We start from the raw sequence: 41046 nt of genomic DNA on the forward strand, positions 1-41046 counted from the left end.
CGCACTCCCCATCTTGAGATGGGTAGATCTCGCAATCAGGCCGATGCCCGACAACGTGGGCCGCAGCCACCGCTTACGTTCCGGGCGGCTCGCTGCGAGCATTCTCGGTACTTACTTGAGTTTGGCTTAAGAAATATACTTGAACTTGGACTGTAATATTTACTTCACAATGGACGACGCCATTTACTTGCGGTTGGACATATCTATATACTTATACTTGGACGCATACGACGAACTGGGACGGTTATGGCAGACAAACGGGAGATCTTGGCCGGCGCCTTGGAAGCCCTGCACACCTTGCAGAAGCAAGGACATCTTGTGGTTCGCAGCGGCGAAATCGACCCGGTGCGGATCAAGGCACTAAGGAAGGCTGGCTATCTTCAGCCCATCATGAAGGGCTGGTATCACCTGTCGGACCCCAGTTCGCGTCCCGGTGACACGACGCCGTGGACGATGAGCTACTGGTCATTTGTCCAGAGATACTGCGAGCATCGCTTTGGTAGCGACTGGGTTCTCAGTCCTGAAATTTGCCTCGATCTGCATACTGGATCGCAGGTGCCGGCTACCCAGGTGATCGTGCATGCCCCTAAAGGAGGCAACAATGCCGTCGAACTCCCTGGCAAGCGGTCGCTCTTTGATCTGAGGGTCAGGGAGCTTCCTGAGCAGGATCGGAGGACGCAGCTACCGAACGGGCTGAGGGTCTACACTCCGGAGGCCACGCTGATCCATATGGCAGAGAATTGCTATCATACGCAGGCTATGTCAGTTGCAGCGCTAATAGGCAGCTACCGAAATGTCGATGCCCTGTTGCGCGCGGTGGTTGGCGGGGCGCACAGGCGCCCGGGTAACCGCCTGGTTGGCGCGTTCAAGCACTTGGGGATGGACGACCACTCCAAGCGCCTGGCCGATGGCATGCGCCGCGCAGATATGGATCTGAGGAATGAAAACCCCTTTACTGGGGAAGGCATTGCTGTTGTTGCTGGCGCGGCCCCGATCTCGAACATGTTGCGAGCAATATGGCAGAGGGATCGACAGGCGATCATTGACCTGCTACCGGCCCTGGGAGGGCCTGTGGATGTCGACGAGGTGCTTTGGCAGATCGACGATGTCTACACTCATGATGCCTGGAACTCGCTCTCGATCGAAGGCTATAGGGTCTCCGAAGAGCTGATCGAGAAGATTCGCAGCGGAACCTGGGACCCTGAGGCCGACAAGTCGGACGCCACCTCTCGTGATGCCATGGCCGCGAAGGGCTACTGGAATGTTTTCCAGTCTGCCCGCGAGGTGGTGAAAACATCCATCGAGCGAGGTGAGCCGGTCTCGGTGCGCGACAATCTAAGCGATTGGTATCAAGATCTCTTCGAGCCGTCGATCGACGCGGGCATTCTAACGCGAGGCCAACTGATCGGATATCGCAATCACCCGGTATTCATTCGCACAGCCAATCATGTGCCTCCGGCGTGCGAAAAGCTCATGGATGCGATGGAGACCTACTTCGATCTCCTTGACGAGGAGGAGCACCCCGGAGTGCGTGCGGTGCTTGGTCACTGGCTTTTGGGCTACATCCACCCTTATCCGGACGGAAACGGGCGCCTCGCTCGCTTCGTGATGAACGCTGTGCTCGCGAGCTCGGGTTATCCATGGGCTGTGATCCGGCTCGATCAGCGGAAGCGCTATATGCAGGCTCTCGATGCCGCGAGCTTTGGAGGAGACATCACTCCCTTCGCGAAGCTGATTAGCGAGCATCTTGGCAATGAGCCCTAACAGATTGCGCGGATTTTTCGCGCCAGCACGCTCCGAGCCGTGCTTCAGAACGCAAAATAGTCACCCAAAGAGGGACGCCATCAACATTTACCGTCAGGGGCTGGGCGCCAGCCCCCGGGCGTTCCGGCGGCAGCCGGCCGCGTGTCCCGGGCGCCCCGGCATTCGCACCGGGGATCGTCTCCGGCCGACCGGGATGGGGTCAGGGATCAGCCGAAGAACATTCAGAATTCAGCGCCAGGGACTGGCGTCGTCCGTCAGTTCTGCCCCGAGAGCGCGGCGCTGTTGGCGTCCGCCTGGCCCTGTCGGGCGCAGTTCCGGACGATGCCGATCGCGGTGTCGGCGCGAAGCTCTTCGGGTATCTCGAACCTGACGCGCTTGCCCTCTATTTGAGTGTTGAGGTATGTCGTCGTGTCGCTGAGCGAGAAATTGGCGACATGGTGGAAATTGTGGGATTTGCCCTCCCCGTCTCCGGACAGGAACAGAATTCCGGCGATAACGGTGCAGGTGAGCATCGGTAGGATCCTTTCGACAAGTGGCGTCCGCCAGTCTGGTCGGTGACGGGCTGCCAGGCAAGCCTCGAGCCTCGACACGGCCGGACGCCCCCGTCGTTGCGGCCCCGGTCGTCACGACGGTCGCCCCCGTCGGGCGTCACGGGTCAGTCGTCGCTGGGCAGGATGGTGATCGAGCGAACCGTCGCCCGGGGCACGCTGAACTCGGTTTCCGCGTCGGACAGGTTGCCCTCGATGAGGGTCTCCGGATCGAAGTCGAGTTCCAGGAGGAGATTCGCGTCGTGGCACGCGTAATGCGTCTCGACATAGCTTCGCTGGAGGCTCATCCAGATTCCCTGGCCGGGCATCTCGAGAACGGCTCCGGGGACGAGGTCGAACGTGAGCCGGCTGTCGGCACCGGAGGCGATGCGGCCCGTCGCCGGGTCGGCCCGCATAATTTTCCAGGCGATCATGGAAGGACGCCCTCGTCGGGCCGTTCGATCGGCGCGATCCCGGTCTCGGCATCCTCCGGGATGCGGTCCATGTCCGCCGCGTGCGAAAACTGCTCTCGCATCAGCGTGCGCATTGCTGTCCCTCGTTTTGCCAACTCTCGTTTTTCCGTCTCTCGTCTCCGGGCACGCCTGTCTGTCTTTCGCGGGCCCGCGCATCGCGCGTTTCCCAGATGCCGTAGCCCTTTCCGAAGAGCGCGCCGGCGCCGAAGGTCACGACCGCCATATCGCCTCCGGGGAGAAAGAGGCCTGCGAAGACGAGTGCGAGGCCGCCGACTCCTCCGAGGATCATGTAGGATTTGCGGCTCATCGACTCACATCTCGTCGCAATGGGATCGGATCGACGAGAGCAGGTGCCCGTCATCTTCGGGCAGAACCAGCCAGCCCGCTTCCATCGTCTCCGAATGGGACTTCCAGGCGCAATGCGCGTCGCGGAGCGAGATCCGGTAGCCGAGACCTTCCAGGCGATCCACGATCTCCTGCGCGTCGCGGAACTGGCGCATCTCTTCGGTCTCTCGATAGACAATCATCGTCATGGGGGCATCCTTCCAGGATTATCGCCCCTGACGGTCGAAGCAGGATGTGAGGCTTGGTCAGTCCTGTGCTTCGAGATCGACGACCTCGATCATGCATGGGCCGTGCTATTTGCGGATATGGTCGGGTGTGTCCGGGTGCCCCAGGAGATGAGCCGTATCCGTATGGGTTCGGGCGATCGCGGAAGCGGGCAGGACGAAATCGTTGTTCGGGTCCGACCCGTCGGCGACATCGACGGCATGATCGTCGACCCATGCCTGCGGATGAAAGCGCAGCTTCAGCAACGCGCCCGCCTGGGGCAGGATCTCGAGCTTTTCGGGATCTTGGAAGCACAGCATGCAGTGGCAATAGAACGCCCGTGCGTCCGGCACGACCACGGGGGCGGACGCACGCCCGTGCCGTCCGGGATCCATGAAGATCGCGGGCGCGTCGCGCGCGATACCCGCATGGTCGAAGACATCCGCCGCCTTGCGGCGGGCGTCTGGCTCGAGGACGCGGTGCAGGGCGTCTGCGTAGTGATCCACGACCTCTTCGACCAGCCCCTGGCGTCCGACCTCCGCCAGCAGGCGGCCGAGGTGGCCATGCGTATCCTGCATGACGATGTCACGCGCGGCGGTGTGGATCACGTTTTCGTCGAGCTCGACATGCGTGAGCAGGCGTTCCTCCAGCAACGCGGTGACGGTGGCGTCGCCGTCGGCGACGAGGCCCAACGCATCGTGGACGATGTCCTGAACGCTTAACACTTCGCCCACGTCACCGTGGATCGTCTCGGAGTTCGGCGCGGTGCTCGAGGGCGCGGTCGAGGGCGCAACCGGGGGCGCAATCGGGGGCGCAATCGGGGGCGCAATCGGACCGGACGCGAGACCGGGCAGCTCGATGCCGGGCTGCACGCGGAGCCCGTTCGGCGCATTCGTAATGTGGCCCCAGTCATGGCCGGGGCCGGACACGGCGCAGGCGATGGCGTTGAGGATCGCGTTCTTGGAGAGGCGGCCGGCCCGGGCCGTCTCGAGGATCCGGTCGGCCGCGTCCGAGATGCGGTCGGCGCGCAGCGCCAGGAGAGGGGCGGGAGCGCCGGATTTGGTCTTGCGAGACATGGTTGTGATCCTTGTTCGAAGATCCCTCGACCCGTTCGTGACGGTGTCGGTGGCCATGTGGCGTCGTCTGGACCCGTCGGGCGCGCCTCGGCCCGGGATCGGGATACGAGGATGCTGTCTTCGATCGATACGGAGCCTTGGGGGCTCCGTGGTCCGCGCACCGATCCAATCGGGTCCGGAGGGCTGCGCGCGAGTGCGTCCGCAGATCGCGGAAGCCCCATCCAGTCTCGAGCCTCGGGGGTCCGACGAACAGGGCACACTCACCCGGAAGTGTGCCCTGTCCGGGCGGCCCGGACCATAGCAAAAGGCGCGGCCTCTCCTATCGCGTGGCGGATGCGGCCGACGCTTTCGAGCGCCGCTTCGACGCGCGATGCGTCCGGTAGGCCTCTACGCCGACGCCGAAGGCCAGGATGAGATTGATGCCGCCCGTGACCAGGACCAGAATGGTCACCACGTCGTCATAGCGGTTGTCGAGCATGCGGGCCTGCACGAAATAGACGAAGAGCAGGATGTTGAAGACGGCCAGCGCCGCGGAAGCCAGGATTTCGGTCAGGCTCCGTCCGTCGGTTCGGGATCGCGTTGTCATCGGGTGTCCTGTCGTGACGTGAATGCAGAATGGTCGTTGAATCTCCGGCCGGCAAGACGCCGATCCGCTTCGGGCCTGCCGTCAGGTTCGGCGATCTTCCTCGCGGGCCGCTTCCCAGGCATCCTCGGTAGCAGTAGCTTCCCGCGGGAACGAGGCTCTCGTCGCCGCCGGACGCGGCGAAGCGGGCATCGGCGGCGGCAGGGCTCGAATCGTATTCGGTCATGGCGTGTCTCCAGCAGGTTTCGGTCGTCCTAAGGGTCGGGGCGTGGCTTCGGCCACCCTGGTCGGGATGCGTCTGCGGCGCCGTCAGGCCGCCAGGCGCAGGTCCGATCCGACGCGGATCGTGCAGTCGAAGAACCCGTAGACCACGTGCCAGGGACCCTGGCTGCCGGCACGGTAATCCTCGGCGATCCGGCTGGCATCGGCCGGGGAGACGTAGAGGTGCTTCCTGGCGGCCGCGATGGCCTCCTCGATCGTGAAGGGACCCTCCTCGACCTTATTGAGGGGGCGGATGTAGAGCGGGGCGTCGTTCGGGGCGGTCATCATCTGGGTCTCCGGGTCAATGGATGAGGCAGGGGCTCGGCCCCGTGTGAAGAATGGCGGGGTGAAGAATGGACGGAGGTACATCCGCGCGCCGCACGGAAGGGCCGTGCCGAGCGGGATCGCCGACAGGAGCGCGTCGGGAAGGGCGCGTGCGCGCCCCGGGCGAGGATGTCGATCATGCGGTCCCTCCCTTCATCGGGCGTTTGCCTTCCTGTCTGTCTTTCGCGTCCTTGCGCGGCGGGCGGCGGCGAGGTTCAGATCCGGGATATGGGGTCTTCCGACCCCCGGGGCTCTCTCCATGAGAAAGGCGCCGGCTCCGCGCGGAGCCGGCGCCGTGATGCGACCGACCCTCCGGTCGGTCCCTGACAGGGAAAAAGCCTCGCCCGGGATCGGATCACGGGGCTGCCATCGGCGCGGGACGAAACCCTCTTGCCGGCGGGCCGGGTCGGCCCCCTTAGAGGAAGGATCGTACGAGCGTCTCGAACTTGTCGCGTTGCTTCTGGTGGCGTAACGCGCCCTTCTTGACGGATGCGGGACGGGGCGGTCGAGCGACGCCCTTCCTGTCGGCCGCGGCGCAGAGGAGGGCATAGCTCAGAAGGGCATTCTGCCGGAGCGCGGCGGCTGCGGCTTTTCGCGAAGCCCTGCTGGGCGCGGCGGCCGCGGCTTTTCGCGAAGCCTTGCTGGGCGCCGCGGGATCAGGCCGCTGCGGGACGGATGCGGGATCCGGCCTGTCCGGCTTGCGTGACAGGAGGGGGTTGCGCACTTCCTGAGGATCGTAGGACGACCATTGTCCTCCACGGATCGTGGTGCCGCCGCCGAGATACGAGTTCCGGCCCATCGAGATGCCTTCCTGCCTTTCCCGCCCGTTGATTGCTATCACCGGGGCCGCCGGTTGCACAGCCTCCGGGCGGCTTTCATCCCGAGCCTGGCCGAGGCGGAGGCCGGCTCGACGACGCGCGGGCGCCGGCCGTCAGGGAGTCGGTTCGGACCATTGGAGCACGAGCCAGATGTAGAAGACGTTCGTGGCGACGACCGCGACCAGGCAGCACCCGAAGAACAGCAGGAAGTCCCTGTTGGTTTGTCGGATCTGCTTGCGCAGGCTCTCGAGGGCATCCTCGCGCAAGGTGTCGGCGTCGTCGTGGCGATCGGGCATCTGGCTTCCCCCGGCGGTGTCCGAAGGCGTTAACATTCGGCCCGGACGGGGTCACCCGCGGCCCCGGGCCGGGGCGTGCGATCGGCGGCAATGCTCCTGTCCCGGTCGGTCAGCCCTTCAGCATGCCCGGTGAAGATGCTTGTTGGAGACCTGGGTCCCGACGCGTGCGGTGATCCGGCGATGCATTCCGACCTGACGGGGTTTCGGCAGTTTCGCGATCGAGGCGGCGTAGGCGGCGCTGGCCACGGGGCCGATGATACCCTGGCCGACGAGGCTCGCATGCGCGCTTCGGTCGGCTCCGGCGGCGACATAGCCGATCATGCCGCCCCCATCCGAGGTCAGCTGCTGATAGGAGGCTTCATCCGATTTCCGGCAGGGGGTCATCGGCGCACGCCAGGAGACGGCACCGCCGGCGGTGACGGCGAAGCGATCGTGGTGCGGCCCCGTGCAGGCCAGGCTCATCGATGAGAAGAGCCTTTCGATCCGGGCGTCGTGCGAGATGTGGTAGGCCGCCGCGGCACCGGCACGGGCAACGCCGCCCGGCGCCTTGGCGCGGCTCGCGATGACGGGCCCGTCGCCGTGATCGAACAGGAATCCCACCTCGTGGGGCCGCGTCGAGTTGAGCGTGCCGGAAGGGCGGACGAGCAGGGCGACAAGGCCGTGACCGGAGGCGGACCCGAAGAGCGCGTTGAGGGCCTCGCAGGTCATCGGATCGAAGCCCGGGAAGGCGCTGAGCGACAGGGTGATTTCGGGGCGTGCAGGCATGATCGTCTCCTGGGAGTGCTTGGAACCGGGGGTCGGCGGCCCGGCGGGTGTCGTGCATGACATCAGGCGGGACGCGGATCGCCGCGCCGGCCTGTCGGGATTTCGAGGATGACGAGGAGCGTCACGCCCGCAGCTTCGGCGCGACCATCCAGGTCATCGTGTCGATCTTCGCGCTGCGCCGATCGGGGCAGCGTCCGCCAGGACGAAGGCGATGTTCTCGTCCTCGATGAGGACGCCCGGATAGGCGTTGCGGATCGGGCCGGTCATCGCCGCGAAGACGTTCATGTTGCGGGAGAGCGGCTCCGGATCGGCCATAGCCTGCTCGATCCGGGCGAAGCCCTTCAGCATCGCCTGCTCGATATCGGCGATCATCTCGTCAGTCTGCGAAGACGACCAACGGTGCGGGTACGTCCGCGGACACGGCCGCATCGGCACCGGGTTCGTCGGCCAGTGCAACCGCGCGCTCGGCGATGGCGGCCAGGCGCGCCAGTTCCAGCAGCCGCAGGACCGTGCGGTGTCCGGCGAGGAGTTCGTGCCCGTAGGGTGACTCGTCGTGCGAGGCGAGCCGGCTGAAGTAATCGTCCCGAACGCCCTCTTCGAGCGTCTCCTGTAGAGCAAGGGCCACGATGTCGACAAGGTTCGTCGTGTAGGCAGAGTTCGGATCGGCATGGATGCGGGCAGCTCTCGGGAGAGGGACAAAATTGTACCTGCCGCCGGGTATTGTCGCAGCTGCGCGAAGCAATCCGACATGAAGTTCGTTCAGTTCGGATTGACCGATCAACTCGAATTGACGGAGATAGCAGTAGCGATTTTCGTAATGCTCCTCGGATTTGGTATCGCCGACGGTCGAGATCTCCGGGGTCAGCAAGTCGTATTCCTCGACGCACGGGTAGACGAAGCCAGTCATTTCCGGCGGCATCCGATCGAACAATCCATCATTGACAAGAAAGGGGATGCTGGCCTTGACCGCATTCATCCATTCTTCGTCCTCGGGTTCGGACATGGAGGCGACCGCGGACTCGTGCGTGCCGCGCATCAAGTCCCCGAGGTACCGCAGATCGCGCTTGGTATCCGAATATTCTTGCAGGAAATCGCGATTTCCGGAGCTTTGAAACAGCTCGATCATCACGCGATCCCTCGCGTCGTCGAGAGTGCCGGCAAATTCCAGGTTGGTGCTCAGCGACCAGGGAAAACGGAAGTCATCCCGTTCGGTATCTGCAACCAGGCGTTGCCTGACATCCTCTGTCAGGGCCCTGTCGAGATCGTCCATTTCGAGATACCTGAGCCCGAGCCAGGCGAAGCCGATCTCCTCTTTGTCTGACATGCCAGCCGTGACGATTTCCGCCCAGGGCTCGTACGGCAGGACGCCGTAAAGTCTTTCCATCTCGGTCAGAGAGATATCCGAATGCTCGGCGCGCATGTATGCGGTGACGATATCGACATGCCCGGTATCCATCAGGGCGCCGAGGGCGGCCTCGACATTTGCGTATCCCCGATACCAGGAATTCTTCTCTTCCAGAGACGGTTGCAGCGCGAGCTCGATCTCCGCGGTTCCCTCTTCCTCGATGAGGCGCGAGAGAAGCTCCCTGTTGCCGAACCGGACCACGAGGATTGCCGCCCCGGGCGTTCCGTCGCGCAGGAGCCTTTCCAGGCCGGCTTGCGTGCTCCGATTGGGTCCAGCGCTGATGATCGAGATTTCCCGGGCGAGGTCCTGGCGGTCGGGAATGGCGCCGCGGATATCCGAGTTGGCGCGCAAGCCGTCGTGGAAGGCGAAGATTTCCGGGGCAAAGCCAGCCTCGACGACCTCGGAGAAAACCCCTTTGACAGAGATGCCTTCACCCTGGAGTTGGAAATGGAGATCGCCGTCGATGGACCCACCGAGGGCAAGCCTGTCGATGATCTGCCGTGTCAGTCGATCGCTGTCCGACGCGTCGTCTCCGGACGTGGTCGCGTAGTTCTCGATCGCGACGCCCAGGCATTCGATGTCGCGAGCGGCGACGCATCCGGGAAGATTCAGCCCGAGCATGGCGCGGTCGACCGCTTCGTAGACCGAGTCGAGGCGGAAATCTCCGACCGAGCCGCCCGTGATGGCGAGCAGACCGAGCTCCGTGTCGGGATGCTCTTCGATCAGTCGGTCGATGGTGTCACGGGCAAGGATGCGGATGCGGGCCGTATCGGCATCGACGGGGAGCCTGTCGGCCATCTTGCTCAGTTTGACCACGCCGGCCACCTGGCGCCGGGCGGTGTCTTCGTCTCCGGCAGTCGCGGGCGATGAGAACGCAGCGGACGTCAGGGCCGCCAGGAAAATCCCCCGTATTGTCGTATGTATCATGCTCGATCCTCCATGGGCGGCCCTTATCATCACGGCATCCGGAAATCCGTCGCGGGATGATTAAAAAGTCAGATATTCTCGCCATTCGGACGTTCCCGAACGCGTTTCAGGCCTCGGTATGCGCCTGCAACTTCGGCGCGATTATCCAGGTCATCGTGTCGATCTTCGCGCTGCGCCGATCGGGGCAGCGCCGCACGAGGCCGGCGATCGCGCCGGTCAGCCCGTCGATATCCGCCGGCCGGCCGCTCTTGTGGGCGTCCGCCAGGGCGAAGGCGATGTTCTCGTCCTCGATGAGAACACCCGGATAGGTGTCGCGGATCGCGCCGGTCATCGCCGCGATGGCCGCGAAGACGTTCATGTTGCGGGAGAGCGGCTCCGGATCGGCGATGGCCTGCTCGATCCGGTCGAAGCTCTTCAGCATCGCCTGCTCGATATCGGCGATCATCTCGTCCTGGGGGGAAGGCTTCTTGCGGAACAGTCCGAACATGCCTGGTATCCTCCTGCTTGAAAATTTCCTTGCCGGACCTGCCGCGGGGATCGGGAGGTCGCGGCCCGGCCGCAATATCCTGCGGCCGGCGTGCCGTCACCAGACGGCCCAGATGAAGCGCTTTCCGTCGCGACATTTGGGGAAGGTGATGTTGTCCCAGTCGCCGTCCCTCCTGCCTCGCGCGAGAGCGACCCGCGTCCGGGTGCGGGCGTCGCGCACGCAGAGCTTGCGGAACGTGGCCTTGGCCGAGCCCTGCGAGGAAAAGCCGTCGCGGTTGCGGTGCGTCCAGTCCCGCAGGCGCCGGTCGCGGATCTTGCGCGCCACGTCGGGCTCGAGCGCGTCGCGCGAGTATCCGGCGGCCGTCCGGACGAAGACGTGCAGCGTGTTCGAGGTCTCGATATAGCCCTCGAAGCACCCGTGTTGGGTATCGAGGGCGTGCTTTCGATGGGTCTTGCCCATGTCGGTCTCCTTGCAGTTGGTGAACTACAAGGCGTCGAAAACGGGCCCTTCGATGTAATCGTGGTGCATGTCCGGTCCTCTCGGGGTGATCGGAATATAGGGTCGCGCCCGGTCGGGCGCGAAGATGTCAGCCTGGATCAGGCGATGCGGGACAGAACACCTTCGGCATGGTCCTTGAGCAGAGCGCGGACCTGCGCGGTCAGCGAGGATGTGAAGGTGTCAGGCGCATTGTCCGAACTCACGTATCCGGCAAGAATCTCGACATAGCCTGCCGCTATCTCCCACATTCGGCCGGTGACGGCGCCGCTGTCGAGATCTGCCTGCACCGCGGCGGCATTGTCCTCGATGTAGCCGCAGATCGCCTCGGGCTTGGCGTTCGCGCGAAGGACGCTCGCCATGAGTTCGACCCGGGGCGGATCCTCGACGACGGACCGGGCGGCCGTCGAGGCGGCACTGATCTCGCCTGCCTTGGCCCATGCTCTGGGGGTCGGGAGGATCAAAGGTTCCGCTTCGAGGACCACGGAGCGTCCTGGCGAGCCGTTGCCGCCGGCTGCGTGCATCGGCCCGGCGCGCATTCCTTCACTTTCCTCGAAGATCGGCATTCCGTAGAGCAACGACGGATCGACATCGCGGGATACGGGAATGTCGACGGTGTTGATTCCCTCTTCCGCGGCCGCCTTGGCGATCACGCTGGACTTGGTCTCTTCGGTCGCGACGGCGACATTGATGTGAACGGCGCGGTCGCGGAGTCCGGAGGTGTCGACCTTGGCCAACATCCGGTTCAGCTTCTCGCCATCATACGTGCGAATGATGATCTGCCCCTGGTAGGAGCCTGACAGCAGGGGAAGGAACCGCGCGAGGTCGTCGAGGCTCAGACGCTCGAGGCCCGACAGGAAAAGGATGGAGGTCGGCGACATGGGCAGGAGGTAATCGTGCACGGCCTCGCGGTTTGCCGCGATGGCGAAGTCGATCTCCTTGATCGGGTCGTAGCCGTGAAGATAGGATGCGGCGAAGGCCTCGTGGCGAATGCTGCATCCGGCGGGCGCGGAGATGATGGTGACCTGGGAGCGGCCCTTCATTCCCAGGATGGCGTCCATGAGACCCCGAAATTCCGATATGTCGATCGCGCTTTCCGCGACGCCCTTCGAGGACTGCACCGATCCACCAACGAATTCGTCGAGGAAGGGTGTGGACGCCGTCTCGCTTTCACGGCGGGCGATCTCGTAGTCGCCCGCGAGCGGGGTCGCGACGAAAGGCGCGTCCTGGCCGATCAGGAAGCCCCAGTTGTGCCTGGCGCCGGCAATGCGCGCGGCGGCGCGGTTCAGACAGGCCGACTTCTTCGAGGCCGGCGCGCCGGCAATTTCGAGGGCGTCGCCGATGATGCGCGACAGCATGTCGGTGTCGATGAGGAGCGGAGTCGGATTGGCATTGGCCATGGGAGGTCCTTTCGGGATCGCGCGCTCTTGGACTGTGGCCCTCGGCCCGGACACGCCGATCAGGAAAAGATCTCGGACGGTTCGCGGGGTATATGGTCTGGCCGTGGTCCCATCGGGCCCGGAGCACGGCTCGAGAAGGTCTGTTATCCGCGCAAACCCACATCGAGGTGGTGCATTTGGCTTCTCGCACAGGGAAGATAAGCCGCAATGCATCCAGGTCGTCAATGAATGACGTCCTCCAGGGGGAGGTGATCCTCAGCAGGTTCCCTGGGCTTGCTCGCCCTCCAGCAGGCCGAGCCACCGGCGAAAGAAGTTGAGATCGAAGAGGCTGTCGACGCCGCCTGGGTGCTCGCAGTCGAAGTGTCGGCCGCGATACAGGATCCAGCAATGGTTGGGTTCATTCACCACGATGGCGTCATGCCGTTCTCGGTCCGGCTCCGGGATGTCGACAGCGAACAGGCGGGCGAGCATATTCCAGTCCCACCGGGTCGCGCCTGATCCGGCGCGACTTTGCCGGCTATGTCTCGAAGTTCTACTGGAAACCGGTCTTCTGGTCGCGCAGCTACTGCGTGATCTCCTGCGGCGGCGCGCCGCTCGAGATCGTCCGGCAATATGTCGAAAACCAGGAGAAGCCGGCCTGACGTCCGGCAGGCGGCCTTCACCACCCACCAAATGATCAGGAGATCATTCTGGAAGGAGCACTGGCCGCCTTATTGGTAGAGGGAAACGCCACGATCGGACCAGAGGGGTGCGACCTCGCAGATGATCGTGCCGAGCTCTTCGGGTGTCGCAATTCCCGCCTGGGCGGGCGCAGTGGTGCTCGTCATGTCTGACTGTCTGATTGGGGCATCACACGCCCGCCCTACCAAGAAACGCTACGCAGATCGGATGCTATAGTTAGACCGCGACTGGCGAAGCCGGGAAAGTCCGAACAAGCACGCGAGACCGCCCACGAGAAACGGCAGCCCGGCCGGCAGAGGGACCGGCAAAGGGACCGGCGCCACGGTAGACTGAAGCCCAATGCGGAGGAACGAGTCCGAATTGTAGGACAGGCCCGACACATTTACGAACAGCTCTTCGCCAAAGAAGCTGACGTTCGAATCTGAGATACCAAGGTTGGACACATCCCGGTCGACCTCCGCCCCTGTGATGGTGAGCAGCGCGGCGGAGGAGAACCCGAAGATGTAGGTGTTCTGAAACCAGCTTGCGAAGGAGCCTGAGCCGGCATTGTCGAAATCGATCTCAAGGAAGTCCGCCCCCGCATTGATCGATGTATCGACGGTGAATGAGCCGGGAGGCTTGGGGAAATCCCCAAACAGACTCTCCGCGCTTGGAAATTCGACTTGCGGCTCGATAACGATGGCGCTCGCGGGAAAATCGCCCGTAAATATTTCGCTATTTTCAGTGACTTGATTGACTGATCCGATCCGTAGTTCTGTCCCAATGAGACTGGCTTGCGATGCGGTCGCAGCCACCGCAAGAATAGAGGCGATTGATATGTATTTAAGCATCTTCTTCCTCGTGAAACTGGTTAATACGGAACCGTTGCGGACAGGTGCTTTCGAGTCAAGCTTTATGGTTGCCCAGGTCTGTCGCAAGTGTGCATCATATGTGATCCCGAAGCGAAAAATATGCTCTTGGATCACCGGCCTAAACTGGTTGAATGTTGGCGGCGCGAGGTCCAAAAATGTCCGGAAACAGGACGGCATGGGTCACGAAGAAGGGCGTTGCGAGGGGGAACTCCACAACGATCTGGAAGCCAGTGCCGGTGCTCGACCATATGCGCGTGCGCCTTCAGGGAGATGTTGGAAAGCAGATGCGCCGTTCGAAGGAATACGGAATATCCCTGTCGTGACGCTCTGCTTTTTCTGGTTGATAAGCGGGTATGTAATTGAGAGATGACCTTGGAACATCCGTTGCGGAAGGCAGCTTATTCCGCATAGCCATCCAACACAGTTTGCGGACACCCCATTTACAGCATCTGTTGCAGCGATGAAGATGCTTGTTGCTACATTCAGAACCGAACGATCGTTCAAGAAGGGTGTGCCGAATGGATTGGAGTGACATTCTCAAGGTTGTTGGCGCAATCGGCGGCATTGCATCAATATCGGCAGCAGTTTCTGGTTTTGTTGGAAGAATAGTTATTACTCGTATCGTAGAGTCATACAAATCCAAGTTGAACTTGCAGCTTGAGAAATATAAGAGTGAACTTGCCAGCCTTGCTGACAGGCAGAGGCTCTTGCTGAAACGTCAAGAGCTGATGTTTGAAAAGGAATATGCGGCAGCCTCTGACTTTTTCAGATTCTATTCTGGCGTTGTTCCTGATCCATGGGCTCCAGATCTGGACTGGAGTGATGCACAGGCTGAGATCGCCGGAAACTTTCATAAACATGCATCCGAGTTGAAGAAATTTCTTGCGGTGCACACCGCGTCTATTAGCCAGCCAACCCTAATGACGCTTGAGAGCGCATTCGCCTCGGCAAATGATGGAATTTTCAAGGTTGGCATGGATACGCACGGCGAAGATTACGGCCATGAACTGACACCAAGCCAAGATGTAAGGCAGTCTGTCGATGAGTTTTATAATTTTTTGAAGGCGGCGAACAAGCAAATAAGGGCGGATCTTGAAGGAGGATCTTTCTCTCTAAGAGGCGAAGGCTGAAGGAGCGTGTAGATTGCGCTTTCATCACTCGCATCCTCTGGGCGCCCGTGCTTTAATCACGGATTTTCATGTTAAGTCATGCGCTGATTGTCGCGAAAGCCATCACAAGTGAGAACGGCGGTGAGAAAGTCGGCCACGGTAGCGGCGGGGTGACCCTGCTGCGGGCGGCGTAAAAGTCGTCCACCTTTACCCTTTCTGGCGGCAGGGAGGGCGGGAGGATTCCTACCGTGGACTTGTATCGGAAGGTGCGACTGGCCTGTGCCGAGGGGATGAGCCAGCGAGAGGCGGCCCGGCATTTTAACGTCTCGCGCGACACCGTAGCCAAGATGATGGCGTTCTCGGTTCCCCCTGGATACCGGCGAACGGCTCCTGTGAAGCGGCCGAAGCTGGATGCCTTCACCGGCATCATCGACGGCTGGCTGGAGAACGATCGCGGAGTCCATCGCAAGCAACGGCATACGGCCAAGCGGGTGTTCGAGCGGCTCCGCGATGAGCACGGGTTCACCGGCGGTTACACCATCGTCAAGGATTACATGCGGGAGCGGGAACGGCACGGCCGCGAACTGTTCGTGCCGTTGGCGCATCCGCCCGGCCATGCTCAGGCCGACTTCGGAGAGGCGGCGGTCATCATCGGCGGGGTCGAACAGAAGGCGCATTTCTTCGTCCTGGACCTGCCGCACAGCGATGCCTGTTATGTCTGGGCCTATCCGGCGGCCACTGCCGAGGCCTGGGTCGATGGCCACGTCCACGCCTTTGCGTTCTTCGGCAAGGTGCCCGCGTCGGTCCTCTACGACAACGACCGCTGTCTGGTTGCGAAGATCCTGCCGGACGGGACACGCCAGAGGGCCGCTCTCTTCAGCGGGGTCGTGTCGCATTACCTGTTCCGTGACCGCTATGGTCGCCCTGGAAAAGGGAACGACAAGGGCAACGCGGAGGGCTTGGTCGGCTACTCCCGCCGCAACTTCATGGTGCCGATCCCGCGGTTCGCGACTTGGGACGCGTTCAACGCCTACCTGGAGGAGCAGTGCCTCAAGCGTCAGGCGGACGTGCTCCGTGGCCAGTCCGAGACGATCGGGGAACGCCTCGCGCGGGATCTGGCCGTTATCTCCGAACTCCCGGCGGCGGCGTTCGATGCCTGTGATCAGACCACCGGACGGGTCAGCTCCCAAGCCTTGGTGCGTTACAGGACCAACGATTACTCCGTGCCGGTCGCCTACGGCCACCGCGACGTCTGGATCAGAGGCTATGTCGACGAGGTCGTGCTCGGCTGTGGTGGCGAGGTCATCGCACGCCATCCCCGCTGCTACGACCGCGAGGACATGGTCTTCGATCCGGTGCATTACCTTCCGCTCATCGAGCGTAAGATCAACGCCCTGGACCAGGCGGCGCCCTTGGCCGAGTGGGACCTTCCGCCGGAGTTCGCGACCCTGCGCCGCCTGATGGAAGCGCGGATGATCAAGGCCGGGCGGCGGGAATATGTGCAGGTCTTGCGCCTGCTCGAGACCTTCGACATCGATGATCTCCATGCCGCCGTGAAGAAGGCCCTGCAACTGGGCGCGGTCGGCTTCGATGCCGTCAAACACCTCGTCCTCTGTCAGGTCGAGAGGCGGCCGCCGAGGCTGGACCTCGATGTCTACCCCTACCTGCCGCGCGCAAATGTCGGGACCACGTCGGCGGCCAGCTACATGTCCCTGCTATCGGGGGATGCGGCATGACCGACACCCCGAAGATCCTGCTCGCGGATCATCTGAAGACGCTGAAGCTGCCCACCTTCCTGCGGGAATACGAGAAGCTGGGCCGCCAGTGCGCCGCCGAGGGGCTGGACCATGTCCAGTTCCTGGCGCGCCTCGTCGAACTCGAGCTGATCGACCGTGAGCGGCGGATGGTCGAGCGCCGTATCAAGGCCGCGAAGTTTTCGGCGACCAAGAGCCTCGACAGCTTCGACTTCAAGGCGATCCCCAGGCTGAACAAGATGCAGGTGCTGGAACTCGCCCGCTGCGAATGGATCGAGCGGCGCGAGAACGTCATCGCCTTGGGGCCCAGTGGAACCGGCAAGACCCATGTTGCCCTCGGGCTGGGGCTGGCCGCGTGCCAGAAGGGGCTGCCGGTCAGCTTCATCACTGCCGCCGCGCTGGTCAACGAGCTGATGGAGGCCCGCGACGAACGCCGCCTGCTGCGCCTGCAAAAGCAGTTGGCTGCGGTTAAGCTGCTCATCATCGACGAGCTGGGCTTCGTGCCGCTCTCCAAGACCGGTGCCGAGCTTCTGTTCGAGGTGATCTCGCAGCGCTATGAACGCGGCGCCACGCTGATCACCAGTAACCTGCCATTCGACGAATGGACCGAAACCTTCGGCACCGAGCGTCTGACCGGTGCCCTCCTCGACAGGCTGACCCACCACGTCAACATCCTCGAGATGAACGGCGACAGCTATCGCCTCGGCCAAAGCCGCGCTCGAAAGGCCGAAGTCCCAACCTGATCATCCGTCACAGGATTGGCCCTGCGGGCCAATGCGCCATGGCACGCGCCAGCTATGTGGCAAGAGCGCGCGCCATGGCGCCTGGCGCCCCGCCACTGGCCTGGTTTTGCGCCGCCACGTGGCCGGTTTTTACTCCGCCGTTGACAGATCACCCTTCCTTCCTTTCCGCGGCGTGCTGTCGTTGCTTCGAATTAAAGATTGGCCAGTCGATCGAAAGACGAAGAAATAAAATCTGATCGCCGAGAAGAAATCGCGTTATGAGAGATCTACGCCTGCCCGAAGTAAGTGCAGCCACCCTTTTGACAGATGTACCCCAAAGCCCAATTTTCCTCTGGACATTGCATCTCCGCTTGGGATCGAGGCAGACGCTGGCGAACACCAGCAGCCAGAGAAGAAGGTCATGGTCATGGCGTCAGAGCAGAAGATCGACCTGTTGGAGTTCGCCCGAAACGTGAAAGATGGTCGCGGGACTACTGACGCTGAGTTCATCCGCCAGATGCGTCGCGTTCTTCCGATAGACGACCTAAGAGACATCACACCAGAGGAGGCTGAGTGGCTCTTCATGGCCGTAAGCTGGCTCCACGACTACAGCCTCCTGCTCTGGGAGTTCCACCAGGTCGAGTTGAACAAGGGTCAGGACCCCGGGGCCGTTCCTGCCATCCCAGGCCCCAGCGGACCCGAGATCGAAACTATGCTGACGCGATCCGGCCCCGCGGACTTCTCTCAGCTTGAGGATTACGGTGTTAGTCGAGGCTGATGTGCTGATCCCCCACTCGAACGCTTCCCGTCGTCCGGAGAGCTTCTTCAATCCAACGGGGCTAACGCCCTCCGCTCGAGTAGCGCTTTTGCTACGGCATGTCAGTCTGTTTGGCGCAGCTCGAGGGAGGCCTCCAGGCGCCTCAGCATTTCCAGCTCCTCGTGCGCTGATTGCGCACGCTCCGACATGATATCGAAGACGGGCTCTGTTGCACGGAACGATTAAAGGCCGAGCTTCCCTTTACCCCGAGCGGCTTGGACGACAGGCTCTGTGACGGGGATGCCGAGAGCAGTGAAGCGGTTCAGGATGGCGATGCGGACCTGGAGTTCGGCAGTTGGCGATCAATGTCTCGGGCCATGAGTTTCTGGCCGAGCAATTTCAGGTCGTGTCTCGGAAGTGGTGGAAAATTGAAGGCGACGTAATCTCCGGGTGACCTGAACCCACCCAACCGGCGGTGCCAATCGCCAGGGAGATTACGTCATGATCGAGATTACCGAGAGCGCCATTTTTTCGCTACCGCCTGAGGAGGGGAGCTACGATCCGATCGAGGATCGGCTTCGGGCGAACGTCCGCGCCACCATTGAGGCGATGATCGAGGAGGAGCTGGCCGCCTTTCTCGGCCGCTTTCGCTACGGGCGCGATGGCGACGGGGTTGGTGATACCAAGGGATACCGCCACGGGCACCGCGAGCGGCAACTCACCGGGACCTTCGGCACCGAGACCGTGCGGGAACGCAGTTGGGCGCGGGTCGCCGATGGCCACGGCCAGACCACCGAGTGGCGCTCGAAAGCCCTCCCGCGCTACCGGCGGCCAACGAAGGAGGCCGAGGCGCTGATCGCGGCGGTCTGCCTCGCCGGCACGAATACGCGGCGAGTCAACGCGCGCTGTTCGGGCTGTTCGAGGGCGCCGTGAGCAAGGATGTCGTCAGTCGCGCTTGGCGCAAGGTGAAGGGCGACTGGGACGCCTGGTGCGTCCGCAACCTTGCCGACGAGGACATTATCCGCCTGATCTTGGACGGGACCGTCACCAGGACTTGGTTGGACAGGAAGGCCGCGAACATCTCGGTGTTGGCTGCCATCGGTGTGCGCCGCGACGGTCAGAAGGTGCTGCTCTCGATCCGCAACATGGGCGGCGAGAGCACCGCAGCATGGCGCCAGTTCCTCGACGATCTCGATGCGCGAGGTCTGACGCGGCCGGAGTTCGTGATCGTGGACGGCGCCCCGGGCTTGGAAGCCGCGCTCGTGACCTTGTGGGGCGAGGAGCTGCCGATTCAGCGCTGCACGGTTCACAAGCATCGTAACCTGCTCGCCCATGCGCCCAAGTACCTACATGACGAGCTGACCGAGGACTACCGGGACATGATCTACGCCGAGACGAAAACCGAGGTCGAGAAACACCACCGGGCCTTCCTTCGGAAATGGCGGCTGAAATGCAAGGCGGTGGCCGACAGTTTGGAAGAAGCCGGAGACCTGCTGTTCGCCTTCACGCGGCTCGATCCCTCGCAATGGAAATCGGCCCGGACGACGAACGCGATCGAGCGGCTGAACGAGGAATTCAGGCGCCGCATCAAGACTCAGACAGTCCTACCCGATGCCGAAAACGCGCCCATGCTGTTCTGGGCGCTGCTCGCCTCCGGCCAGATCATCATGCGAAAGATCGATGGATGGGAAACGCTCGACCAACCCATCGCTGCCGAAACCGTTGACCGCGCTGCCTGAAGCAGCCAACCATCATCCGCCCGGAGAACACGCTCGGTAATTCCCCCCACATGCGCGACACCACCCAATTTCATGCAGTTCATTTTGGTCTCGGCGCGGCTTCTGCGGTGATAGCCGCTCCTGAGCCGGAAGTCCGGGCTCGCCATGGCATTCCGGCTGATGATGTCCGCCAAGGCGAAATGGGGAAAGCTCGACAGTCGGAACTGCCTTCCGGAGGTCATCAGCGGGGTTCAGTTCCGCGACGGCGTCCGCCAACTTCAAGCCGCCGCCTGATCACCCGTCACCAACTTTTGCGCATATCTCAGCCTGGTTGGCGGCGTCGCCGTAGACCGACTGGCCGCCACGCTTACCTGACGGTGCCGCGTGCCAAGGCGTCGTCGGATCGAACCAGACGGTCAACGACCCACGCTCACGCAACGACGCGTTGCAAGCAGATCAGTTCAGTGTGCGGTAGCGGTTCGGAACAAGTTTCGACATGCCGTCCAGCTATGTCGCTGGACCCGCAATGTGAATCCTACACAGGATTCGTGTAACAAGGCCGTCCTTCACTCGAGCGATGATGTCGCGCGGCTTCAAATGCCTGTCGTGGCGTTCTGAGAGAGGTTGGACGGTTGGCCTCTCCGCGCGAGCGCGTCGGCAGGTCAGGACCAGGGTCCAGTCTTTCTATCGCCGCGGACCTTAGGTATTCGACTTGCGGACACGGGTGTGCGCGAGGCCGGAGACGCCTGTGTACCTTGCAGCGTCATCGTGCGCAGCGCGGCCACACGGTTCTCCGTCGCTGGGTGCGTCGCGAATAGGCGGTCGCGCTTGTGGGCATGCAGTGGATTGATGATGAACATATGGGCCGTCGCAGGATTACGTTCAGCCGCATCGTTGTCGATCCTCGCAGCTCCCGTGGCGATCTTTTCGAGAGCGGAGGCCAGCCAAAGGGGCTCGCCGCAGATCTCGGCGCCGGCCTTATCGGCGGCATATTCGCGGGTCCGGCTGATCGCCATCTGGACCAGGGCAGCCGCCATGGGCGCGAGGAACATCATCGCGAGGGTTCCAAAGAGCCCCATCCGCTCCCGCGCCCCGCCGAAGAAGAACGCGAAATTGGCCAGCATCGAGATCGCGCCGGCGAATGTTGCGGTGACGGTCATGATTGCGGTGTCGTGGTTACGGATATGCGCCAGCTCGTGAGCGATCACGCCGGCCAGTTCCTCGCGCGTGAGGCTGCGCACGAGACCGGAGGTCACCGCCACGGCAGCGTTTACGGGATTGCGCCCCGTGGCAAAGGCATTGGGCTGCGGCGTGTCGATGAGATAGACCTTGGGCTCGGGCAGGCCCGCGTTGCGCGCGAGCTCGGCCGTCATCGTGTGCAGACCCAGGCGGTCGCCGCGGGTCACCGGCTGGGCGTTGTGCATCCGCAGAACCATGCGGTCGGAGTTCCACCAGGTGAAGACGTTCATCCCGGCCGCGACGACAAGCGCCACCACCGCACCGGCGGCGCCTCCGATGAGATACCCCACGCCCGTGAAGAGAGCGGTCATTGAGGCCATCAGCATCGCTGTCTTCACATAGCCCATTCTCGTCTCCTGGACGCCGGATTAGGAGGTGTTCGAAATATGGGACGGGGTACGCCCGGCGCAAGATGATCGTGCCGGGCGGTGATCCATCTCGTCGAGCAACGCTGTCAGACTTGGTAGGCGATGTGGCCTTGCAGGTCTTCATCGCGCGAGATCCAGCTCAGGCAGCTTTACGCAAGAGCGTAATATCGGGCTCGAGTCCGGTGACCTCGGGAAGGGGCTTTCCGCTCATGCCGAACGTGTAGCCAAGGCGCACCTCGGTTTTGCAATAGCGCGCGTAGATCCTGGCCGCCATGTGTCTTGGTTTTCCAGAACCCAGGCGGATCTTTGGGCACATCGAAGGTGAGGGCGCGCCCTTCAGCCGAAGCGGCGCGTTGGGTCGCTCGAGGGCTGAAGATACTTACGGCACCAAGGCTTAATGAAACCCCGCAGACTGTGTGTAACAATGGACAGAGAGATTAGAATTTCTCAGATTGGGAAATCCGGAATGTGTAGTCGACGTGCGACAATAGCGGAAAGGCAGATGGTTACGATGAGCCTTGAACTATACGGAACGATGGATCTGCCGACGCCTTTGGAATGGTTCGACGTAGGGGACTGGCGCTTTGCCCTTGGTAACGGCGACGTTCGATATTTATCTTACCGGGGGCAGGAGGTTGTGCGCGCGATCGCCTTCCTTGCCCGCGATGCCAACTGGGGGGTTCATGCCATGACGGTCGGCAAACCCCGAGTTCTCCAAGAAGCGTCCAGTCTCCAGATAGAATGGTCCACGAAGATATACTCTGAAGATGCGCCTAAAATGCTGTGCGATTTCAGGGTGAAGGCCACGGGGAGGAGCGTGTCTCTTTCGATGGACGGAGCGGTTCACGCACCGCTGATCAGCGCGCGCACAGGTTTCGTCCTTTTGCATCCGATCATCGGGTTCTCCGGACGCCAGCTTGAAGTGCGGGGGACAGGTGAAACCGCGCTTTCAGGTACCGTTCCCGTGAAGGTCAGTCCTTGCCAGCCCTTCAAGGATATTCGCGGCCTCGATTTCGACCTCGAGGGCGAGAAAACACGGATAGAAATCGATCTTGCGGGGGAACATCCTTTCGAAATGGAGGATCAGCGCAACTGGACCGACGCATCTTTCAAGACGTACTACCGGCCTCTTGCGTTGGACAGGCCCTACAGCCTGACCCCCGGCGAACGCCTGAGCCAATCGATTACAGTCCGGGCGAGGGCACTCGAGGAGAGCGCGCCAAATGCGATCGTGTCAAAGCCGCAGGCCCTTGAGCTTACAGGACCCGCACCCATGCTTGGGCTCGTTTGGCTCGACGACGAAGACGCGCCGACCGATATCGCCACCCTGCGCATGCTCGGTTTACACCGGCTGACGGCGCAAATAGACCTGCGCCGCGACGACCCTTTGGTTCGGGTCCGCGCCGCCGCAGATCTGGCGGGTGATATTTCCCTGCCGCTCCATCTGCGTTTGGTGCTTCCGGATGAGGGAGACCAGAGCGAATTGCTGCACGCGATCGCCAATGAAGCCGGACCGGTGGAGTCGGTTCACGCTTTGCCCGCTGCTTTTTTGACAAGCTACCAGCCTGAAGGTCCGTGGCCTACTGGTCTGTCCTGCGCAGAGGCAGTGCAGGCGGTCCGACGGTTCTTTCCGCAAGCGCGAACGATTGAGGGCGTGCTGACCTTCTTTACCGAGCTTAATCGTTACCCGCCCCGCGCTGGCGGTGACACCGTCAGCTTCGGAACATCGGCAATCGTTCATGCCGCGGATGATCGATCTGTCATGGAAACGCTTGAGGCGCTGCCTTCCGTGTTTGAGACAGCAAAGGCGCTGGCCGGGGATCGCCCGATGGAAGTAGGCCTCGCCTCGATAGCGCTCTGGACCAACCCGTATGGCGAGGCACTGGTCGCCAACCCGAAGTGGGAGCGTCGACCTATGACCAATCGCGATCCACGTCTGCGGGCATTGTTCGGAGCGGCCTGGTTGCTGGGTTACCTGGCGCACGCAATACAGGCTGGAGTAGGCGCGGTCGGGGTAGGTACCTTGAATGGACCGATGGGGCTGCTTCCGAGCGCCGTCGAGGGCGAAGCGTGGCTCCAAGCTTTTCATGATGCGCGTCTGCGCCCGATCGCCCATGTGGCCAAGGCGGTCGCGGCCCTCCAGGGGCCGCTCGCGGCTACGGCTCCGATGTCAGCCGGAGATCTCGCCGTGGTCCGAGCGGGTGACAGGGCGCTTTTGGCGAATACAGGACCGGAACCATTGGTCGTTGACCGCGTCGAGCGCCGCATCATGGCCGCTCGTATTCTGGACGCCGAAAGCCTGAATGATGCGCTGAAAGACCCTGAGTGGCTGTCTTGTAATCCTGCCTTGGTTACGGAGCCTCTTGCGCTGCCTGGATACGCGATCGCCCTTGTTGAGCTCGAGCGGCCGTGATCGGCCAGTCCTTCGTGCTGCACCCGTTGAGCTGACGATCCAGCATGCGCAACTTTGCCTACGGGGGTGAGGTTGGCGGAGCCCTGCCCACCACGTCCCGCGCCGCCATCAGGCAAGCAGATCGGCTTAAGGGATCAGGGCTGTCGGGGACGGCTCTGATGATGTGACCGCTCTCCTCCGTCGCTGACCCACCTTGGCACATCAGATTCCGTCCGGGGGCGGTCACACCATCAAAGCTGTGTGAAGACCACCTGCGAATAACGGCATTGATTGTAGCTCCGCCGCTTTGTTCGGTGGACAAGTGGGCCTGCGTTTGAACCCCACAGCGAGCCTGATCTGCACCGTGATCATATCCTGTTCGGCAGGGACTTGGCTGAAACCCTGCCTCGGGACCGACGCAATTCACCCCCGGCCGCAAATCCTAATATCACGATGACCACGACACCCTGGACCATGTCCTGCACACCGCGAGGTAGACCCATAATTTGCATGATCGTCACCACGAGGATGAGCAAAATGCTTGCAAAGAATGTACCCAATGCTGTCGAGGATCCGCCAAAGATCAATGTGCCGCCGATGACGACTGCCGCGACCGATTGCAGCAAGTACGGTTGCCCCATCTCCAGAAAGGCACCGCCAACATAGGCGCCGAGCAAAAGCCCGTTAAATGCGGCAAGGCAAGAACTCGTGAGAAAAGCGCCAATTAGGACTCGGTTTACGCGAACGCCGGCGAGGCGCGCCGCGACCCTGTTTTGCCCTACCGCAGACAGCTTTCGCCCGTAGGCCGTAAAATGAAGTAGAAGAGCCGCAAGAATGACAGTCGAGATTGCGATCATTACCATGATCGGGACACCACCAACCCGCCCACTGGCAATCCATCGCAACGTGGGGCTTATCGCGGAGCCATTCAGCGAACTATTCGCAATCAAAGCCGCGGTGGCCAAAATGTATCCGGTTGCCAAAGTTGCGATAATCGCTGGAACTCGCAGTATGATTACAAGCATGGCATTGCATAATCCCACGCCAAGACCGATGCCCAAGGTCGCCAACAGTCCGAGCCAGATCAGGGCATCCTGTCCCTTGATGACGAGCAGTGCCACGTAGGCGCTGAGCGTGATCACGGACGCGATGGACAGGTCGATGTTGCCGCGCCCGGTGCTTACGACGATCATCTGCCCGAGGCCTGCCAGGGTCAGGAAGGAGGCCGACACAAGGATGCCCGAGAGGCTTGCGATGCTCCATCGGCCCGTGACGATGGATAAGATGATCCAAAGCACGATGACTCCCGCGGCAGACCATGACCATCGGTTCTTCTGCATAAGCCTCATCAGAGCATTATTCATTCTGCTTCCTCGCTGCGGCGGTTGGCGAAGTTCCGGAATGCCAGGATCGCCAGCAACAAGATGCCCTGAGTCGCGGCGTTGAGATCGCTCGCGATATTGAGCATGCCAAGAAGTGCCCCGATCAGCGAGAGGGTGATCGCGCCCACCACCACGCCCAGGGGCGAAATGATGCCACCCAACAGTGCGCAGCCGCCCATCACCACCGCGGCAACACTGAGGAGAGTGTAGGAGTTGCCGGAATTGATGTCGCTGGCAGTGTTGATCGCTGTCAGCAGCAGCCCAGCCGATGCGGCAAAAAACGCAGCCAAAAGATAACGAAGAAGGGCATATCGTACCGGCGACCATCCACTCAGCGCCATCGCGGCAGCATTATTGCCGAAGCCACGCAGCACGACGCCGAGTGGCGTACGATCGATGGCATAGGCAACCGCCGCGATCCCGGCCAGCAAGACGATAGGTGTCGGAACGCCCGGCACTTTCCAGCCGATAGTCGCGCTCAGCCATGACGGCGCAGAGCCACCCGGTGTCGGTTGTATCGAGAAGCCGATACCAAGCCAGATGAACGAGGCGCCAAGGGTGACGACGATCGCCGGTATCTCACGCAGCTGGATCAGGCCGCCAAGGCTTGCGTAAGCCACGATGGCGGCCCCGATCGCCAGAACGCCCATTGCCGGATCTGTTGCAAGCAGTGTCGCGGAAAGAACGCTGACGAGCCCTGCGAATGCTCCCACACCGAGATCGATTTCGCTCCCGCCGATTATGAACATCTGCGCTATGGCAACCAGGGCAAGAACCACAGCGGGCATCAGCAACAGCTCAAGTCCGAATGCAGTCGCCGTCATAGGGTTTGCGTTGAACATCAAGCCCAGCACCACGGCCAGACTGACATAGGGCATCGCCATTGCTGCCAGCGACGCCAGCCGGCCGTCCTGCCGGTTGTCGCTCTTGTTCTCAGTCCTCCCGGTATCTGCGAAGGAGAACTGCAAGATGGATGCTTCCGAGATCTCATCGCCCTCGAGGTCGGCTACGATCTGCCCGCCAGCAAAGACCAGAACCCGGTCCGCCGCCATCAGCTCGGCATCCTCTGTGGTATACCAAACAAGAGTCCGGCCCGCGTCCGCGATCTCGCCCGCCAAGCGGTAAAAATCCTGCTTCGTGGCAATGTCCACGCCGCGCGTGGGATCATCCAGGAGAATGATCGGAGCATCATTGGCCAGCGCCCGGGCGACCAGTGCTTTTTGCTGATTGCCTCCGCTGAGTTCCGTTATCCCCGACGTCAGCCTGTCGCTGTCAAGACGCAGCGCCTTGGCCGGACCTTGCGCCGCTTCCGCCTCGACCGTATCCAATACACTGCTGAAGGATCGGCGACGCGCGACCCGCCCGATACTGACGTTCCCAAGGACCGACCAGAGTGGAAAGATTCCTTCCTTTTGCCGGTCCCCGGCGACGAAACTTGTTTCGCTGGTCAGCGACACATCCTTGTCGCCCGAGAAGATTCCGTGGAGCAGCTCACGCTGCCCACTGCCTTCCAACCCTGCGAGACCGACGATCTGACCCTGTCTCAGTTCAATCTCTGTCTGCGCACCCGCGACCCACCTTCCTCCTACGCGGATCGCGACTTTCCCTTGTCCGCTTCGCATCCGGGTGGAGCGTGCCTGCGTGGCATCGCTACCACCCATCAGACCGATCAGGTGCCCAACGGTCGTTTCTTCCACGTCGCCGCGCCAGACCAGTCGGCCGTTACGCAACACCGAAACGCTCGTGGCGATGTCAACGATCTCGCTCAGCTTATGGCTGATGAAGATGAACGCCATGCCTTCGGCCGTTTTCCGATGGATGAAGGCTCGAAGCTGCTTCGATTTGTCAGCGTTCAGCGACGACGTAGGTTCGTCCAGAATGATGAGACGTACCCCGGGAGTTGCAACAGCGCGGGCAATCTCGACCATCTGGCGTTCACCGATGGATAGGCGCGCCATCCGAGCGTCGACATTCAGGCGATGATCCGGAAATACCGCATCGAGCGCCGCGGTTGCGCGCTGTCGAAATACTCCACGCCAAGCCGGATGCAGCCGCGCTGCTCCCGGCACCTCGACGAAGAAGTTCTCGGCAACAGTAAGGTTTGTGCACAGCGAAAGCTCCTGATGCACCATTCTTACGCCCTGAGCCTGCGCCGCAGCTGCGTTATACCGCTCCGCATGCAGATCGCTTGCCGCGATGACGCCACCCGTCGGCTCTATCACACCACACAGGATCTTCATCAGCGTGGACTTGCCCGCACCGTTGCCGCCAACCAGTCCGATTACCTCACCCGGACGAACATCGAGATCGATGTCGACGTTTGCCTGAGTCGGTCCATAGGACTTGGAAATGCCCTGCAATGATATGATGGGAGACACAGGGCCCGCCACGACATTGCGCGGATCTGCGAGGTCTTGTTTTGACATATAAAGTCCCGCACCTGGGTGTGTGCCGGGCCCGAAGGCCCGGCTACATGATCGGCGCCACGACCAGTTGTCAGTCGGTCAGCAGGTTTTCCTGCACCCACTCGAGCGAATAGCTCGGGCTGATGATCTCGCCGGACGGGAGGTCCGCGTACTCCGTCAGGTTTTCGTCATCCACGGTGGCCACTGGCATGATCATTTCGCGCGGTGCTTCGGCCCCCTGCAACAGCGAGACACCAAGCCATAGCACGGCACCACCGATCCCTGGCGTCGTGTTCATCGAGATAGTGTTGTATCCGGTGCGCGCGTTCTCTTCCGCCCACCATTTAACGAAGTCGGTGCCGCCGCCGCCTTCAATGATCGGCATGTCATCGGCGTATTCACCGCCGTATTGCACAAAAGCCTGCGCGATCCCCATGTCGTCACTGCCGCCCTGAGCGAGCACTGCATCCACCTTGGGAAGGCTTGGCAGCACGTTCGTGATGGCGCTCTGCGCGACGGCGGCAGTCGCCTGTCCGTACACTTCGGCAACGACCTCGACGTCGGGATATTTTTCCAGAACCGACTGTTGCGCACTGTACATCGCCTCATCCGGAGCCGATCCGGCCACACCGCGCACGACGAGCACATTCCCGCTGCCACCGATCATCTGCATGACCGCCTCAGCCTGTTGGGCCTTGTACCCGAGAAAATCGAAGTTGAGTTGATAGTTGCAGGGCGCCGATGCAATGGAATCGAAGCTGATGACGATGATCCCGGCTTCGCAGGCCCTCTCGATTATTCCGTTCACCGCAGTTTCAGAGGCAGCGTTGATTGCTATCACGTCGACGCCACGCAGGATCAGCTCGGCCATCTGGCTGTTCTGCTGCACCACGCTGCCGTCGCCGTTCATTACCACATAGTCTGCGATCGCGCCGGAAGCCTTGGCCTGCTCCGCGGCATCTTCGAATGCCGTGACCATCTGTTGGCGCCAGGTATTTCCGTAAAACGAATTTGACAGTGCGATCACCGGCGCTTCCGGACTGGCTGTCGCTGGCACCGACGTAGAAAAGGCCAAAGCGAGCGCTGCCCCCGTACCTGTAATCTTGTCCATGTTCATCCTCCCAAATGTAACAACGAAGTATCTTATACAGCCATAACCTTATACAGTCATCATACCAATGCACGGTGGCCTACAGACATTCCCGTAGGCAGTAGTCGCGGCCCGGAAATGACTCCGACCATTGGGGGCCGGAGAAACCCAATTTCCGGACCATTCGCGACGTCCATCGGTTACGCGGCGGTTTTGCAGATATCCTTGACGGACTTCATGACCGCTTCCTCGGAGAAAACACGGTCGAGCCAGCCTTCGCGGAAAATCATTGGCCTCGCCTCCTTGATTGCGTGCAATGCGCCATCAGAGAAGCGTCCTTCCGGGAAGACTTCGAAAGCAATCGCCAATTCGATCGTAAGGTGACCAAGCATGAAGTCAAAAGCTGCATCCCTCGGCACGCCACGACGGATCGCTTCGTCCGTTGCCTCCCGCAGCGCAAGGCACATCGTTGCCCCGACCGTCTCGGACATCGCGGGCTCCATGATCGCAATCTGCTCGACGGTGCAGCGATGCGAACGGATAACCGGACCGTAGATCGTTTTCGCCACTTCATTACACAGCGCATAGTGTTCTTCGGGTCCCTGCATCAGCGCGCAGACAATCGACTGCTTCGCTTTTACGCCGCCGAAGAAATCACGCTTCGCATCGCTGTCGACTTCATCGTTGAAGATTGGCGGGTGGCATGGATGAGTAACGAAGTAGGAGATATCGTCTCTGTCTGGCAGCTGTCCGGCGTGTGGCGCCGCAGCGTCGAGAACGATCAAAGCGGTACCGCTTTCAACCAAGGGTACGATCTCCTGTGCAATCTTGCCAATAAGTGCATCGGGAACCGCCATCACGACGACCGCGGCACCGTGCAGCGCATCATCGAGTGACACGCATTCGGCGCCGGTCGACGTTTTCAGGCGTTCGCGACCCTCCTCCGAAACTTCCACGTGATCGACGCTGAAGGCCGAGTTCTTCAGGTTCGTCGCAAGACGAACGCCCATTTTCCCGCCTGCACCGAGCAAAGCAATCTTGGTCATGGTCTTCTCCTCTGATCGTTATGGTAAAGCGGCCGCCCAGGTTGCATCATTTGCCATTCCTGACACGGCCAAAGAAATCCCGGTCACCCATCTGGCCTCCCTTGAGGGTAAGCTCGAGTCCGTCTCTCGAGGGCTCGTCCGAACGGGCACGAAAGAGCGCAGCGCCAGGCGCCAACGGAGCAATTGCCTCGAGTGCGAAGATCCCCAGCGCTTTGGCGGCATAGCCGGAGCTGTCACCGCCAGAAATCAATGCTCTCCCGGTTCCGGTTTGACGCAGAACGGTATCTACCATGCGTCCGAGGCCGTCGCCGATCCGGGCGCTGAGAACTTCGGTATCAACTCCGGCACGCATCGCGGTTTCCGAAGCCTTGGATATAGCCGGATCGTCCGGTCCGCGCGCCGTCGCCATGATCGGATCGCGCCCCTTGCCGATCAGGCCTGCCGCCAAGCTGGCTGCGCGAGCGATCTCCTTCTCCCATATCGCAGGATCGACGGCTTTGGATGCGTCGACATCGACAATGCTGAAGTCGTGCTCGGCCGCCCATTGGAGCTGGCTGTCTGTAACCGGAGAGCAGGAGCCCGACGCAGCGACCACCCTGCTTGAACGCGCCCCTTGGGGCGGCGGTGGGTCGGCTGGGATCAGACCGATGTCGCGCCAGTGTGCTGCCAAGGCATATTCGAGGCCTTGTGAGCCGACCGCGAAGATGCCCTCACCGCGGCGCTCCCAGACGAGTGCGCCAGCAGCCCGCAGTGTCTCGTCGTCGATGACGTCCAGAACGACGATCTGGCGCCCCGCAGCCATCTCCTTGTCCAGAAATGTTCCAGCGTTTCCAGTGTGCAGTGCCAGGATGTCGATCAGTCCCAGCGGCTGCTCGGTCTGACGCTGAAGATGGCGTCGGACGTCGGCCTCGTTCATTGGCGTCACCGGATGACGGCTCATCGTGGGATGTCTGTCGAGGCGATGCGGGATACCATCTACGATCGCGAAAAGATTACCAAAAACCTGATATCGAGCGATGGCGGGGGCAGCTATAACGACCGGCGTCCACGCGCTATCGAGGATCGACCTGCCGATATCTATCGCCTTCCCGATCGAACCGATCTGCGGCGCAGAGTCCAGGGTTGAACAGACTTTGTAATGCGTGATGGGGGCGCCGAGCGAGGCGAGGGCCTCGAAGACCGCCGGAAGCTCTCGTTCCATCCACTGGGGGCCGTGGGCGCGCGCCACACCGGCAATGCCGATGCCGCGTCGGTCACGAAAGCGGGCAAGCTGTTCCGCCGTCGGCGTCTCAAGGAACAGCACTGAAGGCAGGCCAGCGAAGGTAAGGACTTCGGCAACGGCGCTCGAGCCGGTGAAGTCATCGCCATACCAGGCAACCAGTGGCCCCTCGGCCGGCAGGCTGTTCTTTTCGAATATCTCGCTCATGCCCGGTTCTGCTCAAGCGCCCGCGCAAGCGCGTCGTCCTCGGCTGCGCGCTCTTCGAGTGGCACTCCGGCGATGGCTGCGTCCCAAGCCGCGCGCAGGCTCGCGACACCGCCTGCCGGTCCATTCTTGTGCCCCATGACGCCGCCGCCGGCAGCAAAGATCAAATCCGTCGATTTTAGTCGATCATAGGTCTCGGGCGCTTGCTTGGCCGACTGGCCCGAAGAGAAAACAGGCATCGCGACGCATGGCTTGTGCGACCACATGGGCGTCAGGCAGGCCTTGGCAGAGGCAATGACGCTCTCGTCATTCTCGCAGAACTTGTTCGAGAGCCCGTTAACATGCATGTGGTCGGCCCCGGCCAGGCGCCAGGGCTTCTGCCAGGCGACATAGGACCAGCCCAGCAAAGGATGTCGGCTGAGGCTCCCCCAGCCGTTGCGATGTGCGTGTATGGGGAGCTGGGAATGGCGCCCCAATTCGATCATTCCCACCATGCCGACGGCGTTGAGACTTGCCATGACGCACGTGCCGCCCAGCTCCTGAACAAGATCGTGGCGCTTGCGCATCTGGTCCAGATCTCCGGTGATGTTGAAGGCGAACATCACCTTTTTCCCGGTCCGCTCCGCATGTTCGTTCACCACCTGCATCACCGCGCGCGCCCGTTCCTCGAACGGACATCTCGAGCCATCCGACTGGAGCTCGTCGTCCTTAATGAAGTCGATACCAGCTTCCGCGAGGGTGTGGACCATATCCGCCGTCTCCTCCGCCGTGTATCCGATGCTTGGTTTGATGATCGTGCCGATCAAGGGGCGATCAGCGACCTTGCTAAGTCGGCGCGTGCCTTCAACACCGAACTTCGGGCCGGGATAAGCATCTGCGTACGCCGTCGGCAGCCGCAAGTCCTCGATCCGCAGGCCCGAAAATTGACGCAACTCGTACAAGTTACCGGCAATGGTCGCGATCAGGTTGGGCAGCGAAGGACCGATGTTGTCCAGCGGCCAAGACAGTGTGACCCGCGCGCGGTGGATGCGCCCATCCCAGTCTGCCGGTTGGGCTGCTCCCGGAAGCGAGGCAGAGGGCGCATCCTCCAGCTCTTCCAGATGCTCGATGCGCGCCGCCGACCGTTCCTTGAGCTCCGGCGTTTCGCCGGGGACCGGGAGGAACGTGCCGCTTGACTGTTCGCCAGCCATCGCTTCGGCCGCTTGGAGCGGCGCGAATGCTGTTTCGATCACATAGTCGGCTTCGATACGCGTGGGGGGTGTCGCGATCATTTGTCTGCTCCGTTGCGGTGCTCGGTCTGCGCAAAATGAAGGTAGAGACTGTTGGCGCGGCTAAGGTGATCGTGCATGGCATGACCGGCCTCTTCAGGGTTGTTGTCTCGAATAGCAGCCAGAATCCGGGCATGCTCTTCGAGCGTCAGGGCTTCCGCGCCCGGCACGCGCACGAGCTGGCCATAATATTCTCCAAGCCAGTCGAACATTGCTTCGATCAGTGCCGGATAGATCGGGTTGCCAGTCATCCGCGCGATCTCGCGATGAAATGTCATGTCACGCCGTACGAAAACGTCGAGTTCGTTGAGCGCTTCGACATGCGCTGCGTGCGCGGCCTCGAGAGCTTCGATGCCGGCTTCCCGGACCCGTTCAGCCGCTTGGCGGGCAATGCCGACCTCGAGGAAGAGGCGTGCATCCTTCAGATGGTCAAGCATCGCCGGGTCCATCGAGAGGACGTGCCGTGCACCGCTCGCAATCTGGTTGATCAGCATGTTGGCAGTCGGGACCGTTATACGCGCACGCTCACCGTGAGAGATGACGACGATTCCTGCGCGTTCGAGACCCTGGAGCGCTTCGCGCACCGACGGACGGCCGACACCGTACATGCTCATCAGCTCTCGCTCGGATGGCAGATGCTCCCCCGGGCCGAACTCGCCGGCGCTGATCCGGGCGACCAGCCGGGAATGCACTTCGTCGGCCAGCTTTCGGCGCGGGATTGGGAGAGTTTCAGAGCCCAACTTCTGAAGCTCGTTCGTGTGTTTCATCGACATCAACGCATGACCCTCGGCAGCCAGAGCGCAACATCCGGGACGAAAATAATCAGTACGAGAACCGCGAGCAGCGCGAAGAAGAAGGGAACGACTGCGCGCGACGCCTCCGTGATCCCTATTTCGGCAATCGAACTTGCGACGAACAGACAAATGCCCACAGGTGGCGTGACGAGCCCGATTGCCAGAGCGACGATAGTAATGACCCCAAAATGCACCGGGTCGACGCCGAACTCTTGCACAACTGGATAGAGCACCGGAACCAGGATGATAATGTTGGCTCCGAGGTCCAGAATGGCACCCGCCACAAGGTAGAGCAGAACGATGAGAAACAGGAGCAACATCGGGCTTTCAGTCATCCCTGAGATCAGGCTGGCAGCATCGGCAGGCACCTGCTCGCGCGTCAGGACCAGTCCATAGAGCGAGGCGGCGGCCACCATGATCATGACTGCTCCGGTCGTGACAGCAGTTTCTATCGCACTGGCGACGATCTCCGGCCATCGGAGCCTGCGGGTCACCATGCCGAGAAGAAGTGCATAGGCGACAGCCAGGACAGCTGCCTCCGTTGGCGTCACCACTCCCGTCAGGATGCCACCGATTATGATTACCGGCGTCAGAAGCGCAGGAAGGCCCACAATGAACGTCCGGCCAACCCGAGGCCAATTGAAGCTGGTGACGGGAACATTGCTGTTCCTCAGCAACAGCCAGGTCGTGAACATCAGTACCAAGCCTACGATGATCCCCGGCACGATGCCGGCGAGGAAAAGCTGGCCAAGAGAAACGCCCGTCACGACCGCAAAAAGGATCATCGGTATGCTCGGCGGTATCATCACGCCAATTGTCGACGAGGATGCGGTGACAGCCGCGGTCAGGCCGCGATCGAAGCCCCTTTCGAGCATCGGACGGATCATGATGGACCCGACCGCGGATGTATCCGCCACGGCAGCGCCGGTGATGCCACCGAAAAACATGCTTGTCGCGATATTGACCTGGGCCAACCCGCCGCGGATAAACCCTACCAGCGCCTCGGCGAAATCGAAGATCGCCTGCGCCATGCCGCCCCGGCTCATCAGCGCCCCGGCGAAGATGAACAGCGGGATTGCCAGAAGCACAAAGCTGTCCGCCGCTGTTGTCATTCGCTGGACCACAAGCGCCATTGGGACGCCGCCATAGGCGAGCGACGCCATGCTCGCGGCCAGCAGCGCAAAACCAACCGGCACGTTCAGGACGAGCAGGACAATCAGCATCAGCACAAGAATTGTGATCATGCCTGCCCTCCGACACGCACCTTCAGCGCTTCTTCAAGCCATCCCAGGAAAATATCGACAATGACGAGAATAGCGCCGACCAGGAAGGCCGAGTAGACGTAGATCATCGGCAAACCCATCACGGCCGAACCCTGGTTCAGGGAGATCGACACGAGCCTGCCACTTGTCCCGACAGCCCAAATCAGCGTGATCAGGATGATTGTCTGGGACGATAACTCGAGCACCTTGCCAACGGATGGACCCACCATGTAGGGCAGCATGTCGAGGCCGAGATGCGCACCCTTCCGATAGGCGAGATAGAGCCCGAGGAACGAGATCCATACGAAGATGTATCTCGCGAGTTCCTCGGACCAGCGCAGTGGTGCATTGAAACCGTATCGCAGAATCACCTGCATCAGGGTGATGCCGACCATTGTGAAGACGAGTGCGACCAGACACGCAGTGGCTCCCCGTTGAAGCGCACCCCGCGTGCCGGATATCATCCGGATTGTTCCGAGCATGGATCTCTATCCGCCTGAGGTTCGATCGAACGGCCCGCGCCAAGCGGGCCGACCGCGATGTGACGGCTACCTATTCGGTATCGAGAATCGATTGGACGAGCTCTTCGCCGAACTGGGACGAGTACTTCTCGTAGACAGGAGTCATCGCCTCTTGGAACGGTGAGGTATCGATTTCGACGACTTCCATTCCCTCATCTTTCAGGAGCGCCATTTGTTCCGCTTCCAGCTCGGCGCTTTTTTCGCGTTGAAACTGGGTCGCTTCCTGTGCGGCGGCGCGAATAATCTGTCGGTACTCCTCGGGCAATTGCTCAAGGGAAGCCGTGCTCGCGAGAAAGACATGCGGTCCGTAAACGTGCTGGGTCAGAACAACCCGATCCTGCACTTCCCAAAGCTGATTTGTGTAGATTACCGTGATCGGGTTTTCCTGTGCGTCGATCACGCCCTGCTCGAGGCTGGTGTAGACCTCGCCCCAGACCATCGGCATTGGGTTTGCACCTAATGCCGCAAAGGCATCCATGTGGACCTGGTTTTCCATTGTCCGCAGCCGGACTCCCTCGAGATCGGTCGGCTCGGTGACTTCCTTGTCGATCGTCAAGTGACGCCAGCCATTCTCCCAAATGGCCAGACCGGTAATACCTTGCGCGTCGAAGTTATCCAGCAGCGACTGGCCAACTTCTCCATCAAAGACGGCGTAGGCGTGCTCGCTGTCCCGAAATAGAAACGGCATGTCGAGCACGTTGATTTCAGGAGAAAAGCCCCCCAGCGGTCCGGTCGAAACGACTGCCATATCGACCGTACCCAGTTGCAAGCCCTCGACCATTTCACGCTCTTCGCCGAGCTGACGGTTCGGATAAACCTCGACCTCCACCGCCCCGTCCGTACGCTCGGCCACAAGTTCTGCAAAATGCTCGAGACCAAACTGAGTCGGGTGCTGCTCCTGTGCCCCATGGCCAGCGCGCAAAGTGTATTCTTGAGCATTCACGCTGCCTGCGACGACCAGGGCCAACAAGGAAACAGCGGAAACATTCTTGTAGAATCGCATGATTATTCTCCCATCGAGAGCGCACTCCTCACACTCACAAGGTCATCATACCAGTTGAGTCTTTTTCCGCAAGTTGGTAATGGATCGCGGGCCGGCCTCGCCCTACCTCGCCGTCATGCTCGAGCTGCATTCCCGGCGCGTCATCGGCTGGGCGGTCAGCAATCGCCTGAAGAAGGATTCGGCGATCCGGGCGCTGAACATGGTCATTGCCCTGCGATGGCCACCAAAAGGCTGCATCCAGCATAGCGATCGCGGCAGCCAAGGCGGCTCCCACGACTATCAGAAGGTCCTTCGCCAGCATGGGCTGAAACCGTCAATGAGTAGCAAAGGAAACTGCTACGATAACGCCGTCTTCGAGACGTTCTTCAAAACCCTTAAAGCCGAGCTGATTTGAAGGCGGTCTTGGCCGACACGGCGAAGCGTCGAGCTGGCCCTTTTCGAGTATATCAACGGCCTCTACAATCCGCAGCGTCGTCGTTCAGCCCTCCGCTGGAAAAGCCCCTTGTCCTTCGAACGGAAGTGATCCTGCCCCGTTCGAGTGGACACCCATGATAGGCTTTCGAGCCAACACGAGGAGTGTCCGATGGAGAGGAAGAAACGCCGGTATTTCCCGGATGAGTTCAAGCGCCAGGCGGTCGAGCGGGCAGATACGTCTGGACTGTCGGTGATGGATGTTGCCGCCGAGCTCGGCATTCACGAGACCCAGCTGCGCCGATGGATGCGTCAGTTCGGTAGATCGGGGACGGGGCCTGCGTGGCGCCCCATCACGCAGGCGCAGGGTCCGTCCCCGGCCGACCTGGCTGCGGAGAACGCGCGATTGAAACGGGAGCTTCAGAGGGCAAAAACAGAGCGCGATATCCTAAAAAAAGCCGCGCTCATCTTCGGAGCGGCCACCCGATGACGTTCGGGTTCGTCGATGAGCACCGCCACCTCTGGCCCGTTCGCACGATCTGTGCCGTGCTCGGCGTCTCCGTCAGCGGCTACTACGCTTGGCGGGGCCGGCCGGAAAGCCGCCGCAGCATTGAGAACCGGGCCCTTCTCAGCGATATCCGCTGCGCTCACGCGGAAAGCGGCGGGTGCTACGGCGCACCGCGCGTCCATGCCGTTCTGCGTGCTGCCGGCCGGTGCGTGGGGCGCCACCGTATCGCGCGCCTGATGCGCCTTGCCGGCCTGCGAGGACTGGCTGCGATTCCGCGCCGGGTGCGGACCACGGACAGCCGCCACGACTATCCGATCGCGCCAAACAGGCTGCACAGGCACTTCGCCGCGACCGCGCCGAACCAGGTCTGGCTCGCCGACCTGACCTATATCCGGACGGGCGAAGGCTGGCTGTTCCTTGCCGCGCTGATCGACATGCATACCCGCAAGGTTGTCGGCTGGAGCATGCGAGAGACCCTGCGTGCCTCGATCGCCCTCGAAGCACTCGAGATGGCCGTCAAACGCCAGCGACCGCCACCAGGTCTGATTCAGCATTCGGACCGCGGCATTCAATACGCCGTCGACGAGTATCGCCAAGCCCTTGTCGCCGCGAAGATAATCCAATCGATGAGCCGGAAGGGCAATTGCCTGGACAACGCACCTATGGAGAGCTTCTTCCACACGCTCGAAGTCGAGCGGGTTCATCACCGCGTCTACGCCACGCGGGACGAAGCGCGACGGGATCTCTTCGCCTACATCGAGGGCTTCTACAATTCACGGCGCCTCCATTCCGCGATAGGCTACCGTTCACCGGCCGACATGGAGCGCATGGCGGCATGACCCCGTCCACTTTCCCGGGGCAGGATCAATCTCGGCTTTCCGCACCCGTTCCCTGGTAGATTGCAGGCACCCGAAAGCGATTTCGGCGCCCCGCCAACGAATGCGTCGTCGATCTCGACAATGTCTGCCAACGGCAGGAGTTCGCCGTTTCTATCGTCCGTCACCTCTCGGATCGCGTGGCCCATTTTCCAGACAGTCTTCTGGTTCTTGCCAAGAAAGCGAGCCATGACCACCGACGAGATGCCCTTGCTCGATGTTAGCATGAGGAACATTGCGGAGATCCAGATACGAAGATCCAACTTGCTGGCGTGAAGAGGCGTCTTCGTTGACACCTGCTGGGGCAGAGCCTCCTGGCGCGCGACTTCGAACGTCAGGTCTCAGAACTCCAGATCCGCGCCGCCGCGCTGAACGGCTATACAGCGCTCGGCATACCCATCACAGAGCCCACCGGATGAATGCGTCTGGGGAAAGGGGAAGTTCGGGCTTCACGCAGTTCGCGCAAAAGAGCCCAGGTGACGGAGCAAACGTCCGATAGGCTGGGATGCAAGTGGTCTGGTTCTACGGAAATCATACAATCTGATTCATAGATGCGCGCCTTCCTTCAGAGAGATGTCGGCAAGCAAATGTGACGCTCGAGGGAATTTGGATTATGCTGGCTATGATGTCGCCGCCTCCCGGGCAAACGAGCAGGTTGAAGGCTGTCGGCGGTCAATCGACCGAACAGAAAAGAATAGCTCAGTCCGATTGGCGATCCGCTCGCTCGCGATGCGCGCCGTTTTCATGGCCGTCTTGCTTTTCGATATCCTCACCGTTTAGCGTCGTCCGTATTAAAGCGAGGAAATATTCAATGAAGCAATTTGCGAGAGTGGCCGTGATATCCCTTGCGCTTGTCGCGATCGGAACCGGCGAAGTCCTGTCCCAGGATGTCGAGGCCGCGGAGGAACAGGCCCGTTCCCTGCTGGTCGAGGCGATCCGGAACGCGCAGGAAGCACAAGGGGCGGAGGGGCTCGCGGAACGTCTCGCCGCGCTCGACGCTGCCGATGCGGCCCTGACCCGGATCGAGACGGAGTTCGCGACGACTGACACGGGCATCAAGCTGATCACGGGCGATACGTTCGGAGCGTTCGATCCGGCCAGCGTCAACACCGCGCTTGAGGCTGCGCGTACGGAGGCGGAAGTTGAAAATCGCACGACGGAGGCTTGCCGTGATGGGGTAACCCCCGCCTGTGTGATTGCTGAATTGGAGGCCGACGCAGGCGTCTCACCCGACGACAACGTGACGCCCTTCGTGGGGGTCGAGATCCTCGCCAGTGCCGACGGGCCGGACTGGGGCGCGTCGGCGATAAAGACAGCGGCGGGACTGGAGGCGAATGACGCGATCGCCATCTACAGTAGCCTATGGCTTACTGGCCGGCTGCCCGAGATGCTGTCGCTTTACGCCGCTCTTCCTGAATCCAGCGCTACACGACAGGAGTGGCCGAGTTACGGGGCCCTTCTCAACGGGATCGCCGAGCTGTACGGCATGAGCGATGAGCCTGCCACGCGGATCGGCCTCCGGCGCTTGATGGCCCAGGGCGAGGCGCCCGAACGTCTCGTGTTCGGCATCGGCGGACAGGAAGAAATCCAGGAACACATCGCCGCTCTGGACGACCCGGTCGCACGGATTCGCGAATTGATCGACAACGGAACGCTCGACGCGACGTCGAGACAGGCCGCCTTTGCCGCCGTCGCACTCGAGCGGGCGGGCCATAGCGATGCGGCGATGGACATTGCCCTCCCGGTCGATCCGGAATCGCAACATGGCGGTTTCGGGATCGTTCTCGCGGGCTTCTCGCCCGATACCGCAATCGACTACGCCGTGGAGCGGCATGCGCGCGGCGAAGTATGGTGCGATACGATTTTCTGGAAAGCGGTCCGGGCTTTGCCGACGGAGCGGGTGCCCGACCTCGCAGAGCGCTTGCCCGGCAATCCGCTTCTGAGCGGGTGCAACAACGTAGTCAGGGACGTGGCTCTGTCGGCTGGACTTGACGGCCGGCAGGATCTCCGGGACCTGGTAATGAAGACGCCTGAAGGGGACGATTCTTCGGCAAGAGGCGTCAGAAGCACCTTCATGGAATCCTACGATCTCGGCGCCCGGGTGGCGGATGAGGGTTCCGCCGAGGATATCCTCGGCGCCTTGGGCGTGCTCTCCGGTGATGCCACGGACGCAGTCCTTCCTGTCGTCATGGAAAATCTGGTCGAACGGGGACGACCAGACGTCGCTGGCGAGGTCGTTCGCGGGCTCGAGACCCTCGGATCGAGAAGCAGTCCGGGCCCGCTCGCTGCTGCCGCGGCAGCGGCCTATATCGGCGATCTCGATGCGGGTATCGAGATGATCCGCAACGGCGAGATCGAGTGGTACGAATACGAAATGATCACGAAAGCCTACCGTGCCCATCTCGACGCCGTACGCCGGGCTGACGAAGATGAAGAAATCGATGCGTCAGCCTTGGAGCGCCTGTTCGACGCGGTTCCCGACCCGGGTTTAGCCTTTGTTCCTGCCTATCAACTGGCCTTTCTCGACGACGAAGGGGCGTCCGGTCATCCGGAGATGGTTTACCGGGCGCTGCCATTCGCCGATCCGGAGCGTCGATCGGGCATCCTTCATTGGGTGTTGCCAGCGCTTCTGGTGCCGAACGAGTAGAAGCCGACTGCTCTTCGATGAGCGGTCGGGAAACAATTTCTCTGCTCGAAGGGATATTGGCTATACTGTCCGTGATGCAGCTGCTTTCTTTGATGGATAAGCGGGTTTCAGATCGTGTCCAAGCAACAAAGATGATCCGAGGAACATAGGCTATTTTGCGGGGATGCTCTGACGTGGACCGGTACAGATCGGCTTTGATGGTGTGACCGCCCCCCGACGGCATCGATGTGCCAAGGTGGGTTTGCTGTAATCCACGGGAGGGAGCGGTCATGTCGGAGATTATCACGGTCGGGCTCGATCTGGCGAAGAATGTGTTCCAGCTTCATGGAGCGGACGCGTCCGGTTGAGCGGTGCTACGGCGCAAATTGCGGCGCGGACAGGTGCTCGAGGTTCTGTCGAACCTTCCGTCTTGCACGGTGGCGATGGAAGCGTGTGGAGGCGCTCATCGCTGGGGCCGGGAGATCGGGAAGCTGGGCCACCGGGTTCGTCTGATCCCGCCGGCCTACGTGAAGCCGTTCGTGCGGCGGCAGAAGAACGACGCGGCTGACGCCGAAGCCATTTGCGAAGCGGCACAACGTCCGAACATGCGCTTTGTGCCGGTGAAGAGCGAGGAGAAGCAGGGCGCGGCCGCGGTGTTCCGCGTGCGCGAGCTACTGATCCGGCAACGCAC

The 41046-nt window shown here is 61.6% G+C and carries 37 protein-coding genes and 8 pseudogenes; 14 read left to right on the top strand and 31 right to left on the bottom strand.

Translation table 11 applies throughout. The annotated features are described in order from the left end of the window. Positions 1-246: 246 nt before the first annotated feature. Positions 247-1764, top strand: a complete 1518-nt coding sequence (locus tag Q1A87_RS17295) for a Fic family protein (protein ID WP_299654103.1) — start codon at positions 247-249, stop codon at positions 1762-1764. Between the two features lie 254 nt (positions 1765-2018). On the opposite strand, the gene Q1A87_RS17300 is transcribed toward Q1A87_RS17295, so the two are convergent. The 15 genes from Q1A87_RS17300 to Q1A87_RS17370 all read right to left on the bottom strand — a co-directional run bounded on the left by Q1A87_RS17300 (position 2019) and on the right by Q1A87_RS17370 (position 12621). Then, complete coding sequence (locus tag Q1A87_RS17300) at positions 2019-2276, bottom strand: hypothetical protein (protein ID WP_299654106.1); 258 nt, start codon at positions 2274-2276, stop codon at positions 2019-2021. Between the two features lie 143 nt (positions 2277-2419). After that, positions 2420-2725, bottom strand: coding sequence for a hypothetical protein (locus tag Q1A87_RS17305; RefSeq protein WP_299654109.1), 306 nt, complete (start codon positions 2723-2725; stop codon positions 2420-2422). Between the two features lie 100 nt (positions 2726-2825). Further along, positions 2826-3071 carry a hypothetical protein gene (locus tag Q1A87_RS17310; protein WP_299654112.1) on the bottom strand — a complete coding sequence of 82 codons (246 nt, stop codon included), beginning with the start codon at positions 3069-3071 and terminating at the stop codon, positions 2826-2828. Positions 3072-3075: 4 nt separating this feature from the next. Beyond that, positions 3076-3297, bottom strand: a complete 222-nt coding sequence (locus Q1A87_RS17315; RefSeq protein WP_299654115.1) for a hypothetical protein — start codon at positions 3295-3297, stop codon at positions 3076-3078. 105 nt (positions 3298-3402) lie between these two features. Beyond that, complete coding sequence (locus Q1A87_RS17320; protein ID WP_299654118.1) at positions 3403-4389, bottom strand: hypothetical protein; 987 nt, start codon at positions 4387-4389, stop codon at positions 3403-3405. A gap of 319 nt (positions 4390-4708) precedes the next feature. After that, entirely contained in the window at positions 4709-4975 is a 267-nt protein-coding gene (locus tag Q1A87_RS17325) for a hypothetical protein (RefSeq protein ID WP_299654121.1), read from the bottom strand. Between the two features lie 306 nt (positions 4976-5281). Further along, positions 5282-5521 (bottom strand): hypothetical protein, encoded by a 240-nt coding sequence (locus Q1A87_RS17330; RefSeq protein ID WP_299654124.1) that lies wholly within the window; start codon positions 5519-5521, stop codon positions 5282-5284. Positions 5522-6488: 967 nt separating this feature from the next. Further along, on the bottom strand, positions 6489-6671 hold the full coding sequence (locus Q1A87_RS17335; protein ID WP_299654127.1) for a hypothetical protein: 183 nt from the start codon (positions 6669-6671) through the stop codon (positions 6489-6491). Positions 6672-6788: 117 nt separating this feature from the next. Further along, positions 6789-7436 carry a hypothetical protein gene (locus Q1A87_RS17340; RefSeq protein ID WP_299654129.1) on the bottom strand — a complete coding sequence of 216 codons (648 nt, stop codon included), beginning with the start codon at positions 7434-7436 and terminating at the stop codon, positions 6789-6791. A 153-nt stretch (positions 7437-7589) separates the two neighbouring features. Further along, positions 7590-7808 (bottom strand): hypothetical protein, encoded by a 219-nt coding sequence (locus Q1A87_RS17345; RefSeq protein ID WP_299654132.1) that lies wholly within the window; start codon positions 7806-7808, stop codon positions 7590-7592. A 4-nt stretch (positions 7809-7812) separates the two neighbouring features. Next, entirely contained in the window at positions 7813-9768 is a 1956-nt protein-coding gene (locus Q1A87_RS17350) for a hypothetical protein (RefSeq protein ID WP_299654134.1), read from the bottom strand. 106 nt (positions 9769-9874) lie between these two features. Continuing rightward, positions 9875-10255 (bottom strand): hypothetical protein, encoded by a 381-nt coding sequence (locus Q1A87_RS17355; RefSeq protein ID WP_299654136.1) that lies wholly within the window; start codon positions 10253-10255, stop codon positions 9875-9877. A 96-nt stretch (positions 10256-10351) separates the two neighbouring features. After that, a complete protein-coding gene (locus Q1A87_RS17360; RefSeq protein ID WP_299654138.1) occupies positions 10352-10714 on the bottom strand; it encodes a hypothetical protein in 363 nt (120 codons plus the stop codon). Positions 10715-10851: 137 nt separating this feature from the next. Beyond that, positions 10852-12150: a hypothetical protein gene (locus Q1A87_RS17365; protein WP_299654140.1), complete on the bottom strand. Its 1299-nt coding sequence runs from the start codon at positions 12148-12150 to the stop codon at positions 10852-10854. Positions 12151-12405: 255 nt separating this feature from the next. Further along, positions 12406-12621 carry a hypothetical protein gene (locus tag Q1A87_RS17370; protein ID WP_299654142.1) on the bottom strand — a complete coding sequence of 72 codons (216 nt, stop codon included), beginning with the start codon at positions 12619-12621 and terminating at the stop codon, positions 12406-12408. A 5-nt stretch (positions 12622-12626) separates the two neighbouring features. Between Q1A87_RS17370 and Q1A87_RS17375 the strand changes: the two are divergent. Next, positions 12627-12791 (top strand): annotated as a pseudogene (locus tag Q1A87_RS17375) (transposase); the annotation flags it as partial. A 234-nt stretch (positions 12792-13025) separates the two neighbouring features. Here the strand turns inward: Q1A87_RS17375 and Q1A87_RS17380 are convergent. After that, the gene (locus Q1A87_RS17380) at positions 13026-13835 is read right to left on the bottom strand and encodes a hypothetical protein (protein WP_299654144.1); all 810 of its coding nucleotides are present in this window, start codon (positions 13833-13835) and stop codon (positions 13026-13028) included. A 365-nt stretch (positions 13836-14200) separates the two neighbouring features. On the opposite strand from Q1A87_RS17380, the gene Q1A87_RS17385 reads away from it, so the two are divergent. The 4 genes from Q1A87_RS17385 to Q1A87_RS17400 all read left to right on the top strand — a co-directional run bounded on the left by Q1A87_RS17385 (position 14201) and on the right by Q1A87_RS17400 (position 18045). Next, entirely contained in the window at positions 14201-14812 is a 612-nt protein-coding gene (locus Q1A87_RS17385) for a hypothetical protein (RefSeq protein WP_299654147.1), read from the top strand. Between the two features lie 269 nt (positions 14813-15081). Continuing rightward, positions 15082-16527: an IS21 family transposase gene (istA, locus tag Q1A87_RS17390; RefSeq protein ID WP_299654200.1), complete on the top strand. Its 1446-nt coding sequence runs from the start codon at positions 15082-15084 to the stop codon at positions 16525-16527. Beyond that, on the top strand, positions 16524-17288 hold the full coding sequence (gene istB, locus Q1A87_RS17395; RefSeq protein WP_299654149.1) for an IS21-like element helper ATPase IstB: 765 nt from the start codon (positions 16524-16526) through the stop codon (positions 17286-17288). The genes istA and istB overlap by 4 nt, the downstream gene beginning before the upstream one ends. 400 nt (positions 17289-17688) lie before the next feature. Next, entirely contained in the window at positions 17689-18045 is a 357-nt protein-coding gene (locus tag Q1A87_RS17400) for a hypothetical protein (protein ID WP_299654152.1), read from the top strand. 221 nt (positions 18046-18266) lie between these two features. Here the strand turns inward: Q1A87_RS17400 and Q1A87_RS17405 are convergent. Next, positions 18267-18433 (bottom strand): annotated as a pseudogene (locus Q1A87_RS17405) (IS5/IS1182 family transposase); the annotation flags it as partial. A 92-nt stretch (positions 18434-18525) separates the two neighbouring features. On the opposite strand from Q1A87_RS17405, the pseudogene Q1A87_RS17410 reads away from it, so the two are divergent. Beyond that, positions 18526-19763, top strand: a pseudogene (locus Q1A87_RS17410) (IS256 family transposase). A gap of 120 nt (positions 19764-19883) precedes the next feature. Further along, positions 19884-20036, top strand: a pseudogene (locus tag Q1A87_RS17415) (IS256 family transposase); the annotation flags it as partial. Here the strand turns inward: Q1A87_RS17415 and Q1A87_RS17420 are convergent. The 3 genes and pseudogenes from Q1A87_RS17420 to Q1A87_RS17430 all read right to left on the bottom strand — a co-directional run bounded on the left by Q1A87_RS17420 (position 20037) and on the right by Q1A87_RS17430 (position 21623). Then, positions 20037-20240, bottom strand: a pseudogene (locus tag Q1A87_RS17420) (transposase). A 164-nt stretch (positions 20241-20404) separates the two neighbouring features. Then, positions 20405-21328, bottom strand: a complete 924-nt coding sequence (htpX, locus tag Q1A87_RS17425) for a zinc metalloprotease HtpX (protein WP_299654155.1) — start codon at positions 21326-21328, stop codon at positions 20405-20407. A 160-nt stretch (positions 21329-21488) separates the two neighbouring features. Further along, positions 21489-21623, bottom strand: coding sequence for a hypothetical protein (locus Q1A87_RS17430; protein ID WP_299654157.1), 135 nt, complete (start codon positions 21621-21623; stop codon positions 21489-21491). 228 nt (positions 21624-21851) lie between these two features. Here Q1A87_RS17430 and Q1A87_RS17435 point away from each other — a divergent pair, with 228 nt between their 5' ends. Continuing rightward, the gene (locus Q1A87_RS17435; RefSeq protein WP_299654160.1) at positions 21852-23762 is read left to right on the top strand and encodes a hypothetical protein; all 1911 of its coding nucleotides are present in this window, start codon (positions 21852-21854) and stop codon (positions 23760-23762) included. A 347-nt stretch (positions 23763-24109) separates the two neighbouring features. On the opposite strand, the gene Q1A87_RS17440 is transcribed toward Q1A87_RS17435, so the two are convergent. The 10 genes from Q1A87_RS17440 to Q1A87_RS17485 all read right to left on the bottom strand — a co-directional run bounded on the left by Q1A87_RS17440 (position 24110) and on the right by Q1A87_RS17485 (position 35935). Next, the gene (locus Q1A87_RS17440; protein WP_299654163.1) at positions 24110-25105 is read right to left on the bottom strand and encodes an ABC transporter permease; all 996 of its coding nucleotides are present in this window, start codon (positions 25103-25105) and stop codon (positions 24110-24112) included. Then, the gene (locus Q1A87_RS17445) at positions 25102-27549 is read right to left on the bottom strand and encodes an ATP-binding cassette domain-containing protein (RefSeq protein WP_299654165.1); all 2448 of its coding nucleotides are present in this window, start codon (positions 27547-27549) and stop codon (positions 25102-25104) included. The genes Q1A87_RS17440 and Q1A87_RS17445 overlap by 4 nt, the downstream gene beginning before the upstream one ends. A 70-nt stretch (positions 27550-27619) precedes the next feature. Beyond that, on the bottom strand, positions 27620-28639 hold the full coding sequence (locus Q1A87_RS17450) for an ABC transporter substrate-binding protein (protein ID WP_299654168.1): 1020 nt from the start codon (positions 28637-28639) through the stop codon (positions 27620-27622). A 179-nt stretch (positions 28640-28818) separates the two neighbouring features. Beyond that, positions 28819-29664 carry a phosphogluconate dehydrogenase C-terminal domain-containing protein gene (locus tag Q1A87_RS17455; RefSeq protein WP_299654171.1) on the bottom strand — a complete coding sequence of 282 codons (846 nt, stop codon included), beginning with the start codon at positions 29662-29664 and terminating at the stop codon, positions 28819-28821. A 46-nt stretch (positions 29665-29710) separates the two neighbouring features. Further along, a complete protein-coding gene (locus Q1A87_RS17460) occupies positions 29711-31090 on the bottom strand; it encodes a four-carbon acid sugar kinase family protein (protein ID WP_299654173.1) in 1380 nt (459 codons plus the stop codon). Then, positions 31087-32358 (bottom strand): ribulose-bisphosphate carboxylase large subunit family protein, encoded by a 1272-nt coding sequence (locus Q1A87_RS17465; protein WP_299654176.1) that lies wholly within the window; start codon positions 32356-32358, stop codon positions 31087-31089. The genes Q1A87_RS17460 and Q1A87_RS17465 overlap by 4 nt, the downstream gene beginning before the upstream one ends. Then, a complete protein-coding gene (nanR, locus tag Q1A87_RS17470; RefSeq protein ID WP_299654179.1) occupies positions 32355-33128 on the bottom strand; it encodes a transcriptional regulator NanR in 774 nt (257 codons plus the stop codon). The genes Q1A87_RS17465 and nanR overlap by 4 nt, the downstream gene beginning before the upstream one ends. After that, positions 33128-34393: a TRAP transporter large permease gene (locus tag Q1A87_RS17475; protein WP_299654182.1), complete on the bottom strand. Its 1266-nt coding sequence runs from the start codon at positions 34391-34393 to the stop codon at positions 33128-33130. The genes nanR and Q1A87_RS17475 overlap by 1 nt, the downstream gene beginning before the upstream one ends. Continuing rightward, positions 34390-34893: a TRAP transporter small permease gene (locus Q1A87_RS17480; RefSeq protein WP_299654185.1), complete on the bottom strand. Its 504-nt coding sequence runs from the start codon at positions 34891-34893 to the stop codon at positions 34390-34392. The genes Q1A87_RS17475 and Q1A87_RS17480 overlap by 4 nt, the downstream gene beginning before the upstream one ends. Before the next feature lie 70 nt (positions 34894-34963). Continuing rightward, positions 34964-35935 (bottom strand): TRAP transporter substrate-binding protein, encoded by a 972-nt coding sequence (locus Q1A87_RS17485; protein WP_299654188.1) that lies wholly within the window; start codon positions 35933-35935, stop codon positions 34964-34966. A gap of 103 nt (positions 35936-36038) precedes the next feature. Between Q1A87_RS17485 and Q1A87_RS17490 the strand changes: the two are divergent. After that, positions 36039-36458: pseudogene (locus tag Q1A87_RS17490) on the top strand (DDE-type integrase/transposase/recombinase); the annotation flags it as partial. A 60-nt stretch (positions 36459-36518) separates the two neighbouring features. After that, positions 36519-37693, top strand: a protein-coding gene (locus Q1A87_RS17495) for an IS3 family transposase (protein ID WP_299654191.1) whose coding sequence is annotated in 2 segments (ribosomal slippage) — positions 36519-36795 and positions 36795-37693 — 1176 coding nt in all. Because the reading frame shifts where the segments join, the coding sequence is not laid out codon by codon here. An 11-nt stretch (positions 37694-37704) separates the two neighbouring features. Here Q1A87_RS17495 and Q1A87_RS17500 read toward each other — a convergent pair. Further along, positions 37705-38025 (bottom strand): annotated as a pseudogene (locus tag Q1A87_RS17500) (IS1595 family transposase); the annotation flags it as partial. On the opposite strand from Q1A87_RS17500, the pseudogene Q1A87_RS17505 reads away from it, so the two are divergent. The 3 genes and pseudogenes from Q1A87_RS17505 to Q1A87_RS17515 all read left to right on the top strand — a co-directional run. Then, a pseudogene (locus tag Q1A87_RS17505) lies at positions 38026-38148 on the top strand (IS5/IS1182 family transposase); the annotation flags it as partial. Between the two features lie 392 nt (positions 38149-38540). Next, the gene (locus tag Q1A87_RS17510) at positions 38541-40376 is read left to right on the top strand and encodes a hypothetical protein (RefSeq protein WP_299654194.1); all 1836 of its coding nucleotides are present in this window, start codon (positions 38541-38543) and stop codon (positions 40374-40376) included. Between the two features lie 350 nt (positions 40377-40726). Beyond that, positions 40727-41046 (top strand): transposase (locus Q1A87_RS17515; protein WP_299654197.1); only part of this gene is annotated, 320 nt, incomplete at its 3' end.

It is taken from the genome of uncultured Jannaschia sp. (assembly GCF_947494055.1).
Lineage (GTDB): Bacteria > Pseudomonadota > Alphaproteobacteria > Rhodobacterales > Rhodobacteraceae > Jannaschia.

Coding starts and splice junctions, on each gene's coding strand:
- Q1A87_RS17295 (WP_299654103.1), top strand. CDS start 247: ATGGCAGACAAACGGGAGATCTTGGCCGGCGCCTTGGAAGCCCTGCAC.
- Q1A87_RS17300 (WP_299654106.1), bottom strand. CDS start 2,276: ATGCTCACCTGCACCGTTATCGCCGGAATTCTGTTCCTGTCCGGAGAC.
- Q1A87_RS17305 (WP_299654109.1), bottom strand. CDS start 2,725: ATGATCGCCTGGAAAATTATGCGGGCCGACCCGGCGACGGGCCGCATC.
- Q1A87_RS17310 (WP_299654112.1), bottom strand. CDS start 3,071: ATGAGCCGCAAATCCTACATGATCCTCGGAGGAGTCGGCGGCCTCGCA.
- Q1A87_RS17315 (WP_299654115.1), bottom strand. CDS start 3,297: ATGACGATGATTGTCTATCGAGAGACCGAAGAGATGCGCCAGTTCCGC.
- Q1A87_RS17320 (WP_299654118.1), bottom strand. CDS start 4,389: ATGTCTCGCAAGACCAAATCCGGCGCTCCCGCCCCTCTCCTGGCGCTG.
- Q1A87_RS17325 (WP_299654121.1), bottom strand. CDS start 4,975: ATGACAACGCGATCCCGAACCGACGGACGGAGCCTGACCGAAATCCTG.
- Q1A87_RS17330 (WP_299654124.1), bottom strand. CDS start 5,521: ATGATGACCGCCCCGAACGACGCCCCGCTCTACATCCGCCCCCTCAAT.
- Q1A87_RS17335 (WP_299654127.1), bottom strand. CDS start 6,671: ATGCCCGATCGCCACGACGACGCCGACACCTTGCGCGAGGATGCCCTC.
- Q1A87_RS17340 (WP_299654129.1), bottom strand. CDS start 7,436: ATGCCTGCACGCCCCGAAATCACCCTGTCGCTCAGCGCCTTCCCGGGC.
- Q1A87_RS17345 (WP_299654132.1), bottom strand. CDS start 7,808: ATGATCGCCGATATCGAGCAGGCGATGCTGAAGGGCTTCGCCCGGATC.
- Q1A87_RS17350 (WP_299654134.1), bottom strand. CDS start 9,768: ATGATACATACGACAATACGGGGGATTTTCCTGGCGGCCCTGACGTCC.
- Q1A87_RS17355 (WP_299654136.1), bottom strand. CDS start 10,255: ATGTTCGGACTGTTCCGCAAGAAGCCTTCCCCCCAGGACGAGATGATC.
- Q1A87_RS17360 (WP_299654138.1), bottom strand. CDS start 10,714: ATGGGCAAGACCCATCGAAAGCACGCCCTCGATACCCAACACGGGTGC.
- Q1A87_RS17365 (WP_299654140.1), bottom strand. CDS start 12,150: ATGGCCAATGCCAATCCGACTCCGCTCCTCATCGACACCGACATGCTG.
- Q1A87_RS17370 (WP_299654142.1), bottom strand. CDS start 12,621: ATGCTCGCCCGCCTGTTCGCTGTCGACATCCCGGAGCCGGACCGAGAA.
- Q1A87_RS17385 (WP_299654147.1), top strand. CDS start 14,201: ATGGATTGGAGTGACATTCTCAAGGTTGTTGGCGCAATCGGCGGCATT.
- istA (WP_299654200.1), top strand. CDS start 15,082: ATGAGCCAGCGAGAGGCGGCCCGGCATTTTAACGTCTCGCGCGACACC.
- istB (WP_299654149.1), top strand. CDS start 16,524: ATGACCGACACCCCGAAGATCCTGCTCGCGGATCATCTGAAGACGCTG.
- Q1A87_RS17400 (WP_299654152.1), top strand. CDS start 17,689: ATGGTCATGGCGTCAGAGCAGAAGATCGACCTGTTGGAGTTCGCCCGA.
- htpX (WP_299654155.1), bottom strand. CDS start 21,328: ATGGGCTATGTGAAGACAGCGATGCTGATGGCCTCAATGACCGCTCTC.
- Q1A87_RS17430 (WP_299654157.1), bottom strand. CDS start 21,623: ATGGCGGCCAGGATCTACGCGCGCTATTGCAAAACCGAGGTGCGCCTT.
- Q1A87_RS17435 (WP_299654160.1), top strand. CDS start 21,852: ATGGTTACGATGAGCCTTGAACTATACGGAACGATGGATCTGCCGACG.
- Q1A87_RS17440 (WP_299654163.1), bottom strand. CDS start 25,105: ATGAATAATGCTCTGATGAGGCTTATGCAGAAGAACCGATGGTCATGG.
- Q1A87_RS17445 (WP_299654165.1), bottom strand. CDS start 27,549: ATGTCAAAACAAGACCTCGCAGATCCGCGCAATGTCGTGGCGGGCCCT.
- Q1A87_RS17450 (WP_299654168.1), bottom strand. CDS start 28,639: ATGGACAAGATTACAGGTACGGGGGCAGCGCTCGCTTTGGCCTTTTCT.
- Q1A87_RS17455 (WP_299654171.1), bottom strand. CDS start 29,664: ATGACCAAGATTGCTTTGCTCGGTGCAGGCGGGAAAATGGGCGTTCGT.
- Q1A87_RS17460 (WP_299654173.1), bottom strand. CDS start 31,090: ATGAGCGAGATATTCGAAAAGAACAGCCTGCCGGCCGAGGGGCCACTG.
- Q1A87_RS17465 (WP_299654176.1), bottom strand. CDS start 32,358: ATGATCGCGACACCCCCCACGCGTATCGAAGCCGACTATGTGATCGAA.
- nanR (WP_299654179.1), bottom strand. CDS start 33,128: ATGTCGATGAAACACACGAACGAGCTTCAGAAGTTGGGCTCTGAAACT.
- Q1A87_RS17475 (WP_299654182.1), bottom strand. CDS start 34,393: ATGATCACAATTCTTGTGCTGATGCTGATTGTCCTGCTCGTCCTGAAC.
- Q1A87_RS17480 (WP_299654185.1), bottom strand. CDS start 34,893: ATGCTCGGAACAATCCGGATGATATCCGGCACGCGGGGTGCGCTTCAA.
- Q1A87_RS17485 (WP_299654188.1), bottom strand. CDS start 35,935: ATGCGATTCTACAAGAATGTTTCCGCTGTTTCCTTGTTGGCCCTGGTC.
- Q1A87_RS17510 (WP_299654194.1), top strand. CDS start 38,541: ATGAAGCAATTTGCGAGAGTGGCCGTGATATCCCTTGCGCTTGTCGCG.